54 protein-coding genes and 1 tRNA gene (2 of these 55 cut by a window edge) are annotated in these 55,544 nt (G+C 70.9%); 26 read left to right on the top strand and 29 right to left on the bottom strand.

Annotation, left to right across the window (positions count from 1 at the left end):
* Window positions 1-68, bottom strand: the start of a protein-coding gene (locus tag ACIP8W_RS24190; RefSeq protein WP_402204598.1) for an SGNH/GDSL hydrolase family protein. The gene continues 898 nt to the left of window position 1, outside the view; only the first 68 of its 966 coding nucleotides appear in the window; its start codon is at window positions 66-68; its stop codon lies beyond the left edge, outside the window.
* Between the two features lie 303 nt (window positions 69-371).
* Here ACIP8W_RS24190 and ACIP8W_RS24195 point away from each other — a divergent pair, with 303 nt between their 5' ends.
* Both ACIP8W_RS24195 and ACIP8W_RS24200 read left to right on the top strand, forming a co-directional pair.
* Window positions 372-866, top strand: coding sequence for a DUF3145 domain-containing protein (locus ACIP8W_RS24195; protein ID WP_401956359.1), 495 nt, complete (start codon window positions 372-374; stop codon window positions 864-866).
* 71 nt (window positions 867-937) lie between these two features.
* A complete protein-coding gene (locus tag ACIP8W_RS24200) occupies window positions 938-1,813 on the top strand; it encodes an NAD(P)-dependent oxidoreductase (protein ID WP_401956360.1) in 876 nt (291 codons plus the stop codon).
* Between the two features lie 95 nt (window positions 1,814-1,908).
* On the opposite strand, the gene fabF is transcribed toward ACIP8W_RS24200, so the two are convergent.
* The 5 genes from fabF to ACIP8W_RS24225 all read right to left on the bottom strand — a co-directional run bounded on the left by fabF (window position 1,909) and on the right by ACIP8W_RS24225 (window position 6,810).
* Window positions 1,909-3,171: a beta-ketoacyl-ACP synthase II gene (fabF, locus tag ACIP8W_RS24205; protein ID WP_401956361.1), complete on the bottom strand. Its 1,263-nt coding sequence runs from the start codon at window positions 3,169-3,171 to the stop codon at window positions 1,909-1,911.
* A gap of 81 nt (window positions 3,172-3,252) precedes the next feature.
* The gene (locus tag ACIP8W_RS24210) at window positions 3,253-3,501 is read right to left on the bottom strand and encodes an acyl carrier protein (protein WP_401956362.1); all 249 of its coding nucleotides are present in this window, start codon (window positions 3,499-3,501) and stop codon (window positions 3,253-3,255) included.
* 66 nt (window positions 3,502-3,567) lie between these two features.
* Window positions 3,568-4,566: a ketoacyl-ACP synthase III gene (locus ACIP8W_RS24215; protein ID WP_401956364.1), complete on the bottom strand. Its 999-nt coding sequence runs from the start codon at window positions 4,564-4,566 to the stop codon at window positions 3,568-3,570.
* 4 nt (window positions 4,567-4,570) lie between these two features.
* Window positions 4,571-5,521 carry an ACP S-malonyltransferase gene (locus ACIP8W_RS24220; RefSeq protein ID WP_402150140.1) on the bottom strand — a complete coding sequence of 317 codons (951 nt, stop codon included), beginning with the start codon at window positions 5,519-5,521 and terminating at the stop codon, window positions 4,571-4,573.
* Window positions 5,522-5,610: 89 nt separating this feature from the next.
* Complete coding sequence (locus ACIP8W_RS24225; RefSeq protein WP_401956366.1) at window positions 5,611-6,810, bottom strand: PucR family transcriptional regulator; 1,200 nt, start codon at window positions 6,808-6,810, stop codon at window positions 5,611-5,613.
* 39 nt (window positions 6,811-6,849) lie between these two features.
* On the opposite strand from ACIP8W_RS24225, the gene ACIP8W_RS24230 reads away from it, so the two are divergent.
* On the top strand, window positions 6,850-7,539 hold the full coding sequence (locus tag ACIP8W_RS24230) for a pirin family protein (protein ID WP_401956367.1): 690 nt from the start codon (window positions 6,850-6,852) through the stop codon (window positions 7,537-7,539).
* A gap of 169 nt (window positions 7,540-7,708) precedes the next feature.
* Here the strand turns inward: ACIP8W_RS24230 and ACIP8W_RS24235 are convergent, their stop codons facing one another.
* Window positions 7,709-8,530 (bottom strand): serine hydrolase domain-containing protein, encoded by an 822-nt coding sequence (locus tag ACIP8W_RS24235; RefSeq protein ID WP_402153534.1) that lies wholly within the window; start codon window positions 8,528-8,530, stop codon window positions 7,709-7,711.
* 113 nt (window positions 8,531-8,643) lie between these two features.
* Here ACIP8W_RS24235 and ACIP8W_RS24240 point away from each other — a divergent pair, with 113 nt between their 5' ends.
* Window positions 8,644-9,108, top strand: coding sequence for a MerR family transcriptional regulator (locus ACIP8W_RS24240; protein ID WP_401956370.1), 465 nt, complete (start codon window positions 8,644-8,646; stop codon window positions 9,106-9,108).
* Between the two features lie 39 nt (window positions 9,109-9,147).
* On the top strand, window positions 9,148-10,155 hold the full coding sequence (locus ACIP8W_RS24245; RefSeq protein ID WP_402204602.1) for an aldo/keto reductase: 1,008 nt from the start codon (window positions 9,148-9,150) through the stop codon (window positions 10,153-10,155).
* Window positions 10,156-10,529: 374 nt separating this feature from the next.
* Here ACIP8W_RS24245 and ACIP8W_RS24250 read toward each other — a convergent pair whose 3' ends face one another.
* From ACIP8W_RS24250 to ACIP8W_RS24265, 4 genes are all read right to left on the bottom strand, one after another.
* Window positions 10,530-11,570 carry an alpha/beta hydrolase gene (locus tag ACIP8W_RS24250; protein ID WP_402204604.1) on the bottom strand — a complete coding sequence of 347 codons (1,041 nt, stop codon included), beginning with the start codon at window positions 11,568-11,570 and terminating at the stop codon, window positions 10,530-10,532.
* Window positions 11,571-11,740: 170 nt separating this feature from the next.
* Window positions 11,741-12,415, bottom strand: coding sequence for a response regulator (locus ACIP8W_RS24255; RefSeq protein WP_401956375.1), 675 nt, complete (start codon window positions 12,413-12,415; stop codon window positions 11,741-11,743).
* Complete coding sequence (locus tag ACIP8W_RS24260) at window positions 12,412-13,716, bottom strand: sensor histidine kinase (protein WP_402204606.1); 1,305 nt, start codon at window positions 13,714-13,716, stop codon at window positions 12,412-12,414. The genes ACIP8W_RS24255 and ACIP8W_RS24260 overlap by 4 nt, the downstream gene beginning before the upstream one ends.
* 223 nt (window positions 13,717-13,939) lie before the next feature.
* On the bottom strand, window positions 13,940-15,148 hold the full coding sequence (locus ACIP8W_RS24265) for an alpha/beta hydrolase (RefSeq protein ID WP_402204608.1): 1,209 nt from the start codon (window positions 15,146-15,148) through the stop codon (window positions 13,940-13,942).
* A 580-nt stretch (window positions 15,149-15,728) separates the two neighbouring features.
* On the opposite strand from ACIP8W_RS24265, the gene ACIP8W_RS24270 reads away from it, so the two are divergent.
* Window positions 15,729-16,157 carry a peptidase inhibitor family I36 protein gene (locus ACIP8W_RS24270; RefSeq protein WP_401956378.1) on the top strand — a complete coding sequence of 143 codons (429 nt, stop codon included), beginning with the start codon at window positions 15,729-15,731 and terminating at the stop codon, window positions 16,155-16,157.
* 117 nt (window positions 16,158-16,274) lie between these two features.
* Here the strand turns inward: ACIP8W_RS24270 and aceE are convergent, their stop codons facing one another.
* Complete coding sequence (gene aceE / locus ACIP8W_RS24275) at window positions 16,275-19,007, bottom strand: pyruvate dehydrogenase (acetyl-transferring), homodimeric type (RefSeq protein WP_401956379.1); 2,733 nt, start codon at window positions 19,005-19,007, stop codon at window positions 16,275-16,277.
* Between the two features lie 504 nt (window positions 19,008-19,511).
* On the opposite strand from aceE, the gene ACIP8W_RS24280 reads away from it, so the two are divergent.
* The 6 genes from ACIP8W_RS24280 (at window position 19,512) to ACIP8W_RS24305 (ending at window position 24,164) form a co-directional block, all read left to right on the top strand.
* Window positions 19,512-19,934, top strand: coding sequence for a DUF3052 domain-containing protein (locus tag ACIP8W_RS24280; protein ID WP_401956381.1), 423 nt, complete (start codon window positions 19,512-19,514; stop codon window positions 19,932-19,934).
* Between the two features lie 165 nt (window positions 19,935-20,099).
* Window positions 20,100-20,567, top strand: coding sequence for a peroxiredoxin (locus ACIP8W_RS24285; protein WP_401956382.1), 468 nt, complete (start codon window positions 20,100-20,102; stop codon window positions 20,565-20,567).
* Window positions 20,568-20,715: 148 nt separating this feature from the next.
* Window positions 20,716-21,291: a TerD family protein gene (locus ACIP8W_RS24290; RefSeq protein ID WP_401956383.1), complete on the top strand. Its 576-nt coding sequence runs from the start codon at window positions 20,716-20,718 to the stop codon at window positions 21,289-21,291.
* A gap of 212 nt (window positions 21,292-21,503) precedes the next feature.
* Window positions 21,504-22,079, top strand: coding sequence for a TerD family protein (locus ACIP8W_RS24295; protein ID WP_401956385.1), 576 nt, complete (start codon window positions 21,504-21,506; stop codon window positions 22,077-22,079).
* 49 nt (window positions 22,080-22,128) lie between these two features.
* The gene (locus ACIP8W_RS24300) at window positions 22,129-23,262 is read left to right on the top strand and encodes a DUF475 domain-containing protein (protein WP_401956387.1); all 1,134 of its coding nucleotides are present in this window, start codon (window positions 22,129-22,131) and stop codon (window positions 23,260-23,262) included.
* Window positions 23,263-23,423: 161 nt separating this feature from the next.
* Window positions 23,424-24,164 (top strand): Tellurium resistance, encoded by a 741-nt coding sequence (locus ACIP8W_RS24305; protein ID WP_401956389.1) that lies wholly within the window; start codon window positions 23,424-23,426, stop codon window positions 24,162-24,164.
* Between the two features lie 108 nt (window positions 24,165-24,272).
* Here ACIP8W_RS24305 and ACIP8W_RS24310 read toward each other — a convergent pair whose 3' ends face one another.
* The gene (locus ACIP8W_RS24310) at window positions 24,273-25,127 is read right to left on the bottom strand and encodes a TerD family protein (protein WP_402204612.1); all 855 of its coding nucleotides are present in this window, start codon (window positions 25,125-25,127) and stop codon (window positions 24,273-24,275) included.
* Window positions 25,128-25,343: 216 nt separating this feature from the next.
* Here ACIP8W_RS24310 and ACIP8W_RS24315 point away from each other — a divergent pair, with 216 nt between their 5' ends.
* Genes ACIP8W_RS24315 through ACIP8W_RS24325 form a run of 3 tightly spaced genes read left to right on the top strand, consistent with a single transcriptional unit; the run spans window position 25,344 to window position 29,865 of the window.
* Window positions 25,344-26,507 (top strand): HpcH/HpaI aldolase/citrate lyase family protein, encoded by a 1,164-nt coding sequence (locus tag ACIP8W_RS24315; RefSeq protein ID WP_401956391.1) that lies wholly within the window; start codon window positions 25,344-25,346, stop codon window positions 26,505-26,507.
* A complete protein-coding gene (locus ACIP8W_RS24320) occupies window positions 26,504-29,044 on the top strand; it encodes a phosphoribosyltransferase (protein WP_402204614.1) in 2,541 nt (846 codons plus the stop codon). The genes ACIP8W_RS24315 and ACIP8W_RS24320 overlap by 4 nt, the downstream gene beginning before the upstream one ends.
* Entirely contained in the window at window positions 29,041-29,865 is an 825-nt protein-coding gene (locus ACIP8W_RS24325; RefSeq protein ID WP_401956395.1) for an HAD family hydrolase, read from the top strand. Before ACIP8W_RS24320 ends, ACIP8W_RS24325 begins: the two co-directional genes overlap by 4 nt.
* A gap of 27 nt (window positions 29,866-29,892) precedes the next feature.
* Here ACIP8W_RS24325 and ACIP8W_RS24330 read toward each other — a convergent pair whose 3' ends face one another.
* From ACIP8W_RS24330 to ACIP8W_RS24340, 3 genes are all read right to left on the bottom strand, one after another.
* Window positions 29,893-30,114: a zinc ribbon domain-containing protein gene (locus ACIP8W_RS24330; RefSeq protein WP_401956396.1), complete on the bottom strand. Its 222-nt coding sequence runs from the start codon at window positions 30,112-30,114 to the stop codon at window positions 29,893-29,895.
* Window positions 30,115-30,124: 10 nt separating this feature from the next.
* The gene (locus ACIP8W_RS24335) at window positions 30,125-30,655 is read right to left on the bottom strand and encodes a DUF4383 domain-containing protein (protein ID WP_401956459.1); all 531 of its coding nucleotides are present in this window, start codon (window positions 30,653-30,655) and stop codon (window positions 30,125-30,127) included.
* A gap of 371 nt (window positions 30,656-31,026) precedes the next feature.
* Window positions 31,027-32,397 (bottom strand): hypothetical protein, encoded by a 1,371-nt coding sequence (locus ACIP8W_RS24340; RefSeq protein ID WP_401956397.1) that lies wholly within the window; start codon window positions 32,395-32,397, stop codon window positions 31,027-31,029.
* 475 nt (window positions 32,398-32,872) lie between these two features.
* On the opposite strand from ACIP8W_RS24340, the gene ACIP8W_RS24345 reads away from it, so the two are divergent.
* The 3 genes from ACIP8W_RS24345 (at window position 32,873) to ACIP8W_RS24355 (ending at window position 33,991) form a co-directional block, all read left to right on the top strand.
* Window positions 32,873-32,947, top strand: a tRNA-Val gene (locus tag ACIP8W_RS24345).
* Window positions 32,948-33,278: 331 nt separating this feature from the next.
* Window positions 33,279-33,851 carry a hypothetical protein gene (locus tag ACIP8W_RS24350; RefSeq protein WP_401956399.1) on the top strand — a complete coding sequence of 191 codons (573 nt, stop codon included), beginning with the start codon at window positions 33,279-33,281 and terminating at the stop codon, window positions 33,849-33,851.
* Window positions 33,851-33,991, top strand: a complete 141-nt coding sequence (locus tag ACIP8W_RS24355; RefSeq protein ID WP_401956401.1) for a hypothetical protein — start codon at window positions 33,851-33,853, stop codon at window positions 33,989-33,991. Before ACIP8W_RS24350 ends, ACIP8W_RS24355 begins: the two co-directional genes overlap by 1 nt.
* A 116-nt stretch (window positions 33,992-34,107) precedes the next feature.
* Here ACIP8W_RS24355 and ACIP8W_RS24360 read toward each other — a convergent pair whose 3' ends face one another.
* Together ACIP8W_RS24360 and ACIP8W_RS24365 are read right to left on the bottom strand one after the other, a co-directional pair.
* Window positions 34,108-34,593: a hypothetical protein gene (locus ACIP8W_RS24360; protein ID WP_401956402.1), complete on the bottom strand. Its 486-nt coding sequence runs from the start codon at window positions 34,591-34,593 to the stop codon at window positions 34,108-34,110.
* A gap of 11 nt (window positions 34,594-34,604) precedes the next feature.
* Window positions 34,605-36,059, bottom strand: a complete 1,455-nt coding sequence (locus ACIP8W_RS24365; protein ID WP_401956404.1) for a hypothetical protein — start codon at window positions 36,057-36,059, stop codon at window positions 34,605-34,607.
* A 160-nt stretch (window positions 36,060-36,219) separates the two neighbouring features.
* On the opposite strand from ACIP8W_RS24365, the gene ACIP8W_RS24370 reads away from it, so the two are divergent.
* From ACIP8W_RS24370 to ACIP8W_RS24395, 6 genes are all read left to right on the top strand, one after another.
* Entirely contained in the window at window positions 36,220-36,696 is a 477-nt protein-coding gene (locus ACIP8W_RS24370) for a hypothetical protein (RefSeq protein WP_402204617.1), read from the top strand.
* A gap of 211 nt (window positions 36,697-36,907) precedes the next feature.
* On the top strand, window positions 36,908-37,255 hold the full coding sequence (locus ACIP8W_RS24375) for a DUF6415 family natural product biosynthesis protein (RefSeq protein WP_402204619.1): 348 nt from the start codon (window positions 36,908-36,910) through the stop codon (window positions 37,253-37,255).
* A complete protein-coding gene (locus tag ACIP8W_RS24380) occupies window positions 37,255-37,428 on the top strand; it encodes a hypothetical protein (protein ID WP_401956411.1) in 174 nt (57 codons plus the stop codon). Before ACIP8W_RS24375 ends, ACIP8W_RS24380 begins: the two co-directional genes overlap by 1 nt.
* Window positions 37,429-37,774: 346 nt before the next feature.
* The gene (locus ACIP8W_RS24385) at window positions 37,775-38,536 is read left to right on the top strand and encodes a hypothetical protein (protein WP_401956414.1); all 762 of its coding nucleotides are present in this window, start codon (window positions 37,775-37,777) and stop codon (window positions 38,534-38,536) included.
* On the top strand, window positions 38,502-38,945 hold the full coding sequence (locus ACIP8W_RS24390; protein WP_401956417.1) for a GNAT family N-acetyltransferase: 444 nt from the start codon (window positions 38,502-38,504) through the stop codon (window positions 38,943-38,945). The genes ACIP8W_RS24385 and ACIP8W_RS24390 overlap by 35 nt, the downstream gene beginning before the upstream one ends.
* Window positions 38,946-39,355: 410 nt before the next feature.
* Complete coding sequence (locus tag ACIP8W_RS24395) at window positions 39,356-41,236, top strand: right-handed parallel beta-helix repeat-containing protein (RefSeq protein ID WP_401956419.1); 1,881 nt, start codon at window positions 39,356-39,358, stop codon at window positions 41,234-41,236.
* 118 nt (window positions 41,237-41,354) lie between these two features.
* On the opposite strand, the gene ACIP8W_RS24400 is transcribed toward ACIP8W_RS24395, so the two are convergent.
* Complete coding sequence (locus ACIP8W_RS24400; protein WP_401956421.1) at window positions 41,355-41,987, bottom strand: HAD family acid phosphatase; 633 nt, start codon at window positions 41,985-41,987, stop codon at window positions 41,355-41,357.
* Between the two features lie 196 nt (window positions 41,988-42,183).
* Between ACIP8W_RS24400 and ACIP8W_RS24405 the strand changes: the two genes are divergently transcribed.
* Window positions 42,184-42,456 (top strand): DUF4873 domain-containing protein, encoded by a 273-nt coding sequence (locus tag ACIP8W_RS24405; RefSeq protein ID WP_401956423.1) that lies wholly within the window; start codon window positions 42,184-42,186, stop codon window positions 42,454-42,456.
* A 56-nt stretch (window positions 42,457-42,512) separates the two neighbouring features.
* On the opposite strand, the gene ACIP8W_RS24410 is transcribed toward ACIP8W_RS24405, so the two are convergent.
* The 7 genes from ACIP8W_RS24410 to ACIP8W_RS24440 form a co-directional block, all read right to left on the bottom strand.
* Window positions 42,513-43,787 carry an XdhC family protein gene (locus ACIP8W_RS24410; protein WP_402204623.1) on the bottom strand — a complete coding sequence of 425 codons (1,275 nt, stop codon included), beginning with the start codon at window positions 43,785-43,787 and terminating at the stop codon, window positions 42,513-42,515.
* Between the two features lie 232 nt (window positions 43,788-44,019).
* A complete protein-coding gene (locus tag ACIP8W_RS24415) occupies window positions 44,020-44,517 on the bottom strand; it encodes a hypothetical protein (protein ID WP_401956429.1) in 498 nt (165 codons plus the stop codon).
* Window positions 44,514-46,319, bottom strand: coding sequence for a hypothetical protein (locus ACIP8W_RS24420; protein WP_402204625.1), 1,806 nt, complete (start codon window positions 46,317-46,319; stop codon window positions 44,514-44,516). The genes ACIP8W_RS24415 and ACIP8W_RS24420 overlap by 4 nt, the downstream gene beginning before the upstream one ends.
* Window positions 46,320-46,456: 137 nt before the next feature.
* On the bottom strand, window positions 46,457-48,778 hold the full coding sequence (locus ACIP8W_RS24425) for a beta-glucosidase (RefSeq protein ID WP_401956462.1): 2,322 nt from the start codon (window positions 48,776-48,778) through the stop codon (window positions 46,457-46,459).
* Between the two features lie 113 nt (window positions 48,779-48,891).
* Window positions 48,892-49,710, bottom strand: coding sequence for a carbohydrate ABC transporter permease (locus ACIP8W_RS24430; RefSeq protein WP_402204627.1), 819 nt, complete (start codon window positions 49,708-49,710; stop codon window positions 48,892-48,894).
* Window positions 49,710-50,666: a carbohydrate ABC transporter permease gene (locus ACIP8W_RS24435; protein ID WP_401956436.1), complete on the bottom strand. Its 957-nt coding sequence runs from the start codon at window positions 50,664-50,666 to the stop codon at window positions 49,710-49,712. Before ACIP8W_RS24435 ends, ACIP8W_RS24430 begins: the two co-directional genes overlap by 1 nt.
* A gap of 17 nt (window positions 50,667-50,683) precedes the next feature.
* Complete coding sequence (locus ACIP8W_RS24440) at window positions 50,684-51,985, bottom strand: ABC transporter substrate-binding protein (RefSeq protein ID WP_402149238.1); 1,302 nt, start codon at window positions 51,983-51,985, stop codon at window positions 50,684-50,686.
* 164 nt (window positions 51,986-52,149) lie between these two features.
* Here ACIP8W_RS24440 and ACIP8W_RS24445 point away from each other — a divergent pair, with 164 nt between their 5' ends.
* Entirely contained in the window at window positions 52,150-53,193 is a 1,044-nt protein-coding gene (locus tag ACIP8W_RS24445) for a LacI family DNA-binding transcriptional regulator (RefSeq protein ID WP_401956439.1), read from the top strand.
* 62 nt (window positions 53,194-53,255) lie between these two features.
* Here ACIP8W_RS24445 and ACIP8W_RS24450 read toward each other — a convergent pair whose 3' ends face one another.
* From ACIP8W_RS24450 to ACIP8W_RS24460, 3 genes are all read right to left on the bottom strand, one after another.
* Window positions 53,256-53,669: a hypothetical protein gene (locus tag ACIP8W_RS24450; RefSeq protein WP_402149240.1), complete on the bottom strand. Its 414-nt coding sequence runs from the start codon at window positions 53,667-53,669 to the stop codon at window positions 53,256-53,258.
* Window positions 53,670-53,921: 252 nt separating this feature from the next.
* Window positions 53,922-55,121 carry an ATP-grasp peptide maturase system methyltransferase gene (gene tgmC / locus ACIP8W_RS24455; protein WP_402149242.1) on the bottom strand — a complete coding sequence of 400 codons (1,200 nt, stop codon included), beginning with the start codon at window positions 55,119-55,121 and terminating at the stop codon, window positions 53,922-53,924.
* Window positions 55,118-55,544, bottom strand: the 3' portion of a protein-coding gene (locus ACIP8W_RS24460; protein ID WP_402204629.1) for a hypothetical protein. The gene runs 359 nt beyond the window's last position; the window shows 427 of its 786 coding nt (coding positions 360-786); the start codon falls outside the window, past its right edge — the gene reads right to left on this strand; the stop codon is at window positions 55,118-55,120. The genes tgmC and ACIP8W_RS24460 overlap by 4 nt, the downstream gene beginning before the upstream one ends.

A 55,544-nucleotide genomic window follows, 5' to 3' on the forward strand; every position in this document is an offset into this window, starting at 1 on the left:
GGGCGGGTGCGTGGACCGCGTTCCCGGCGCCCGTTCTTCCGGCCCGGACTCCGACGGTTCTCCCGCATCGCGGCCCCTTCTCGTTCGTACCTTCGGGCGGTCCTTCGGGCGGTTCGTGCCCCGCTCGGTGTCCGAGGGCGCCCCCATGCGTGAAAGCTTCGCGCATATCCGTCCCCGGAGCGACGGTACGTCACTCCGGGCCCCTTGCCGCACGGTAGCTTTTGCCACGTCGAACCAGAGGGGGGCCGGTCTGGTGGCGCCGGTAAATTACATCACGTCACATACTGTCCCTTTTGTGGAGTTTCTCTCCCGATGCTGTTTACTGAGGGCCGCTGGGGAAAGGCGAACCTCGTCCCACACTGGAGGTCCCGGTGACGACACGTGGAGTTCTGTACATTCACTCCGCACCGCGCGCGATGTGCCCGCACGTCGAGTGGGCGGTGGCGGGGGTGCTCGGCCTGCGCGTCCAGCTCGACTGGATCCCGCAGCCGGCCTCGCCCGGCACCTGGCGGGCCGAGGTCTCCTGGAAGGGCCGGGCGGATGCCGCGTCCAAGATCGCGTCAGCCCTGCGCGGCTGGCGGATGCTCCGCTTCGAGGTGACGGCGGAACCCTGCGCCACGGCCGAGGGCGAGCGCTACAGCGCCACCCCCGACCTGGGCATCTTCCAGGCCGTCACCGGAATGCACGGCGACATCCTGATCCCCGAGGACCGGCTGCGCGCCGCTCTCGCCCGCGCGCAGCGCGGCGAGACACAGCTGGAGGCGGAGGTCGCGAAGCTGCTCGGCAAGCCGTGGGACGACGAGCTGGAGCCGTTCCGGTACGCGGGTGAGGGCGCCCCGGTCCGCTGGCTGCACCAGGTCGTCTGAGCGCCCGGAAGCGGTCCGAGCGGCCCGGATGGCGTGCGGGATCCAGCCGTCCGTCGCCCTACGGTGGTGCCATGACTGATCAACTTGCGGTGGCCGTCCTCGGCACCGGCATCATGGGCGCCGCGATGGCCCGCAACCTCTGCCGCACCGGCCACGACGTCCGCGTCTGGAACCGCACCGCCGCCAGGGCCGAGCCCCTCGCCGGGGACGGCGCGCGGCTCGCCGCGACCCCCGCCGAGGCCGTGGCCGGCGCCGATGTGATCCTCACGATGCTGTACGACGGCCCCGCCGCCATGGTGGCGATGACCGCCGCCGCCCCCGCCCTGAAGCCCGGCGCGGTCTGGCTCCAGTCCACGACGGTGGGCGCCGAGGCCGTCGCCCCGCTGGCCGCCCTGGCGGGCCGGCACGGCCTGCTCTTCGTCGACGCCCCGGTCCTCGGCACCAGGGCCCCCGCCGAGAGCGGCCGGCTGCTGATCCTCGCGGCGGGCCCCGAGGCGGCCCGCGCCCCGCTCGCCACGGTCCTGGACGCCGTCGGCGACCGTACCGTCTGGCTCTCCGAGGACGGCTCCACCGGCGCCGCCAGCCGTCTCAAGCTCGTCTGCAACAGCTGGGTCCTGGCACTCACCCACGGCGCGGCCGAGGCGCTCGCCCTGGCCGAGGGGCTCGGCGTCGACCCCCGCCACTTCCTGGAGGCCGTCGCCGGCGGTCCGCTGGACTGCGGCTACCTCAGGGCGAAGTCCACCGCGATCCTCGACGGCGACTACACCCCCAGCTTCACCGTCACCACCGCCGCCAAGGACGCCCGCCTCATCGCCGCCGCCGCCGAGTCCGCGGGCGTACGCCTGGACGTCGCGGCGGCCGGTGCCGAACGCTTCCGCCGCGCGGAGGCCCAGGGCCACGGCGGGGACGACATGGCGGCGACGTACTTCGCGAGCTTCGACCGCTGACGGCCCGACCGCGACGGCCCGCGCGTACGCGTACGGCGAAGGGCGCCCGCCCCGGAACCTCCCGGGGCGGGCGCCCTTCGCCGTACAGGACGGGATCAGATCGTCCGCAGGGCCAGCACCACGTTGTGGCCGCCGAAGCCGAACGAGTTGTTGATCGCCGCGATCGTGCCGCCCGGGAGCTGACGGGGCTCGCCGGTGACGACGTCGGCGTCGACCTCCTCGTCGAGGTCGTCGAGGTTGACCGTCGGCGGGGCCGTGCGATGGTAGAGCGCGAGGGCCGTGGCCACGGTCTCGATACCGCCCGCGCCGCCCAGGAGATGGCCGGTCATCGACTTCGTCGCCGAGATGGCGATGTGGTCGAGATCGTCGCCCAGGACCCGGCGCAGTGCCTTGATCTCCGCGATGTCGCCCTGCGGGGTCGAGGTGGCGTGCGCGTTGAGGTGCATGATCTCGGCGGGCTTGAGGTCCGAGGAGTCCAGCAGGTTCTGCATGGCCTTCGCGATACCGCGGCCGGTGGGCTCGGGCTGCGCGATGTGGTGGGCGTCGGAGGAGAGGCCCTGGCCGAGGATCTCGCAGTAGACGCGCGCGCCACGCCGGGCGGCGTGTTCGGCGGACTCCAGTACGAGGATGCCGGCGCCCTCACCCATGACGAAGCCGTCGCGGCCCTTGTCGTAGGGGCGGGAGGCGGCGGTGGGGTTCTCGTTGTTCTTGGACATCGCCATCATGTTGGCGAAGGCCGCGATGGGCAGCGGGTGGATGGCCGCTTCCGTACCACCGGCGACGACGATGTCGGCGCGGCCGGTACGGATCATCTCCACCGCGTAGCCGACGGCCTCGGCGCCCGAGGCGCAGGCCGAGACGGGGGTGTGCACGCCCGCGCGGGCGCCCACCTCCAGGCTGACGTTGGCCGCGGGGCTGTTGGGCATGAGCATGGGCACGGTGTGCGGGGAGACCCGGCGCTCGCCGCGTTCCTTGAGCACGTCGTACTGGTCGAGCAGGGTGGTCACGCCGCCGATGCCGGAGGCGACCACGGTGCCGAGCCGATCGGGGTCGACAGAGGTGTCCTCGCCGGCCCTGGCGGTGAAGCCCGCGTCGCCCCAGGCCTCCCTGGCCGCGATCAGCGCGAACTGCGCCGAGCGGTCCAGCTTGCGGGCGAGCGGGCGGGGCAGGACCTCACTCGGGTCGACGGCGGCGGTGGCGGCGATACGGACCGGCAGGTTCGCGAAGCGCTCGCCCTCCAGGTGCCGTACTCCGGAGCGGCCCGCGAGCAGACCTTCCCAGGTCGAGGCGCTGTCGCCACCCAGTGGTGTGGTTGCGCCGATACCGGTGACGACCACGGTGCGATTGGTCGGGCTCACTGGAATTCTTTCTCCACGTGTAGAGGGTGCTGAATTTTTACGGCGCCACCACCGGGTGGCGTCAACCGCACTGCTGTTGGATCAGCTCTGGTGCTTGGCGATGTAGTCGGCGGCGTCGCCGACCGTCTTCAGGTTCTTGACGTCGTCGTCCGGGATCTTCACGTCGAAGCGCTCTTCGGCGGCTACGACGACCTCGACCATGGACAGCGAGTCGACGTCCAGGTCATCGGTGAAGGACTTCTCCAGCTTGACGTCCTCGGTGGGGATACCGGCGATCTCGTTGACGATCTCGGCGAGACCCTCGACGATCTCTTCCTGGGTGGCGGCCATGTGGCGCTCCTTTGTAGTCAGCGGGTTGGGGGTTGGCGGAAGGCGCTCCGGAAGGATCCGGTGTGCCTAGGGGAGGGTAACGACCGTCGCGGCGTAGACGAGACCCGCCCCGAAGCCGATGACGAGCGCGGTGTCGCCGCTCTTCGCCTGTCCGGTCGCCAGGAGCCGCTCCATCGCGAGCGGGATCGAGGCGGCCGAGGTGTTGCCGGTGGTTTCCACATCACGGGCGACCGTGACGCTGTCCGGCAGTTTGAGGGTCTTCACCATCGAGTCGATGATCCGCATATTGGCCTGGTGCGGAATGAAGACGTCCAGTTCGGCGGAGGTGATTCCGGCGGCGTCCAGCGCCTGCTGGGCCACCTTGGCCATCTCGAAGACGGCCCAGCGGAAGACCGCCTGGCCCTCCTGCGTGATGGCCGGGAACTTCCCCGTACCGCCGCGGTACTCGTCCCACGGGACGGTCTGCTTGATGGTGTCGGACTTGTCGCCCTCCGAGCCCCAGACCGTCGGGCCGATCATCGGCTCCTCGGCCGGGCCGACGACCACGGCGCCCGCGCCGTCGCCGAACAGGAAGGCCGTCGCGCGGTCCTCCGGGTCGGTCAGGTCGGAGAGCCGCTCGACCCCGATGACCAGGACATGGCTCGCCGATCCCTCGACGACCATGCCCTTGGCCAGGGTCAGTCCGTAACCGAACCCGGCGCAGCCCGCCGAGATGTCGAACGCGGGCGGCTTGCCCGCGCCGATCCTGTCGGCGATCTCGGTCGCGATGGCCGGGGTCTGCTTGAAGTGCGAGACGGTCGAGACGATCACACCGTCGATCTGCTCGGGCGTGATCCCGGCATCGGCGATGGCCTTGCCGGACGCCTCGATGGACATCGCGGCGACGGTCTCCTCCGGGGAGGCCCAGTGCCGGCTCGCGATGCCGGAGCGGGAGCGGATCCACTCGTCGGACGAGTCGATCGTTTCGAGGATCACCTCGTTCGGCACGACACGGGTCGGCCGGTACCCGCCGACACCCATGATCCGTGCGTACGGGGCGCCCTTGCTGGGCTTGATCTTCGACATGCGCTCAGGCTCCCAGTTCGGCCGCGGAGGAGTGCTCGGCGATCAGCGCGCGGGCCGCTTCGAGGTCGTCGGGCTTCTTCAGCGCGAGGGTCTTCACACCGGGCAGGGCGCGCTTGGCGATCCCCGTCAGGGTGCCGCCGGGGCACAGCTCGATCAGCGCCGTCACCCCCAGCGCGCGGAAGGTATCCATGCACAGGTCCCAGCGGACCGGGTTGGCTACCTGGCCGACCAGCCGCGTCACGATGTCGGAGCCGGTCGTGAGGGTCTGCCCGTCCCGGTTCGAGACATACGGTACGACGGGATCGGCGGCCTCGACGGACGCGACGGCCGATTCGAGGGCCACCACGGCGGGGGCCATGTGCTCCGTGTGGAACGCGCCGGCGACCTTGAGGGCCACCACCCGCCGTACGCCCTCGGGCTTGTCCTCCGCGAGCGCCGCGAGCTGTGCGAGTGTGCCCGCCGCGACGATCTGGCCCGCGCCGTTCACATTGGCCGGGGTCAGTCCGAGCTTCTCCAGATGCGCGAGCGTGCTCTCCGGCTCGCCGCCGAGCAGCGCCGACATCCCGGTCTCGGACACGGCGGCGGCCTCGGCCATCGCCAGACCGCGGGCGCGTACGAGCCGTATGGCCGTGTCGTCGTCGAGCACACCGGCGAGTGCCGTGGCCGCCAGCTCGCCGACGCTGTGTCCCGCCGTGGCGCCGACCGTACGTACGAGCTCCTCGGCGGCCGGGAAGAGCTGCCGGGCCGACAGCAGCGCCGCCGCCACCAGCAGGGGCTGCGCGACCGCGGTGTCGCGGATCTCGTCCGCGTCGGCGTTCGTTCCGTAGTGGACCAGGTCCAGGTCGATGGCGGCCGACCAGGACCGCAGCCGGTCTTCGGCACCGGGCAGATCGAGCCAGGGGGTCAGGAAGCCGGGCGTCTGAGCGCCTTGGCCGGGAGCGACGAGTACGAGCACCCTCACACTCTCTCTTGCGAACGGCCCTCACCGCCCGTGGGGACAGGAACGAAGAACCGTTGGGGGAATTGTTGGAGTACGACAAAAGTCTAGGACTGGGGATCCCCGTCGGCCAAGCGCCCCAGGATCAGCGCAATCCGCAGCGTGAACGCCGACCTGACATCGGAGGGTGACCAGCCGGTGACGTCAGTCACACGTCGTAGCCGGTAGCGCACGGTGTTGGGATGAACGAAGAGCATTCGTGCCGCGCCCTCCAGACTGCTCGCCTGCTCAAGATAGACACTCAGAGTCTCCAGCAGCGCCGAGCCCGCCTCTTCCAGCGGTCTGTAGATCTCCTCCACCAGTTGGACGCGCGCGGCAGGATCCGAGGCGATCGCGCGTTCCGGCAGCAGATCGTCCGCGAGGACCGGGCGCGGGGCGTCCTGCCAGGCGAAACACGCCTTGAGCCCGGCGGCGGCGGCCTGTGCGGACCGGGTGGCCGCCAGCAGATCGGGCACCACGGGGCCCGCGACGACCGCGCCCGCCGCGTACGGGCCGATCAGTGCCCTGGCGACCTGGAGGGGGTTGTCGCTGCCGCCGGCGATCACCACGAGCCGGTTGCCCAGCACCCCGGTCAGGACCTGCACCTTGGCGGCCCGGGAGGCCCGGCGGATCGCCTCCACGGTCAGCTCGCTGTCGCCGTCCGGGGCGGTGCCCAGCACCACGCAGACATGCGTGGGCGAATTCCAGCCAAGTGCGGCGGCCCGCGAGATCGTGCCCTCGTCGGCCTCCCCGGAGAGCACGGCGTTCACGACGAGCGACTCCAGCCGTGCGTCCCACGCCCCGCGCGCCTCGGCGGCCTGCGCGTACACCTGGGCGGTCGCGAAGGCGATCTCCCGGGCGTAGACGAGCAGCGCCTCGCGCAGCACGGCCTCGTCGCCGGGGGCCGCGATCTCGTGGACGGCGGCCTCCATGACCTCGATCGAGGTCCGCACCATCTCCACGGTCTGCCGCAGGGTGATCGCCCGGGTCAGCTCGCGCGGAGCCGTCCCGAACACATCGGTCGAGATGGCCTGCGGGGCCTCGGGGTGCCGGAACCACTCGGTGAAGGCGGCGATCCCGGCCTGGGCGACCAGCCCGATCCACGAACGGTTCTCCGGAGGCATCGCGCGGTACCACGGCAGCGACTCGTCCATGCGGGCGATGGCGTCCGCGGCGAGCCGTCCGGACGACCGTTCGAGCCGCCGCAGTGTCGCGGGGTGCGGATGGGGTGGGTTCGATGGTTCGGGCACGGGACAAGACTGCCTCATCGCACGAGGTCGGTGCGGTCCAGGGCTACCGTGAGCACTGTGATTCTTGTACGGCACGGAGCGCGGCGTTACGCGGGAGGCGACGCCTCGGCGGGGATCGAGTCCCTGCACGCCTTCTCCTTCGGGCGCTTCTACGACCCCGACAACGTCCGCTTCGGCGCGCTCCTCGCCTGCAACGAGGAGCGGCTCGCGCCGGGCGCGGGCTTCGACGAACATCCGCACAGCCATACGGAGATCGTGACCTGGGTCGTCGAGGGCGAGCTGACCCACCGCGACTCCGCGGGACACGCCACGGTCGTCCGCGCGGGCGACCTCCAGCGGCTCGGCTCCGGTGCCGGGGTGCGCCATGTGGAGCGCAACGACGGCGCGGGCCCGCTGGTCTTCGTCCAGATGTGGCTGGCGCCGCTGGAGCCGGGCGGGGAGCCCGTGTACGAGGTCGTGCGCGCCCTGGACGACACCACGCCGTACGCCCTGCCCGAGGCGGGGGCGGTGCTGCGGGTGCGGCGGCTGGCGCCCGGTGGGCGCGCGGCCGTGCCGGACGCGCCGTTCGTGTACGCGCACGTGGTGCGCGGTGCGGTACGGCTCGACGGCGCGGAGCTGGGCCCCGGCGACTCGGCGCGGATCACCGGGGCGGAAGGGGCGGAAGCGGCGGAAGGGACGGCGGCGGGGCCGGAGCTGGTCGCGGGCGCGGCGGCGGCCGAGGTGCTCCTGTGGGAGATGACCGGCTGAGAGGTTGTCGGGTGACCTTCGATCGGAAAGCAGGCGCGGTCTGGTGCGTTCGATTCCAAGGCGGAATCGACGCGGAGTGTCGGTGACCGACGACCACGCCGGAAGCGGGCGTGCCAGGACGTGGGCGCCCGATCAGAGGTCACCCGACAGGCTCTGAGGGGCGCGGCCGTCAGGCCCGTACCTCCGCGAGCACCGCGTCGGTGAACGGCGGCCACGCCTCGACGGCCCACGGGCCGAAGGGCCGGTCGGTGAGTGCCGCACAGGCCACGCCCGCGTCCGGGTCGACCCACAGGAACGTACCGGACTGGCCGAAGTGGCCGAAGGCCCGCGGCGAGGACGAAGCGCCCGTCCAGTGCGGCGACTTGGCGTCCCGGATCTCGAAGCCGAGCCCCCAGTCGTTGGCCTTCTGGCGCCCGTACCCGGGCAGCACACCGGACAGCCCCGGGTGTACGACGCCGGTGGCCTCCCGTACCGTACGCGCGTCCAGCAGCCGGGGCGCCTGGAGTTCGGCGGCGAACCGCGTCAGATCGTCCACCGTCGAGACGCCGTCCTTCGCGGGCGACCCGTCGGCGGCCAGCGAGGTCGAGGCCATGCCCAGCGGTTCGAGGACCGCCTCGCGCAGATAGTCCGCGAACGCGATCCCGGTGACCTTCGCGAGATGGTCGCCGAGCACCTCGAACCCGGCGTTGGAGTACACCCGCCGGGTGCCCGGCGCGCTCACCGCCCGGTGCTCGTCGAAGGCCAGCCCGCTGGTGTGCGCGAGCAGATGCCGCACGGTGGCCCCCTCGGGCCCGGCCGGCTCGTCCAGCTCGACGGCGCCCTCCTCGTACGCCACCAGCACCGCGTACGCGGCGAGCGGCTTGGTCACCGAGGCGAGCGGAAACCGGTGCGAACCGGGGCCGTACGTCCCGACGACGGATCCGTCCGCCCGTACGACGGCCGCCGCGGCGGTGGGGACGGGCCAGTTCTCGATCATGGCGAGGCTCTGCATGGGCATGAGCCTAACCAGCGCCCGCCCCACCGCCTCGACCGCGTCGGGCGGCCGCGAAACTCGTCCCCTTTCCGCTTGCTTGGAGCGCACTCCAAGGATCTAGCGTGGTGGGCATGACGCTGACCGGGAGCACCCCCGTACGGACGGATCGTGTGGACAGCTGCACCCCGCTGCCGAAGGTCCGACCTCGCCCCGAGGGGCAGGACCGTTACACGATCAGTGAGGTCGCCGCCCTGACCGGGCTCACGGCGCACACCCTGCGCTGGTACGAGCGGATCGGGCTGATGCCGCACGTGGACAGGACACACACGGGACAGCGCCGCTTCGGCCACAGGGACCTGGTCTGGCTCGACTTCGTCACCAAGCTGCGGCTGACCGGGATGCCGGTCGCGGACATGGTCCGGTACGCGGAGCTGACCCGGGTGGGCGAGGAGACGTGCGAGGAGCGCCGGGAGCTGTTGGCGCGGACGCGGCGCGATGTCCTCGGCCGTATCGCGGAGCTTCAGGACACCGTCGCCGTACTCGATCACAAGATCAGTTTTTATGCGGACGTGTGTGACGCGTCGGAGAGGGTCTGAACGATGATGGCCAGCGACAGGAACGACAAAGGCGACAGTATGAAGATCGGTACGGTACGGCTGGGCGCGGGCGGCCCGGAGGTCGGCGCCCAGGGGCTCGGCTGCATGGGCATGAGCCAGTCGTACGGTCCCACGGACGCCGACGAGGCGCGGGCCACCCTGGAACGCGCCCTGGAGCTGGGCGTCACGCTCTTCGACACGGCGGACGTGTACGGCGGCGGGGAGAACGAGAAGTTCCTCGCGCCGTTCGTCCGGGCGCACCGTGAGGAGATCGTCCTCGCCACCAAGTTCGGGTTGGGCGGCGACGCGGGCGACCCGGGCGCGCGGACCATCCGCAACGACCGCCCCTATATCCGCCGGGCCGTCGAGGAGAGCCTGAAGCGGCTGGGCGTCGACGAGATCGACCTCTACTACATGCACCGCCGCGAGGTGAGCGTCCCGATCGAGGAGACGGTCGGCGCGATGGCCGAACTGGTCGCCGAGGGCAAGGTCAAGCACCTGGGGCTCAGCGAGGTCACCGGCGCCGAGCTGCGTGCCGCGCAGGCCGTGCACCCGATCGCCGCGCTCCAGTCGGAGTGGTCGCTGTTCACCCGGGACATCGAGGCGACCGCCGTACCCGCCGCCGCCGAACTGGGCGTGGGGATCGTGCCGTTCTCCCCGCTCGGCCGGGGTTTCCTGACCGGTGCGTTCGTCAACGCCGACCAGGAACTCGGCGCGGACGACTTCCGGCGCCGGCAGCCCCGTTTCACCGGGGACAACGCCGCCGTCAACGCCGCCCTGCTCGCCCCGGTCCGCAAGATCGCCGAGGGGCGCGACGCCACCCTGGGGCAGGTCGCCCTGGCCTGGGTGCAGCAGCGGGCGTCGCTGCACGGCGTGGCCGTCGTCCCGATCCCGGGGACCCGCGAACGCTCCCGGATCGAGGAGAACACGGCCGCGACCCGGCTGATCCTCACCGAGAGCGAGCTGGCGCTGATCGAGCCGATCGCGGACCAGGTCGCGGGCGGCCGGTACACCGACATGACCTTCACGGCGTCCAGCCGGGAGTAGCCCTGGGGCTGGTATTCACGCCGGGCCGGGAGTAGCCCCCTGGGGTCGGCATCGCGCTGGGCCGGGAGTAGCCCCCTGGGGTCGGCATTGCGCTGGGCCGGGAGTAGCCCCCTGGGGTCGGCATTGCGCTGGGCCGGGAGCAGCCCCTGGGGGGTCGGCATCAGGCCGGGCCCAGCGCGAACACCGCGAAGCCCGCCGCCAGCAGCACCGCTGCCGCGCGGCGGGCCCGCGCCCCCGCGCGTCCCGCTCTGCCACGGCCCAGTGCCCGGTGGGCACGGCCAGCAGCGCGAGGGCGCGTAACCCGTCGATCGCGCGGTCGCGGTCCACGGGGGTCCGCGCCTCGATCCGCTCAACGGTACGGGCGAACGGGGTCGTCACAGCTCCCCCTCGGCGATCGCGGCGAACGTACGGAGCGAGTCGGTGCCCGGGGCGAAGTAGCCGGTGTGGCCCTCGGCCCGCTCGGCGGGCACCCGGCGGGCGCCGAAGCCGGGCCCGGCCGGGTCGGGGCCGTGGCCGACCCCCGCGAACCGCACGTTCGGGACCCTGGAGATCCAGTCGGAGGGATCCTTGGCGGCCCACACCCGGGCCTCCGTACGGAGTGCGCCGACACTGCCCGCGCGCATCCCGGGGGAGCCGAACACCACGATGTCGGTGGCGTTCACCTCGTGCGCGGCCAGCCCGCACACCACGGACCCGTAGCTGTGGCAGAACAGCGCGGGCCGCGCCGCCCCGACCGCCGCCAGCCCCCGGGTGAACCGGGCCAGCCGGACGGCCCCCGCCGCCGCGAGATCCCCGGTGGCCGCGTCCAGCCCCACCCCGACCGGGGTGGTGTACCCCGCCCAGGCGATCACGGCGGTCCGTCCGGCCGTCGCGTCCCGCAGCGCGACGGCCATCCCGACGGGGGCGCCGTACGGGTCCTTCGTACGGTCGAAGGTGCCCGCGTCGATGTCCGAACCCGGCACCACGACGGAGACCCGGCGGGCCCGCTCCAGATCCCCGTACACCTCGGCGACCTGACCGCGACCGCGCGGGTCGAAGGCGAGGATCCGGTGGCCCGGCGCGGCGAGGCGCCGGTAGCGGGGGTCGTGCTCGGCGCGCAGGGCGCGCGCGTTGGCCGCGTAGCGCAGCGTCACCGGCACCCCGTCGAGATTGCCGGTGACCAGCGGGTGGCGCCGTACCAGGGAGTGTTTCTGATGATCCGTCAACTCGCTGAAGAATCGGGCGACCTGCTCGGGCGAGGCGGTCGCCGGATCGGGCAGCGCCCGGCCCAGCGAGGTGTCGGCGCGCCACGCGGCGCTTCCCGGCGGCGGTCCGGTGACGGCGCGCCGCGCCTCCCCGGACACCCGGCCCGCCGTCCCCCCGGCCACGGACACCGCCAGTGCGGCGGCGACCAGGGCCCTCCCGTAACGGCGCATGCGCTTCCCCCTCTGTCCCCGGCCCGGCCCCGGGCGGGGCGGGCCTCGTGATGGCGAGGGGAAAGGTAGGAAGAGGGTGTGCCGCCGGGCGTCACACCGGGGAGCCAACTCCGGTGTCATACCGGGGTAGTGGGGGTCCTGGGGTTGTCGGACAGTCCCTGGCCCCGCGCTCAGGAGCCCGGCGTCACCAGACCCGATTCGTACGCGAAGATCACCACCTGCGCGCGGTCGCGCAGCCCCAACTTGGCCAGGATCCGGCCGATATGGGTCTTCACGGTCTGCTCGGCGACCACCAGCCGCTCCGCGATCTCCAGGTTGGACAGACCGCGCGCGATCAGTTCGAGAACCTCGGTCTCCCGGGGCGTGAGACCGCGCAGCCGCTGGGCGTCCTTGCGGCGGGTGGCGGGCCGCTGCCGGGCGAAGTCCGCGATCAGCCGCCGGGTGACGGACGGCGCGAGCAGCGCCTCACCGGCCGCGACGATCCGTACCGCCGCGATCAGATCGGCCGGCGGCGCGTCCTTGAGCAGAAACCCGGACGCGCCCGCGCGCAGCGCCTCGTACACGTAGTCGTCCACGTCGAAGGTGGTCAGCATCAGCACCTTCGGCAGATGGACCACCCCCGGCGGCGGGTTCAACAGCTCCCGGGCGGCGGCCAGTCCGTCCAGCTCCGGCATCCGGACGTCCATCAGCACCACATCGGGATGGACCGACCGGCTCACCTCGACACCCCGGCGGCCGTCCGGCGCCTCGCCGACCACATCGATGTCGGTCTGCGCCGACAGCAGCGCGGCGAACCCCGCGCGCACCATGGCCTGGTCGTCGACGATGATCACGCGGATGGTCACGGAAGGTCCTTCGGGGAGGTGAGGGGCAGCCGCGCGGCGACCCGGAAGCCCCCGTCGGGCAGCGGCCCGGTGTCCAGGGTGCCGCCGGTCAACCGTACGCGTTCACGCATCCCCACCAGCCCGTGACCGGTCCCCGCCGTCTCCAGCAGCGAACTGCGCTCGACCGCGGGCCCGTTGACGACCAGCACGGTCAGCCACCGCTCATCGGCGGTCACCGACACCCGGGTCGGCGCGCCCGCCGCGTGCCGCACCACATTGGCGAGCGCCTCCTGCACGATCCGGTACGCGGACAGATCCACCGCGGGCGGTACGCTCCCCAGCCCGGCCTGGAGCGCCAGCTCGGCCGGCACTCCGGCCCGTACCGTCGCCTCCACCAGCTGCCGCACCCGGTCGAGCCCCGGCTGCGGCGCCCGCTCGCCCTCCGCGCCGTCGCTGCGCAGCACGGCGAGCAGCCGCCGCATCTCGGTCAGCGACTCCCGGGCCCCGGCGGCGATGGTGGAGAACTCCTCCAGGGCCAGGGGCGGCAGCCCCTCGATCCGGTACGGGGCCGAGTCGGCCTGCACGGTGATCACCGACATGTGGTGGGCGACCACGTCGTGCAGCTCGCGCGCGATCCGGGCGCGCTCCTCCAGCAGCGTCCGCCGCGCCCGCTCGGCCTCGCTGATGGTCTCCTGCTCGGCCAGTCTGCGCTGGGCGTCACCGCGCTCGCGCAGCGCGGCGGTGACCATGAGACAGACCCCGCTCAGGACGAACATCAGCACATAGGTGCCATCGCTGCGGATCTGCGAGATCAACTCGAAGAAGAGCCCGGCCGCGCCGGTGGCCAGCCAGACGGCGAGCAGGGTACGACGCGACTCGCGCAGCCCCAGACAGACCATCAGCACCATGTAGCCGATGATCACCATCGGCGTCCATGGCCAGGGCCGCCCCACCACGCCGTCCGCGCTCCGGAGCAGGATCCCGCCGACGACATCGGCGGTGAAGATGATCCACCACGCCTGGAGCGGCCGGGTCACGGCCAGCAGCAACGGAGCGGCCTGCGCGGTCGCCAGCGCCCCCGCCCAGCCGCCGCCGAGCCGGTAGTCCTGGGTGAGCACCGTCGCGGTGACCGGCAGCAGCGTCACGGCGAAACCGAAGGCGATCACATGCGGGGCACCCCGCTGCCACGCCCTCGGGGCGCGTGCGAACAGCGGCTCGGTCGGCTCCGAGGGCGTGCGCAACGCCCGGACGAGCGCCCGCGTGCGCTGCCGCGCGCGCGGCGCGGCGGGGCCGGGACCGGGGGAGGGGGGTGCGGTACTCATGACCCGTTCAGCCTATGTACGGGGCTCCCCGGGGGCGTCATACCGGGGAGCCCCGTACGGAGGGACGCTCGTCATACCTGGGTATGAGCGCACCGGTCCCGGCCCGGCCCGCCGCCGTGATCCGCTGGTGTACTGGTTCTTGGCTCGGCGTGCGGTGGTGATCCGCTGGCGTACCGGTCCCGGCTCGGCGCGCTGCCGTGATCCCGCTGGGTACCGGTCCGGCTCAGCCCGCTGCCGTGATCCCGCCGCGGCACTTCGCCGCGCCGTCCGCGCAGCTGATCGCGTGGTACGCGCCGACCCCTATGTCCGCGAAGTTGTCGAGGCTCTCCGTGCCGGGCGCGAAGTACCCGGTGTGCCCGGCCGCACCCCGTGCCGAGACGACCCGCGCCCCGAACGCGCCGGTCACCGGGTCGGCGCCGTGGCCGAGCCCGCCGACGGCCAGATAGGGCACGTCCTGGATCCAGTCGTCGCTGTCCCGCATGGCCCACACATGGGCGCGGGTACGCAGCTGTGCCGCGTTCCCGACCCGCATGCCGGGGCTGCCCGCGACGGCCACATCGGTGACCCGGGAGGGCAGGGAGGGGGCGGCGACCCCGCAGACCACGGAGCCGTAGCTGTGGCAGAAGAGCGAGACCTCGGAGGTGCCGGGCAGGGCGCGGGTGAGCGCGGTGAGCCGTACGGCACCGTCCTCGGCGAGCTTGCCGGTCGCCGCGTCCATCCCGAGCCCGGCGGGCGAGGTGTAGTCCGCCCAGGCGATGACGGCGGTACGGACCCGGGGCGCGGCGGCCCGCTCGGCCGCGTACAGCGACTCGGCCATGCCCGCGGGCGCCGTGAACCAGCGGTTCGCGGACTTCTCGAAGGTCACCACATTGGTGTCCACACCGGGGACCACGATCGAGACGCGCTGGGCGCGGCCGAGGTCGCCGAGGACCTCGGCCGCCCGGCCCTTCCCGGACGGGTCGAACGCGAGGATCTGCCGGTCGCCGCCGAGCAGCGACTCGTACCGGTGCATCCGCTGGTCCGCCAGCTCGCGGCCGTCGTCCGACAGCCTGCTGTCGCGCGTCCGGTGCTCCTCGACCGCGCGCGCCTGTCGCAGGGCGATCCGGTTGGCATGATAACGCAGCGTGATCGGAGCGCCGTTCATATTGCCGACCACCAGGGGATATCTGGCGGCGAGCCGGGACTGCTGGGCGGTGTCGAGCGAGGCGAAGAACGCGGCCAGGGCCTTCGGCGACGAGGCGGGATCGGGCAGGTGCCGGACACCTGTCCGGCCCCGCTCCCACGCGCCGAGCGCGACCTGCAGAGGCTCGCCGGTCACGCGCTCATGGGCCACCGCGGTCCATCCGGTGCTCGCCAGCATCACGAACACCACGGCGAGGGCGAGGATCGCGCGCCATGCGCTGAGCGTGGGGGTGGAGTCGAAGGAATTCACTGCTCACCAGCGTAGGGCGCCTGCGGGGGCCCTCGCGACGAGGGTGAGCGAGATCACCCGTAGTGGAGGATTGAACCGTCGGTAACCTCACCGAACGTGGGTGGCGTGTGTACGGTCCGCCGCACCGGTCCTCTCGATCACGCGTCCCGCGCGTCCGGTCCGCCCGTCCTGAGGGGTGTCCTGCGGGATGGTCCTGCGGGCATCCCACGGGGTCGTCCGTGCGACTCCCGGAAGTGCACTCGAATGGCTCCTTACGGACCGGCTCGCCCGCCGCTCCGTCGCCGTCCGGGAGCGAGGGGGCCGGGGTAACTCTCGGTGATTTTGTTGACGAAGTACGGCGGCGCACGGTGGCATACGCGGGCGCTGTGGGCTCGGGTGTGAGCGTCCGACGTCAGCCCTCGGATGACGCGAGGTCAATGCGGGGCCGGGGACGGCTCCGGCGGAAGGTTACGGCGGGGCCGTCGCCTATCAGGGTGGAGGGTGCCGCGACCCCTTCCGCGGAGGCCGCGTCGCAGGTCAGGGTGGTGGTGACCGATTCCGTACGCACGGCACGACACCTGAGAACACGGGGATGATCCACATGCGCAGGACCACACCGGCACACCGAACCGCACCGGCACACCGAACCGCACCGGCACACCGAACCGCGCCGAAGGCCCTCGCGATCGGGGCGCTGGCCCTCGCGGCCCTGCTCCCCGCGGGCGTCGCGGAGGCCGCGCCGCCGCGTCTGGGGGAGTGCGCCATGGGCGAGCTGTGTCTCTGGGAGCAGGAGGACTTCAAGGGCGTACGGCGGACGTACGAGCTGTCCCATACCGATATCGACAGCTGTGTGCCGCTCCCGCCGGGCGTCACCGTCCACTCCCTGGCCAACCGCGTCGGCCGGCCCGTGACCACCTACCAGTCGGCGGAGTGCGGGGAGACCGGGGAGTTCGAGACCTACCCCGGCGGTGGCACCTGGACGCCACGGTCGCCGTACCGCGTACGCGCCTTCAAGATCTGGGAGCGCTGACTGGCCGTGCGGACAGCGACAGGGGCGGCGGAACCCGCGGGCCCCGCCGCCCCTGCTCGTATCACCCCGGTGTCCCCGGTGTCCCCGGTCTCTCCGGTGGCTCCTGTACGGGAACGATCAGGCGTCGCCGCCCGCCGCGCCCGGATCGGCCGCCGATACGTCCAGCAGCTGGTAGCGGTCCACCGCCTGCTTCAGCACCGAGCGGTCGACCTTGCCCGTCTTGGCCAGCTCCGTCAGCACCCCGAGCACGATCGACTGCGCGTCGATGTGGAAGAAGCGACGGGCCGCGCCCCGGGTGTCCGCGAAGCCGAAGCCGTCCGCGCCCAGCGACTGGTACGGCCCCGGCACCCAGCGCGAGATCTGGTCGGGAACCGAACGCATCCAGTCGGAGACCGCTACGAACGGTCCCTGCGCGTCGGAGAGCTTGCGCGTCACGTACGGGACGCGCTGCTCCTCCTCCGGGTGGAGCAGATTGTGCCGCTCCACCTCGACGGCCTCCCGGCGCAGCTCGTTCCAGGAGGTCGCCGACCAGACGTCCGCCCGGACGTCCCACTCCTCGGCGAGGATCCGCTGCGCCTCGACGGCCCAGGGCACGGCCACCCCGGAGGCGAGGATCTGCGCCGGGATCGAGCCGCGCTCGCCCCGCCGGTAGCGGTGGATGCCCTTGAGGATGCCGTCCACATCCACGTCGGAGGGCTCGGCGGGGTGCTGGATCGGCTCGTTGTAGACGGTGAGGTAATAGAAGATGTCCTCGCTGTCGGCCCCGTACATCCGGCGCAGACCGTCCTTGACGATATGCGCGATCTCGAAGCCGTAGGCGGGGTCGTACGCGACACAGGCCGGGTTGGTCGAGGCCAGCAGATGCGAGTGGCCGTCCGCGTGCTGAAGGCCCTCACCGGTCAGGGTCGTACGGCCGGCGGTCGCGCCCAGCACAAAGCCGCGCGCGAGCTGATCGGCCATCTGCCAGAACTGGTCACCGGTCCGCTGGAAACCGAACATCGAGTAGAAGACATAGACCGGGATCAGCGGCTCGCCATGGGTGGCGTACGCCGAGCCCGCCGCGATCAGCGAAGCCGTACAGCCCGCCTCGGAGATGCCGTCGTGCAGCATCTGACCGGTCGGCGACTCCTTGTACGCGAGCAGCAGTTCACGGTCGACGGCCTCGTACTGCTGGCCCAGCGGGTTGTAGATCTTGGCGCTCGGGAAGAACGAGTCCATCCCGAAGGTGCGGTACTCGTCGGGCGCGATCAGCACGAAGCGCCGGCCGATCTCCTTGTCCCGCATCAGGTCCTTGAGCAGCCGGACGAACGCCATGGTGGTGGCGATCGACTGCTGGCCGGAGCCCTTGCGTACCGCCGTGTACGTCTTGTCCTCCGGGAGGACAAGAGGCTTCGCCCGGACGACCCGGGTCGGTACGTACCCGTCCAGCGCCCGGCGCCGGTCGTGCATGTACTGGATCTCCTCGGAGTCCCGGCCGGGGTGGTAGTAGGGCGGCGCGCCGTCCTCCAGCTGCCGGTCCGTGATCGGCAGGTGCAGCCGGTCGCGGAAGCCCTTGAGGTCGGCGACGGTGAGCTTCTTCATCTGGTGGGTCGCGTTGCGGCCCTCGAAGTTCGGCCCGAGCGTCCAGCCCTTGACGGTCTGCGCCAGGATCACGGTCGGCTGGCCCCGGTGGGCCTTGGCCGCCGCGTACGCCGCGTAGACCTTCTTGTGGTCGTGGCCGCCGCGCCCCAGATGCAGGATCTGGTCGTCCGACATGTTCTCGACCATGGCGCGCAGCCGCTGGTCGTCGCCGAAGAAGTGCTCACGGATGTACGCGCCGGTCTCGGTGGCGTACGTCTGGAACTGCCCGTCCGGGGTGGTGTTCAGCCGGTTGACCAGCACGCCGTCGCGGTCCTGGGCCAGCAGCGGGTCCCAGGAGCGGTCCCAGACCAGCTTGATCACATTCCAGCCGGCGCCCCGGAACTGCGACTCCAGCTCCTGGATGATCTTGCCGTTGCCGCGCACCGGACCGTCGAGCCGCTGGAGGTTGCAGTTCACGACGAAGGTCAGATTGTCCAGACCCTCACGGGCGGCGATGGACAGCTGGCCCAGCGATTCGGGCTCGTCCATCTCGCCGTCGCCGAGATAGGCCCAGACGTGCGAGGCGGAGGTGTCGGCGATACCGCGCGCCTCCATGTAGCGGTTCATCCGGGCCTGGTAGATCGCGCCGAGCGGGCCGAGGCCCATCGAGACGGTCGGGAACTCCCAGAAGTCCGGCATCAGCCGCGGGTGCGGGTAGCTGGAGAGGCCGTACGGCGCCTTCGACTTCTCCTGGCGGAACGCGTCGAGCTGATTCTCGCTCAGCCGGTCCAGCAGGAAGGCGCGGGCGTAGATGCCGGGGGAGGCATGGCCCTGGAAGAAGATCTGGTCGCCGCCGTCGCCGCCGTCCTTGCCCCGGAAGAAGTGGTTGAAGCCCACGTCGTACAGGGAGGCGGAGGAGGCGAAGGTGGCGATGTGGCCGCCGACCCCGATCCCGGGCCGCTGGGCGCGCGACACCATCACGGCGGCGTTCCAGCGGGTCGCGTTGAGGACCTTGCGCTCGATCTCCTCGTTGCCGGGGAAGAACGGCTCGTCCTTGGTGGCGATGGTGTTGACGTAGTCGGTGCTGCGCATCTCGGGCACCGCCACGCGCTTCTCGCGCGCGCGCTCGATCAGCCGGAGCATCAGGTAACGGGCGCGCTCACGGCCTCGCTCGTCGACGGCGGCGTCGAGCGAGTCGAGCCACTCCTGGGTCTCCTCGGGATCGAAGTCCGGGACCTGGCTGGGAAGGCCGCCAATGATGATCGGGTTGCGATCGGATCCGGAAGCCACGCTGTTCCTTCGCTGTCGGTCGTGATCGTGCCCCCGCACGCGATCGGATCGATGCGGTGCACGCCGTCGGGATACTGCTGCTGGCAGGGGCACGTACGTCGCGTCCATCGTGTACCGCGGCGCCGCAAACGTCATCTCTACCGGGGGGTAACCCGCGCTCCCGAGGGAATCCGGCGGAAATTCCGGCCCGCTCCCGGCCCCCATGCCGGTTCAAATCGCAACTTTACGCCCGGCTCGGCCACGCGTTCCGTCCGGTCGTTCGGGCCGGGGCGGCGTACCGAAACGGCATAACATGGCAAAGAAGGAGGAAGTGTATGGTCCACATCACAGCCGGTGATGCCTGAGTGGCGGGAGATGCGATAAAGGCGCCCGGATCGTCACCGTTTCGGCGGTCTCGGCGGCCGGGTACTTGCGCGATCCGCTCCGTCCGTGTGGACTACGGCCAATGCCCCGCGTACGCGCGCGGCCGAAGCATTTATCCGAAACATGATCAGGAGGCAATCCGTGAGCGCGACCGCGGACCACGCGGAGGAACGGACCAACCTCGCCGCAAGGCTTGGGTTCGAACCCGGACAGGTGGTCCAGGAGATCGGCTACGACGAAGACGTCGACCAGGATCTCCGCGAGTCCATCGAGGCCATCATCGGCCAGGACCTTGCCGACGAGGAGTACGACGACGTCGCTGACGGCGTCCTACTCTGGTTCCGCGACGAGGACGGCGACCTTACGGACGCGCTGGTGGACGCCATCGGTTTGTTGGAGGACGGCGGCGTGATCTGGCTGCTGACGCCCAAGACGGGCCGTGACGGCTACGTCGAACCGAGCGACATCAGCGAGGCCGCCCAGACCGCGGGCCTGTCCCAGACCAAGAGCATCAGCATCGCCAAGGACTGGGTCGGCAGCCGACTGATCACACCCAAGCGCTGACTCCGAGCGCCGCCACGAGCGCGCAGTCACAGCAGCCACTGGGCCCCGGCCCAACACGCAGCGTCGCGGGCCCCCGCCGATCTCCGTCGGCGGGGGCCCTGTGCGTAGGGTGTACGGCGACCGCCCGGCCCCCGGGCGCGAGCGAGCCAGGAAGGACGTGCACCGATGGCGATCGAGGCCGGCAGCCCCGCCCCGGACTTCGCGCTGAAGGACAACCACGGACGGACCGTGCGGCTGTCCGACCACCACGGCCCCGACGGGACCAACGTGGTCCTGCTCTTCTACCCCTTCGCCTTCACCGGTGTCTGTACGGGCGAACTGCGCGCCCTGCGCGACGAGTGGGCCTCCTCCGTCGACGAGACGGAGACCCGGCTGCTCGCCGTCTCGAACGACTCCATCCACACCCTGCGCGTCTTCGCCGAGCAGGAGGGGCTGGAGTTCCCCCTGCTGTCGGACTTCTGGCCGCACGGCGAGGCGTCGCGCGCGTACGGCGTCTTCGACGAGGAGAAGGGCTGCGCGGTGCGCGGCACCTTCGTCATCGACAGGGCCGGAACGGTCCGTTGGAGCGTCGTGAACGCGCTGCCGGACGCCCGGGACCTGAACGAGTACGTCAGGGCCCTGGCGGCCCTCTGAGGGTCCTGGTGGATCCGATTCCACCAGGACCGTCGAAATCGTGTCGTATCGGGGAACGGGTCACTAGGATCCAGACGTTGATCCGATGCCAACGCACCACAGGGCGTCCGGCTCGGTTGCCGGCCCCGGGAAACCATAGGGAGGACTCGTGGGAGTCAGCCTCAGCAAGGGCGGAAACGTCTCGCTGACCAAGGCCGCGCCCAACCTGACCGCGGTCACCGTCGGTCTGGGCTGGGACGCCCGCACGACCACCGGCAGCGACTTCGACCTCGACGCCAGCGCCCTGCTGACGAACGCCGAGGGCAAGGTCGCCAGCGACGGCAACTTCGTCTTCTTCAACAACCTGAAGAGCCCCGACGGCTCCGTCGAGCACACCGGTGACAACCTCACGGGTGAGGGCGAGGGCGACGACGAGGCGATCAAGGTCAATCTGGCCTCCGTCCCCGCCGATGTCGCCAAGATCGTGTTCCCCGTCTCGATCTACGAGGCGGAGAGCCGTCAGCAGTCCTTCGGCCAGGTGCGCAACGCCTACATCCGCGTGATCAACCAGGCCGACAACAACGAACTGGCACGGTACGACCTGAGCGAGGACGCCTCCACCGAGACCGCGATGGTCTTCGGCGAGCTGTACCGCAACGGAGCGGAGTGGAAGTTCCGCGCGATCGGCCAGGGGTACGCCTCCGGCCTGCGCGGAATCGCACAGGACTTCGGCGTCAACGTCTGACGCCTCCGCAGCACCCGTGCCCGGCGCCGCACCCTCCGTGCGGCGCCGTCCGTGTCTGGCCCGCGCGCACCGGAGGGCCGCGTGTGCGTCGGACGGGCCGCGTGTGCGTCGGTACGGGTACGGGCGGCATGATCGGGGCTCGAACGGGCAGGACGTCAGACGCGTCCCGACCGTACGCACGACATCACATCACCTCGGGGAGGACTCACATCATGGGCGTCACACTCGCCAAGGGGGGCAATGTCTCCCTCTCCAAGGCCGCGCCGAACCTCACCCAGGTGCTGGTCGGGCTCGGCTGGGACGCCCGCTCCACCACCGGAGCGGACTTCGACCTCGACGCCAGCGCGCTGCTCTGCCAGAACGGCCGGGTGCTCGGTGACGAGTGGTTCATCTTCTACAACAACCTGACCAGCCCGGACGGTTCCGTCGAGCACACGGGCGACAATCTCACCGGTGAGGGCGACGGGGACGATGAATCGCTGATCGTCGATCTCTCCCGGGTCCCCGCCCACTGCGACAAGATCATTTTCCCGGTCTCGATCCATGACGCGGATAATCGGGGTCAGACATTCGGGCAGGTCGCCAATGCTTTCATCCGGGTGGTCAACCAGGCCGACGGGCAGGAACTCGCGCGCTACGACCTCAGCGAGGACGCCTCCACGGAAACGGCGATGATCTTCGGCGAGCTCTACCGCTACGGCGGCGAATGGAAGTTCAGGGCCGTAGGACAGGGGTACGCGTCGGGACTGCGGGGGATCGCCCTAGACTTCGGGGTCAACGTTTCGTAAAGCAATCTCCGCGCGGGGGAAACCCGTTCATTACCACTTGGGGTAGCAAGTGATCCTGAAAACCTTCGGCTGGTCGTTCGCCGTCACGGCGCTCGGCCTCGCCTTCGCGGCGTGGCAGTGGGGGTGGGAGGCGTTCGGGATCGTACTGATCCTGTCGATCCTTGAGATCTCCCTGTCGTTCGACAACGCGGTGGTCAACGCCGGAATCCTGAAGAAGATGAATGCCTTCTGGCAGAAGATCTTCCTCACCATCGGTATCCTCGTCGCCGTCTTCGGCATGCGGCTCGTCTTTCCCGTCGTCATCGTCGCGATCAGCGCCAAGGTCGGGCCGATCGACGCCGTCCAGTTGGCGCTCGACCACCCCGACCAGTACAAGGCGCTGGTCACGGACGCGCACCCGGCGATCGCCGCGTTCGGCGGGATGTTCCTGATGATGATCTTCCTCGACTTCATCTTCGAGGACCGGGACATCAAGTGGCTGTCCTGGCTGGAGCGTCCGCTGGCCAAGCTCGGCAAGGTCGACATGCTGTCGGTCTGTATCGCGCTGATCATCCTGCTGGTCGCGGCGATGACCTTCGCCACCAACGCGCACACCAGCGAGGGCTATCAGGACAAGTCCGCCACCGTACTGCTCGCGGGTGTCGCGGGTCTGATCACCTATCTGATCGTGGGCGGTCTCTCCGGTTACTTCGAGGACAAGCTCGAAGAGGAGGAGGAGCGCGAGCAGGAGGAAGAGGAGGCGGCCGCTTCCAAGGGCAAGCCGGTCTCGGCGGTCGGACTGGCCGGCAAGGCCGCGTTCTTCCTCTTCCTGTACCTGGAAGTCCTGGACGCTTCCTTCTCGTTCGACGGCGTGATCGGCGCCTTCGCCATCACGAACCACATCTTCTGGATGGCGCTGGGCCTCGGCATCGGCGCGATGTACGTCCGCTCGCTCACCGTTTACCTGGTCCGCGAGGGCACCCTGGACGACTACGTCTACCTGGAGCACGGAGCGCACTACGCGATCGGTGCGCTGGCCGCGATCCTGCTGATCACCATCGAGCACTCCATCAACGAGTTCATCACCGGTCTGGTCGGCGTCCTTCTCATCGCGGCCGCCTTCTGGTCCTCCGTGCGCCGTAACAAGGCGCTGGAGGCGGAAGGCGGGGACTCGGGCGGGGACAAGACGGCGCTCCACGCCTGAGGAGATGCTCCGGTGAGCCCTCCCGTGAGCCGGGCCCACGGGGTGTGATCCGAAGGGCGATCAGGGAACGCTCTCCACGGGGCGGCCGAGAGGCGGAAGCCTGTCGGCCGCCCCGTCGTTGTGTACGGGCAAGGCGAGTTGACGACAGAGGTGGGGTGGGCATGGCCTTCTGGGACAATCTGTGGCCGGGATCAAAGGCATCGCAATTCGATTCGGGCAATGCGGCGTCCAACTCCATTGAGCTGACCAAGCGCCGTCCGACGGTCTCGCTCTCCAAGCAGGGCGCGGCCACCGGCAATCTGCGGGTCAATCTCTCCTGGCAGATGCGGACATCGGACATCGAGGGACGGTCGAGGCAGGGCGGCCGGATCCTCGGGAATCCGCTCAAGATCTTCAAACCCGAAGTGGTGCAGGGGCATACGCAGGCCCTGGTCAATGTGGACCTCGACCTCGGCTGTCTGTACGAAATGGCGGACGGCAGCAAGGGCGTCGTCCAGCCGCTGGGCAACTTCCTCGGGGACCTCAACGGGCCGCCGTACGTCAAACTCAGCGGCGATGACCGGTTCGGCGCGGCCTCGGGGGAGACCCTCTACGTCAATCTCGACCACCACGAAGAGATCAAACGGCTGCTCTTCTTCGTCTACATCTACGACCAGACGCCGGCGTTCGACCGTACGCACGCCCATGTGACGCTCTATCCGAGCAACGGCCCACGGGTGGAGATCGACCTGGACGAGCAGGCGCCCCAGGCGCGCTCCTGCGCGGTGTTCTCCGTGGACAACGTCAAGGGCGAGCTGATCGTCCGGCGCGAGGTGAAGTACGTCTACGGCTTCCAGGCGGAGCTGGACCGGCTGTACGGATGGGGCCTCCAGTGGGGGCGCGGCTTCAAGACGAAGACCTGAGCGGGGTCCTCGCGGGCTCCGGCGTTCTCGTACGGAACCGGAACCCACCGCGCCGGCGGTCCGCCACCGGCGGGCGGAGCGCCGGCGGAGGAAGCGCTTCCCGCGTGCCTACGGGCGGAACTGGGGGCCCATCGGGGGCAGCCGGAAGTCCGGGTCGGGCGCGGGCGCCGCTGCCGCCGGCTGCGGATAGCCGTACGCGGGCCGGGGCGCCGACACGGGCTGCGGGTAGCCGTAGGGCGGCGGGGCGGTGGGCAGGTCCGGCTGCGGGTAGCCGTACGCGGGCGGTGCGGGGGGCATCGCCGGGAGCGGGGGCAGGGGCAGCCGGGCCGCCGGTTTGGTGATCGCGGAGGCGTCGGGGGCGGCCTCGGCGGGGTCCATGGCCGCGTCGTCCGTGTCCGTGTCCCGCTCCTCCGTATCGTCCACCGAGATGCCGAACGCGGTGGCAAGCCCGACCAGCCCGGTCGGGTAGCCCTGGCCCACCGCGCGGAACTTCCAGCCGTCCCCGCGCCGGTACAGCTCGCCGCAGATGATCGCGGTCTCCTCGCCGGTCTCCGGCCTGACCTCGAACACGGCCAGCGGCTCGCCGTCGGCCGAGGTGGCGTCGTACAGCGAGATCCGCAGGTCGGTCACGTGATCGAAGCTCGCGCCGTCGGAGGAGGCCGCGAGCACCACCTGCTCGACCGAGGGGTCGAGCGCGGCGAGATCCGCCTCGACCGTGTCGGTCAGTCCCTCGCCCGCCTGCTTCTTCGGCAGCCGCCGCACCAGCCCGGACGGGTGCCGGGGCTGGTTGTAGAAGACGAAGTCCTCGTCGGAACGCACCCGGCCGTCGGCCCCCAGCAGCAGGGCGGACGCGTCCACATCCGGGACCCCGGCGCCGGGGGACCAGTGCAGCACGGCTCGTACGGCCATGGCGTCTAGGGGGACGTTCGAGCCCTTGAGCATCGCGTGCGTCATATCCGTCATCCTGCCTTCCTGACGCCCGCGCGGACAACACGGGACCTGGTCCGTTACGCCGAGAACATCCAGGCTGTCCAAGCCGTCCAGTACTTCTGGAGGACCCGGGCATGATGCGGATGAGTTACCAGGATTTCATGTGGCGGGGGAACTCTTGACACCCGCCCATACGTACTATTACCGGCCACCTGACCGACAGGCCCTACTGGCAGTACGGGGATCATCATGCGTCATTTCGGGCATCTCCCGCCCGCTGCCCGAGCGGGACTGTTCCACCAGGAGCCGTGCGACTTCACCGCCGACTCCCCCGCCGGGCTGCTCGCGACCGCTCTCGGAGCCACGCTCTACAGCCCCGCCACCCGGCCGAGGCTCGCCGACGACATCCTCAAGCAGACCGGGCGCGGAGTCGTCTCCATGGTGCTCTGCCTGGAGGATTCCATCCACGACTCCGAGGTCGAGAGCGGCGAGGCCAACCTCGTCCAGCAGTTCGCGGAGCTCGACCGGCGGGGCGTCGAGACCCCCCTGCTGTTCATCCGTGTCCGCGAACCGGAGCAGATACCCGACCTGGTGCGCCGGCTCGGCGACACCGGCAGACTCCTGTCCGGATTCGTACTTCCCAAATTCACCGAGGAGCGTGGCAGGCCCTTCCTGGAGGCGCTCGCCGCCGCGGAGAGCGACCACGGTCGTACGCTGTACGGGATGCCGGTGCTCGAATCGCCCGAGCTGCTGCACCTGGAGACCAGGACCGAGACGCTCACCGGCATCGCCAACACCGTCGACAAGTACCGCGACCGGGTGCTCGCGCTGCGCCTCGGCGTGACCGACTTCTGCTCGGCGTACGGCCTGCGCAGGTCGCCCGACATGACGGCGTACGACGTACGTATCGTGGCCGCCGTCATCGCCGACGTGGTCAATGTGCTGGGGCGCGCGGACGGCTCGGGCTTCACGATCACCGGCCCGGTCTGGGAGTACTTCCGTCTCCACGAGCGCATGTTCAAGCCACAGCTCCGGCGCAGCCCGTTCCTCGAAGGCCGGGCCGAGGGGCTGCGCACCGCCCTGATCGAGCACGACCTCGACGGGCTGCTGCGCGAGATCGAACTCGACCGCGCCAACGGCCTCCAGGGCAAGACCTGCATCCACCCCTCCCACGTGCCGCCCGTCCACGCGCTGTCGGTCGTCAGCCACGAGGAGTTCAGCGACGCCCAGGACATCCTGCGGCCGGAGCGGGACGGCGGCGGTGTGCTGCGCTCGGCGTACACGAACAAGATGAACGAGGTGAAGCCCCACCGCGCCTGGGCCGAGCGCACCCTGCGCCGGGCCGAGGTGTTCGGGGTCGCGCGCGAGGAGGTCGGCTTCGTGGAGCTGCTGGACGCGGGCCTGTCCATATGAACGCCCAGGAGTGTGCGGGCACGCCGTACACCCGGGACCTTCCGAGGGAATCGAGGGACGAGATCACCAGTACGCAGTGGTCGGGCAGCTGGGTCGCCGAGCGGCTCGGCGTCGAACTGACGGGTGGCGAGGGGCTGCGCGAGCTGCTGGGGATGGCCCTGCGCCGCAACCCCAAGCGCGCCCATCTCCTCGTCTCCAATGTGCTGGGCAAACATGTGCCCAGCAGCCCCGCCGTCGTCCACGCGACGGGCGTGGAGCTGGGCGAGCGCGTACGCCGGCTCCTCGGCGCCGACGCCGACCGCGCGGTCGTGCTCGGGTACGCGGAGACGGCGACCGGTCTCGGCCACTCGGTCGCGGACGGGGTGCGCCACGCCCCGTACCTCCACTCCACCCGACGGCCGGTGCCGGGGGTCGCCCGCGCCGGCGGCTTCGAGGAGTCCCACTCGCACGCGACCTCGCACCTGCTGCTGCCGGAGAACCCCGCGCTGCTCGCGGAGGGCGGCCCGCTGGTCCTCGTCGACGACGAGTTCTCCACCGGCAACACCGTCCTCAACACCATCCGCGCCCTCCACGACCGCTACCCGCGCTCCTGGTACGTCATCGTCGCGCTGGTCGACATGCGCTCGGCGGCCGATCAGGGGCGGCTCGCGGAGTTCGCCCAGGAGATCGGGGCACGCGTCGACCTGGTCCCCCTGGCCACCGGAACGGTCCGGCTGCCGGACGACGTCCTGGCCAGGGGCCGGGCGCTGGTGGCGGCGCACGAGGAGGGCGCCGCGGCCGATTCCGGAAGCCGGGGGGCGCCGCCGGTCACCCGGGGCGCTTCGGGAAGCCCGGGGGCGCCGCCGGTCACCCGGGTCGCGCTCGACTGGCCCGCCGGGGTCCCGGACGGCGGCCGGCACGGCTTCACCCCCGCCCACCGCGCCCGGCTGGAGGCCGCGCTGCCCGCCATGGCGAGTGCCGTGGCCGCCGGGGTGGGCGACGCCCGGCGCGTACTCGTCCTCGGCTTCGAGGAGCTGATGTACGCCCCGCTGCGGCTGGCCGAGGCGCTGGAGCGGGCTGTGTCCGCCGAGGTGCGCTACTCGACCACGACCCGGTCGCCCGTACTCGCCGTGGACGACCCGGGGTACGCGATCCGCAGCCGCCTCGTCTTCCCCGCGCACGACACCGCGTCGCTCGCCGAGGACGACGACACCGGCGACCGGTACGCGTACAACGTGGCGGGCGGCGGCTTCGACGCCGTGGCCGTGGTCGTCGACTCCCTCGGCGACACGCCCGAACTGCACGCCCCCGGCGGCCTGTTGGAGCGGCTCGCCGCACACATACCCCGGGTGGTGCTGGCCGTGGTCCCCTCGTACGTCCCCCCGCTGACCTCTTCCGAACGGCAGGACCCCGCCATGCTGCCCGAGCCCCTGCGCGGCCCCGCCTTCTCCTCGTACGCGCCCGACGACGTGGGCTGGCTCCTCCAGGACCTGTCGGACGTGGAGCTGGAGGCCCCCACCGAGGAGCGCGAGGAGGCGATACAGGGAGGTGGCGCGCACTACGCCGAATCGCTTCCCGTCGAGTACCAGCCCAGCGAGCGCTACCAGCAGCTCTTCCGGTCCGCGCTGGAGACCTCGGCGGCCCGGATCGCCCGTGCGGTCGGGACCGTCACCGAGACCGTCCTCGCCGAGCGCTCGCCCCGCCCCGTCCTGGTCTCGCTGGCCCGCGCGGGCACCCCCGTCGGCGTACTGATGCGCCGCTGGGCCCAGCGGCGGCACGGCCTCGACCTGCCGCACTACGCCGTCTCCATCGTGCGCGGCCGGGGCATCGACGCCAACGCGCTGCGCTGGCTCGCCGACCGCCACGACCCCGCCGACGTGGTGTTCGTCGACGGCTGGACCGGCAAGGGTGCCATCACCCGCGAACTGGCCCAGGCACTCGCGGAGTTCGACGGCTTCAACCCCGAGATCGCGGTCCTCGCCGACCCCGGCGGCTGCGTCCGGACGTACGGCACCCGGGAGGACTTCCTGATCCCCTCCGCCTGCCTCAACTCGACCGTGTCCGGGCTGATCTCGCGTACGGTCCTCCGCGCCGACCTGGTCGGCCCCGACGACTTCCACGGCGCGAAGTACTACCGCGAACTCGCCGGGGCCGATGTCTCGGAACACTTCCTCGACACCGTCGCCGCCCGCTTCGACGAGGTCACCGACGCCGTCGCCGCCGACGTCAAGGGGCTGCTCGCCGCCGACCGCGCCCCCACCTGGGAGGGCTGGGCGGCGGTGACCCGGATCAGCGAGGAGTACGGAATCCATGATGTGAACCTGGTCAAGCCCGGCGTCGGGGAGACCACCCGCGTCCTGCTGCGCCGGGTGCCCTGGAAGATCCTCGCCGGCCGCGGCGCCGGCGCCGACCTGGACCATGTCCGGCTGCTGGCCGAGCAGCGCGGCGTACCGGTGGAGGAGGTCGACGGCCTGCCGTACACCTGCGTCGGGCTGATCCACCCGCGCTACACCCGGGGCGCGACGGGCGCGGACGGCAGGGCGGTGACCGCGTCATGACCGCCCCCGGGACCGTGCTGGTCGCCAGCGACCTCGACCGCACCCTGATCTACTCGGCCAACGCGCTCCAGCTCGCCATGGCCGACGCCGACGCGCCCCCCCTGCTGTGCGTGGAGGTGTACGAGGGCCGGCCGCTGTCGTATCTGACCAGGACGGCCGCCGGACTGCTCGACGAACTGGCCCGCGCCACCGTCTTCGTGCCGACGACGACCCGCACCCGCGAGCAGTACGGGCGGATCGGACTGCCCTGCCCCGTACCGGAGTTCGCGATCTGCGCCAACGGCGGGCATCTGCTGGTCGACGGGGTGTCCGACCCCGACTGGCACGCCGGGGTGACCGCCCGGCTGGCCGCGGAGTGTGCCCCGCTCGCCGAGGTCAGGGCGCATCTGCTGGCCGAGGCCGATCCCGCGTGGCTGCTCAAGGAGCGGACCGCCGAGGACCTCTTCGCCTATCTCGTGGTCGACCGCGCGCTGCTGCCCGAGGGCTGGGTGGCGGACCTCGCCGGATGGACGGCGGGCCGGGGCTGGACCGTCTCGCTCCAGGGCCGCAAGATCTACGCCGTACCGGGACCGCTCACCAAGAGCGCGGCGATGCGCGAGGTGGCCCGCAGGACCGGCGCGGAGCTGACGCTCGCCGCCGGTGACTCCCTGCTCGACGCCGACCTGCTGCTGGCCGCCGACCGCGCCTGGCGGCCCGGCCACGGCGAACTGGCCGACAGCGGCTGGAGCGCACCGCACACCGAGGCGCTGGCGGAGACGGGCGTCGTGGCGGGGGAGGAGATCCTGCGGCGGTGCGGTGCGGCCGTGGGGTTGTGGGGCTGACCGGCCCCGTCGGCCGACCGGCCCCGGTCAGCCGCAGCAGCCGCCTCCGCAGCAGCCCCCGCCGCCCCCACCGGCGGCCGGGGCCGGGGCGCCGCCCTTGGCGGAGCCGCCGACCGCGACGGTGGAGAGGAGCTTCACGGTGTCGTCGTGTCCCTCGGGGCACGACGCGGGAGCGGCGGACTCCGCCATCGGCCGGCTCAACTCGAAGGTGTCACCACAGGAGCGGCAGCGGTACTCGTAGCGAGGCATGCCGCTCAGGCTAGCCGACGTACGTGGTGTGCCGCCGGGCCCGGGCGCGTTGCTCGCGCTCCGCCTCCTCGGGGTGGCGGGCGCGCCAGTACGGATTGTCGTGCGGCAATCGCCCGCTGACCCTCCCGTACATCCCGAAGAACATCAGCAGCACCCCGACCACAAAGCTGAACAGCACGTTCTGGATGCGGAACGCGAGGAAGTTGGAACCGGTGTCCAGCAACGCGAGATTGACGAATCCGCTCGCGATGAACAGGATGCCGAGGACCATGTTCAGGGTCGAGGCGGTGTTGCCGCCGATCACCATCCCGATGAGCAGCAGCAGCCCGACGCAGATGGACAGCACACTCAGGGCGCCGTTGGTGTTGAGCCCCGCGACCCGGTCGCCGCCGGTGTCGAAGAAGCCGATCCTGTCGATCAGGCCGAGGACGCCGAAGACGAGCAGGAACAGCCCCATCAGCCCGGCGCCGACGCGGTAGACCTGGTTGAGCCGGTGGTCCAGCGGAAGGTGCGAGTCGAGCTGGACCCGGCGGCGGTTCAGGCCGCGCCGGGACGTACCGCGGTGGGGCCGTAGATCACCGGGGGACCGGCCGTGGCGCAGATCCGGTGGGCGGACGAACGCGTCCTGGGAGCCTGCGCGCGGATCGGTCCCGGCGGGGTCGGTTCCGGCGTCGGGCGGGAAGCCTCTTCGGTGACGAAGGGGAGGAGTCACGAGCGGCCTCCTCTGGGAGGTGTGCGAGCGACTGGATGTACATGTGCATCCAGCATCCGCCCGACGGGCCGGGGGGACAACCGGGGCCGGGGTTTCCGGGAGCGGGGGCGGTACGGGTACGGGTGCGGCCCGGGTACGGCCTGCGGTTCCTGGACCGGACGGCCGGCGCGGTGCCGGTGCCGCTCGGGCCCGGTCCGCTCTCAGGCCCCGGCGCCGCGCTCCTCGCGGATGTCGGAGACGACCTGGGCGACGGTCCGGCGTACCGCCTCCGTCTCGGTCAGGAAGTGCCAGTAGTCGGGATGGCGGCCCTCCAGCGCGCCCACCGCCCGGTCCAGCCTGGTCACGGAGGCGTCCAGCGGGCGGGCGTGGCGGGGCTCGGGGGTGTGCCGGCCGGCCATGGCGAGGCGCTGGGCGTCCCGGATCGCGAAGCGGGTGCGCTCGATCTCCTGCTGCGGGTCCTTCGCCACCGCGTTGAGCCGGCGCAGCCGGTCACCGGCGGCGGACACCGCCTCGTCCGTACCGCTCAGCAGCGCGCGCGCCGTACTGAGCCGGGAGGTCGCGTCGGCCCAGCGCTGCTCCGCGCGCGCCCGGCCCGCCTCCTCGATCTTCTCCTCGGCCTGGCGCACACTGGCCGCGGCCTGCTCGGGGACGTGCTGGAGGTCCTGCCAGCAGGCGGCGGTGAAGCGCCGGCGCAACTCGCTGAGGACCGGTTCCACGGATCCGGCCCGGGTCGTCAGGGCCTGCGCGCGGGTACGCAGCGACACCAGCCGCCGGTCGATCTCCCCGGCCCGCTCGGGCAGCCGCGCCGCCTCGGCCCGTACGGCCTCGGCGTCGTGCAGCACCCGGTCCGCTCGCTGGAGCGTCTCCGGTACGCCGTGCCGGCCCGCGCCCTGGTTGAGCTTGGTCAGCTCGGGGGCGAGCGCGGCGAGGCGCGCGGCGAGATCGTCGGCGCGCAGCCCGGCGCCGCGTACCTCGTCGAGGGCGTTGCTCGCCGCCAGCAGCGCCCGGCGCGCCCGCTCCACGGCGGGGGCGAGCCGCGCGAGCTGGGTCTCGGCCTTGTCCAGCAGCGGCCCGAGGCCCCGCTCGAACCGGTCGAGGTCGCCCTTGACCCGGTCCAGCTCCTCCTTGGCCCTGGTCAGCTCGGTGCGCGCCTTGGCGGCGGCGGAGGGCTCCAGGTCGTCGCGGTCCAGATCGTGGGCGTCCACGGCCTCGATATAGCCGTGGCTCACCTCGTCGATCCGCTGTCCCAGCGCCGCGAAGTCCGCGAGAGCCTTGCGGGCGCCGGGCGAGCTGTCGACCGCGGTGATCGTCTCGATGGAGATCCGCAGACCGCGCTGGGCGGTGTCCAGCTCGTAGAAGGCGGACGCGGCAGCGTCCTTCGCGGCCTGGGCGTCGGCCCGCTGGCTCTCGCCCCGGCCACCGAACCAGCGCCGGGTGCCCCCGCCCGCGAAGGCCGCGGGCACCGCGGCCAGCAGCAGCGGCACCGGGAGCAGCAACAACGCGAGGACATCACCGACGGCACGCGCTCTCGCTCCTGCGTGCGGCTGCGCGTGCGCGTGTGTCGCCGTCACATCCCTCTCCCGTGCCGAGTCCCGCCATCGCCTGGCTGCTGTTCATTCTCCCACCAGTAATGACGAACACACGGGCCGGTTAGTTCGCGCTTCGCACGGTGATCTTCCCGTTGTCGGTGCGGGCCTTCACGATATGGGCGCTGTCCCGGTCGGTCGGTACGTCCACCTGGATCCCCCGTTGTCACTGGCCGTCGTCACCGCGTACGAGGGTCCGGAGCGGGGCGGCCCACTCACGGCGAGCGCCACGATCACGGCCCCACCCGCGGCGATGAGCGCGCGGACGCGGTGACGGCTTCTGGACACGGTGATCGTCCCCCTCTGTACGGACACCTGGCTGTCCTCCCACCGTACGAAGGGAAGCCCCCGGGATCGATCCGGCGACCCACCCACTCCACGGTGGGGCTATCCCCGGAGCGGTCCGGCGGGCGGTTTGCAGGAAGCCCCCCTGAGCCATGTACCCTGTTCCTTCATCCACGGGTGCGTAGCTCAGGGGTAGAGCGCTGCTCTTACAAAGCAGATGTCGGCGGTTCGAAACCGTCCGCGCCCACCATGTCTGACCAGCAGCGGAGCCCCGAACCAAGATCGGTTCGGGGCTCCGCTGCTCGGATTTAGGGGATTTTTGGGAGATCAACTCTTTTTAGGAGATCAGCTTCCGGATCTGCGGGCCACCCGCCGCCCCCGCTCCCACCGGGCCTCCAAAGCGTCCAGCCGGTGCTTCCGCATCTCCGGCGTCACATGCTCGTAGGTCCCCTCAATATCCTTCGGCACCCAGCCCATCGTCAAGAACCTCAGCGCCCGGTCGACTCGGTCATCCTTCATCCACGTGTCATGCGTGTGCCTCGCCCCGCGCATCGTGAAGCCCTCAGCAATCGGTTCCCAACTTGCCCGGCGGCGGCACAGCTGCGGACCGGTCCGTCTCCGGCGGCCGGGGCATCATCACACTGGCCTCGGACGTCGCCCTCGTCCGCTTCCAGCGGCTCGTGCCCACCGCGATCGGGGACGCGGAGGTCCGCGTACGGATGTCCGTCTCGGCGGTCACCACCGGCACCGGCGCGGCAATGCTCCCCTCGGTGCTGCTCCGATACGTGGACGCCAGCATCTTCTACCGCGCCCGACTCCACTTCGGCGTCTCCGGCGCGCTGTCGGTGTCCGTGACCAGGGACGTCACACAGATCGGGTCGGCCGTCTCGCTCCCGTACACGTACACGGCGGGTGCCGAGTACGAGGTGCGGGTCCGGCTGACGGGCCACCAGGTGCAGATGCGCGTCTGGCCCGTGGGGGCCATGGAGCCCGACAGCTGGCACCTGACGGGGACCGTCACCGCGTCCCCGATCGCGGCCGGCGGGATCGGCGTCACCGCGTCGGCGTTCGCGGCGATGACAAATGCGTCGCCGCAACTCCGCTTCGACAACTTCGCGACGAGCGACCCGGAGTCCCCGAGCGCAAGGGGGTGATGCCTCGCCTGGACGGGATCGAGGAGCGGCTCACGGCGGTGGAACACGAGCTGCATCCCAACTCGGGCGCGTCGCTGAGGGACGCGGTCGACCGCGTGGACGCCACCCTCAACGGATCCCCGCCGACACCACCACCCTGAACCGCCGCGCCCCCTGCTCTCCTCCGGGAGGACAGGGGGCGCTTCGTCATGTCCGTTTGCTCCTCGGTGAGTTCGATTGCTAGGTGGCACATCAGAGGGCAGGGCGCGGACGTAGCTCAGGCCCGCCGTGCGGCTCCGTCCGGCCACACCACGTCAACAGGGATGCCAGCCAAGTGCGCCTCGGCGACGACGTCTGCCGTGCCGCCCCCCTTCCCCGTGGGAGGGGCACCGTTCCAGACCGCGACCATGCGGTCCGCGCGCTCTAGGAGGACGGCGTTCGCGGATTCATACGCCTCCCGGTTCGCGGACTCGTGCGGCATCGTCAGCACCTCGACAGCAGCGTCCACCAGGCGGTCGAAGGTCGGCGCGTGATTCGGCTTGACCTTTGCTGCCCGGTAGTCCTGAGACGGGATCACCACGACCAGGCGCCCGCCGAGGGCGGTCACTTCCTCCGCGAACAGAGAGTCGGCCCCGGCTGCGATGCACGACACCCCGGTCAGATCCTCCTGGTACGGCGCCAGGGCCTCGCGCAGTGCGGCCCGTACGAGCGGCACGCTCTCCTCGGTCAGGTCCATGTGTCCCGTCACGGCCAGAGTCGTCATGTGTCCACCCTTCAGCTCGACAGCAGATCGCGGATACTATCTCGCGCTTCTCGGACCGTACGCGACGCGCTGTGCCCCACGGTGTACGGGTAGAGCTGGCCCAGCTGTCCGCGGACCCGGCCGGACTGGGTGAGGCGTGCCGCAGCCACGGCCCTGTGTGTCTCCTCCGCGCCGCCCGCGACATCGCCGACGAGGTAGTGGCATTCGGCGAGGCCGATCCGGTCGAGTGCGTGCGAGCGCCCTGCCTCGGACCCTCGTGAGGAGAGCGCGCTGCGGATCTCGGCGGCGGCCCGATCTGCGTGCTGTCGCGGATCCTGCCGCGCCAGGTCGAGGAGTCGGCCTCCGGTGACACCGGCCAGCTCGGCGTCGTCGAAGTACGCGATCCAGTAGGGCTCTTCCTCGCCTGGGCCTGCGTCGGCGAGCAACTCGGCTGCCCGCGCGGTCGCACGCTGGAATCCGGCGATACGGCCCTGGGCTGCGTACGCCCATGCCTCGCGGGTGTGCAGCATGGCCCGGACCCGGTGCCCAATCACGTCCCGGGCGCCTTCCTGCGCAAGCTGAATCAGCTGGAGCGCGTCGTCGGGCCGGTCCCGGTAGAGCATCTGTCGGGCCATTCCGGCGAGGACGTTCGCGCCGAACACCGGGTCGTCGCCCGCGTGCGCCGACCGGAGAGCCAGCCGGTAGTACTCCTGCGCGCGCCGGTGAAGGCCGGAGTCCCAGGCCATCGTGGCCGCGGTGCCGGCGAGCTGCGCCATGATCCTGTAGAGGCGGGTTTCGACCGCCGGCGCCTGATGCTCATCGAGGGCACCAGCGATCTCGCTGAGCTGCCCGAGCACCGCCTTCCTCCGAAGCCCGCCACCGTACTGGTGGTCCCACTGCCGGAACGCCTTCGCCGTGGTCTCCAGTTCGTCTGTCTCCCGCATCCCGAGTCGGCCCCGGCCGACTGGCGCGGGCGGTGCGGCGGCGGGCTGGAGCCACCCTTCCAGAGGGTCGAGCAGGGCGGCGCCGGTCACTACGACTCCGGCCAGCGCGCGCGTGGCTGTGCGTCGGTCCATCACGAGATCGCTCCTGGTCAGATATGTGGCCAGGTCTACCGTGGCGTCGGGCCGCCACGGAATCTCGTCGGCGTCTGGCCGGTCGCCCGGTAGCGCTGGCAGGTGCTGCTGTATCTGCTGCTGGTTCTCCCAGGGGCGTGCCGCGAGGCCGAGGAGGTGCCCGGGGATATGGAGTCCGTCGGCGATCCGGCACATCACTTCGAAGCTGGTGACGCGCTGGTTGCCGCTGATGATCGTGGAGACCTTGCCTGGGGTGAGCTGACAGGCCGCCCCGATTCGGTTCTGAGACAGGCCACCCCACTTTTTGATCAAGGCGAAGACCGCCGCGAAGTCGTGCTCAGCAAGTGCTCGCCGAACATCGTCCCTGTCGAGGACTGCGGGGACGAGCGGGCCGGGGGTGGTGGCATCCATATGGGCCGACTTCCGGAGTGATCCTATGCACGCGCAGGCGCCTTACTGGAGCGCCAACGAGTGTATTACCGCCTCGGTAACCCCCGCTGGTCATGCCGCCGGTCGTGAATCGCGCCGACGCTACGTATATGACCCAGTCGGCTTAAGAGAGGGGCACAGGATGCCTGCCAGAGTGAAACCCGAGACGGCCATCCCGCAATGGCTGATCTCAGCCGCCGACGATCCCGCCGAGGCCCAGCAGGACTGGCAGGCCGGCCGCCCGGCCGTCCTCAGCACCGGGATCATCTTCGACGCGGTGAAAATCCACCCGACCGTCATCCACGCAGCCGTCCGCAGCACCACCGAGACGGCCGTCTCCACCACCCTGGCCGAGACCCTCGACGGCCCGGTCATCTGCCACTACGGCCACTGGTACTACGCGCTCGTACCACCGCAGACCACGGAAACCTGGATGTCCCCGCACGCGACCGTCCGGGGCCGGGGCGCCTGGGTCGGCGTACCCCCGATCGAGATCACCGCACGGGAGCTCCTCCACTGGTCGGTCCCCGTCGTCCGGGCCGGCAAACTCTGCGCGCCGGGCGACGTCGCCGAGGTACTGCGCATCGGCGCCGCCCGCCTCGAAGGGATCCTCCTGTGATCCCGGTCCGCCCCACCAACGGCACCCAGCACCCCACGCCCGGCCCCACCCCGTCCGGCTGGTGCCACTGGCATCGCGGGCCGGCCGATACCGCCCTCCCCGTACGGACCATCACCCGACCCTCCGCCCCCGAAGGCCCGGCAGCCAAGCTGTACGCCTGCGCGCCGTGCAGGGAACACCGCCACCTGGCCCCGCTCACGGGTGAAGTCCGGTGAACGCCCCCACCGACACCACAGCCGTGATCCAGGCCGCCATCGACGAGGCCACGGCACTCGCCGGCCAACGGCCGTCGATGGGCGAACTGGCGGAAGTCACCGACCGACTGCGCGCCCATATCGAGACGCTGCTCCCGGCCGCCGAGGCTGCCGCCGCCGGCATGTGGCAGGGCAGCAGGCAGTGGTCAGCGCTCCGGTGGCACCTGGACGGGGTACGCGAACGCGCCGCCACCGACATAGAGCCACGCCCGTTCACCGCGCACGTCCATGTCGACGCCCTCCGCCGCGACTGCGCATGGCTGCTGGAACGGTACGGCCCCGACCACGAACGGAAGGACCACTGATGCTCTGCGCCCACTGCGACCACCAGATCCTGCCCGGCCAGCCGTACACCACCGACACCGTCGAAACCGGTACGGGCGTCACCCCGGACGTACACCGCCACAAGAACCCGGAGCAGTGCCAGGTGGACGTCACCACTCAGCCCCTGCGGCGCCCGCCGGCCTGGCGCCGGTAGCCCGAGCAGCCCCGGCCGACACCTGTCCTCCTCGGCGCCGGTGGGGGCGATCAACCCCCGTACGCCACTGCCGTCATCACCTGTGGCGTACGGGAACCGGGCGCCCAGCGTTGTGTCTCAGGGCACTCACCTACGGACGCGACGCCGCTGATTCACCCCCTCCACCGAGTGAACTGCACTTCGTTCAGGTGGGGATGTGGATTCCATGTGGACCTCGGCCACGGAAAGACCCCCCGGTCCATCATGACCGGGGGTCTGAAAACAGGCTCCCACCTGCTACTTACCTCGGTGGGCGCGGACGGTTTCGAACCGGAGCCGCCAATCTACGCGGGCCCGCCAGCGATTGATGATCGCCGTGGCGCGAATGTCCGGCCTGATGGCGCTCACCCTGCTCAAGATCGGTGATGATCGCTCCCGTGCGTGGTGGCGCACCGGCCGTCAGGCCGCAGCGGCAGCCGAAGACCGCGCAACGATGTCGTGGATGTATGCGCAAGAGGCGTACCAGCTCTACTACAGCGGAGACATACACGGGGCGGTCGAACTGGCGGTGCGCGCCCAGCACCTGGCCGGGGGCCTCCCGTGTGTCGGGCCAGCGCTCGCGGCACCTCTGGAGGCGCGCGCCCTGGCGCTGCTCGCGCGCGGTGAGGAAGCGGGGCTGGCGCTCACGGCAGCTGAGACTGCTTTGCGCCGTCTGCCTGTTGAGGAACAGGTCGGCAGCGCGTTCGGCTACTCGGAATCGCAGCTGCGGTTCCACGCGGGTAACACGTGGACGCATCTGGTTCAGACGGATCGTGCCCGGGAAGAGCACGACCGTGCGCTGGCCCTCTACCCGGAGTCAGACCGAACCGACCGGACTCTGATCCGGCTCGACCAGGCGATGTGCCTTGCCCTGGACGGCGATCCGGCAGCGGCGGCGGCATACGCCACGGAGACGGTCGTGGACCTCGCGCCGGACCACAGGTCCGCTCTCATCATCTACCGCGCACGGGACGTCGCCGCTAAGGTGCCCGAGACACGAGAGGTGCGGGTGCTGCGCGAGGTGCTGGCGTTACCCGCTAGCGGAGGGGACAGCAGTGCAGATCAGCCCGGCGACCGAGGCAGACGTTGAGATCATCTCCGAGATACTCGGCGAGATCGAGGCGTACTACGGCGGCGATAACACCCCGGGCGAGATCGAGGCGATTCGTGCCGCGCTCTTCGGCGCGCGCCCGGCCGCGACGGTCCTCCTCGCCCGAGACGGGAACGTGGTCCTCGGGATGGCGAGCTACACGTACCTCTGGCCAGCGGCCGGAGCGGAAACTTCCCTCTATCTGAAAGAACTGTACGTTCGGGAACCGGCCCGGCGTCGTGGTGCTGCGCGTGCACTCATGGCTGAGTTGAAGGCGGGTGCTACCGCGGCTGGGTGTTCGCGTATCGAGTGGACAGCAGATGCGGACAACCCGCTGGCTCTCGCGTTCTACGAGGGGCTCGGAGCGCAGCCGCGTGGAGGGAAGGTTTTCTACCGCCTTGAGCAATGAGCGCGCGGGCCGGACAGGACGAAATGCCCCTGCACTCCCTGTCGGTGCTCAGCCATCCGGGCAGGCCAGGGGGACCGGCCACCCACGGAAGTGCGGCGAGGAGGGCTCGGTCCGGGACATTTGCGTGAGCGGTGCGTGAGCGGTTCCCGCCGTACGAGAGGCTCGCGCGGGGCCTCGACAGGGGGTGGGCCCGGCGAGATGCTGCGCGCCCGCGTTTGTTCGCGTACGCGCGTTGGTTTCGCGTGCTCGTGTTGGTTTCGCGTACCCGTCCCGGCCGGGTGCCGGACCGGGGGAATCGTACGGTTGCTCGTCCAGTCACCCTTCGGGACTTCCCGGCGGAACCGGCGCGTCCCGGGCGGACATCTCGGTTCGTACAGACTCGACCGACCGGAAGAGGGGTTCACCAGCACATGGCTCTCCACACCTTCGGCGGGACGCGGTCCGACGTCCTGACAACCGGCGACGGACAGGCCCTTCCCGACTGGCCCCTGCGGGTACGTGTCGCCGCGACGGGCGAGACGATCACCGCCCTGTACGAGATGGACGGGGTGACCCCGGTCGGGGAACTCCGTACCGACCCCGTGTCGTCGCCGGTCCCCGGCCGGATCCGCGCCTTCCGGTGCGAGGCTGCGGCGATCACGTACGAATACCCTTCCGAGGGAGGGGAGTTGACGCGCCGGTACGCCGAGGGGCGGGAGGTGGCGGCCGAGGTGCCCGCCGCGCGTACGGACGGTGCGACCGACCGGGCCCCGGACGTACTCGACCTGGCCGAGGCCCGTGTCTTCGTCGTGCGGAACGCGGTCGGCGACGGGGTCGCCGACGATCGGGCCGTGATCCAGGCGCAGTTGGACCTGGCGCGGGACGCGGGCGGCGGGACGGTCGTCATCCCCGGCGGCCGGGTGTACGGATGCGGGACGTTCCTGGTGGTGTACGACAACACCACCGTGATGGCGCACGGCGCGACGGTACGGGCCATCGGCCGGGGCGCCGGCCTGCTCCGCAACTTCCTGGCCGACGAGACGTTCAGCGGCTACCGGGGCCGTTCCCACATCAAGGTCATCGGCGGCACCTGGGACGGCAACGCCTACGACGGATCCCAGGGCACCGTCACGGCGACCACCGACATCATGAACTGGATCCACGGGAGCGACATCACCGTCAAGGACGCGACGTTCACGAACACCTCGTCCGCGCACGCCCTGGAGTTCAACTCCGTCGACGGCGGCCAGGCGGTCAACTGCCGCTTCCTCGGCTTCCGCGACAACAGCGGCAACGGCAGCCGGGCCACGTCCGAGGCGATCCAGATCGACCTGGCCAAGCCCGGCTCCAGCAGCATCGGGGAGTACGACAACACCCCGGCCCGCAACATCCTGGTCTCCGGCTGCTACTTCGGGCCGAGCGAGCGCCTCGGCCCCTTCGGCCGGGCGGTAGGCTCCCACGCGGCCGTCGACGGTGTGTACTTCGACAACATCCAGATCCTCGGCAACCGCGTCGACGGTACGTTCGCGGAGGGCGTCCACGGGTACTGCTGGCGGCGCGTCGTCGTGGCCGACAACGTCATCAGCGGCACGGGCCGCGCGGGCATCAAGCTGACCCACCCCAACCCCGCTACGGCCGGGTTCGGGCTCACCCCGCACGGGCTGAGCGTCCACGACAACGTCATCGACTCCCCGGCCGTCGACGCGGGCATCTCGGTGTTGGCGTACTCCGGAGCCCAGGCGTCCGGCGTGAAGATCGCCGACAATGTGATCAGGGCGGCGGGCGGTGTCGGCATCCGGTGCGACTACTGCGCCGCGCCGAGCATCACCGGCAACGTCAGCGAGACCAGCGGCGGCAGCGGGATCCTCACCCGGTTCGGATCCGGCGCCGTGATCAGCGGGAACACGGTGAAAGCCGCAGGTTCGAACGGGATCAGTGTCTCGAACCACAGCGGCGCCACGGTCACCGGCAACGCCGTGGACACCACCGCCACCAACCACGGAATCTTCCTCGGCGACGCGGGCGACGCGCTGGTCAGTGGCAACCATGTCGCCGCGGCGGCGAGCGCCGGCATCCGCCTGTCGACCAACGCCGTGCGCTGCACCGTCACCACCAACAAGGTCCGCAGGGCGACCGGCACCACCGCGAACGGCGTCACGCTGGCGGACACGGCGACGGGCTGCGTCGTGGCCGGCAACGACCTGTCCGGCAACAACTGGCAGCCCGGGACCGCGATCGTCGCCGCCACAGGCAGCGCCCCGGTCCTGGACTGGGCGGGAGGCACCACGAGCCCCGGACACAACCGCGTCTGACCTCGCCGTCACCGACCGAACCGCGCATACCGCAACGGTGGCGCCCATGTCGTCGACGGGAGAAGCCCTGACCGGAGAGGGCTTCTCCGGTCAGGGCGGAACCGCGTGCGCCGGATGCTCAGGAGAGCTGGCCGTCGTAGTCCGGGAGCTTGAAGGTGCGTTCGGCGTGGCCGCCGGTCAGGTCGGTGGTGTTGTTGCCGATGTTGGCGATGATCGTGTAGCCGTCCTTCTCGATCTTCGCCCGCTGGGCCGTCTTGAACTTGCTCACCTCGGTGAACAGGTCGATGAGCGAGCGGCCGTAGAGGCCGTCGACGGTGTAGCCGACGGACTTCAGGTTGTGCTGGGTGATCGGCTGGATGAGGTCGGGGCGGGCCGAGACGAAGAAGATCTTGACGCCCCGGTCGTGCGCGTAGTTCGCCAGGGCGAGGGTGCGGCGGATCGCCGGAGTGGGGAGGCCCGACGAGTAGTCGGTTTCCAGCGCGGTGTTGTCGATGTCCAGGACGATGGCGGGCTTCTGTCCCGCGGGTACGGAGGCGGTGCGGGCGGCGATGTAGGCGTCGGCCTGGTCCATGACCACGGCGATGTCGGCCTGCCAGGTCGCGTAGTCCGGCTTCGCGGCGGCCGCGGCCGCCATGGTGGTCGTGGTGGCCGCCGGGGTCGCGGCCAGCGCGGGGAGGGCGGCGCCCGCCGAGAGAGCAGCGGTGAGAAGCGCTGTCGTGGTGAGGCTTCCGAGTCTGCCGAATGCAGCCATGCCGGTCTCCTTGAGCGAGGGGAGGAAGGGTGAGGGGTGTGGCTGGTGTGTCGTACGCAATCGTGGCAGCCGTGGGTTACCGATGGGTAGAGTCCGGTCGGCCATTAATCGAACTCACAGTGAGACAGGTTCCGTTGGCCCGCGCCTCCCGCGAGCGTGGCGGGAGGCCGGTGCCGAGGGGGCGCACACTGGGCCCATGAGTAACTACCAGGGGCCCGCGACTCTTGTCGCCGGTGAGTCCGAGGTTCAGGTCGAGGCCACATTGAGCGGGAGCCGGGTCGGTGAGACGCGGCAGTGGGGCGGCAGCGTACAGACCGAGGACGCCGGGGAGGGGTTCGAACTGGCGTTGGACGGCGCCGATCTCCGGATCCGCTTCCCCGATGGCCGGGAACGGCCGGTCGTGGCCACGCGTACGGCCATCGGCAGCGGGCGGCTGAGGGTCTCGGGGAGCGGCGAGATTCCCTTCTGATGCCGTGACCGGTCTCATGCCGTGACCGGCGATGTCTGCCCCGTCAGGTCACGTGCTCAGCGGTGGATGGAGAGTTCGGTACGGGTGAGGCGCTCGCCCGTACCGCCCCACTTGAGGGCGATGATCTCGGCCATGATCGCCACCGCGGTCTCCTCGGGGGTCCGGGCGCCCAGATCGAGACCGATCGGTGAGGAGATCCTGGCGAGGGCGCGTTCGTCGACGCCCGCCGCCCGGAGCCGGGTCAGCCGGTCCTCGTGGGTACGGCGGCTGCCCATGGCGCCGATGTAGCGCGCGGGGGTGCGCAGGGCGCGTTCCAGTAGGGGTACGTCGAACTTCGGGTCGTGCGTCAGGACGCAGATCACCGTGGACTCCGTCACAGGATGCTCCTCCAGGAAGCGGTGCGGCCACTGGACGACCAGCTCGTCCGCGTCGGGGAAGCGCGCGCGGGTCGCGAAGACCGGGCGGGCGTCGCAGACCGTGACGTGGTAACCCAGGAACTTGCCCATCCTGGCCACCGCGCCCGCGAAGTCGATCGCCCCGAAGACCAGCATCCTGGGCGGCGGCGCGAAGGACTGGACGAAGACCGTCAGCTCGTCCATCCGCTGCTCGCCGTGGCGGCCGATCCGTACGACACCGGTGCGGCCCTGCGCCAGCATCCCCCGGGCCTGCTCGGTGATCGCGGCGTCCAGCCGCTCGCCACCGGCCAGGGTGCCAGCCGATGCGCCGGGTGGTGTGCCGGGCGGGGGCTCCGTGGACGGATCGGGGAGTACGACCAGGTTGCCGCCCGGAAACCCGTCCGGAGACCTGCCCGGAGACCCGTCTGGAAACCTGCCCGGAGACCCGTCCGGAGACCCGTCTGGAAACCTGCCCGGAGACCCGTCCGGAGACCCGTCCGGAGACCTGCCCGGAGACCTGCCCGGAGACCCGTCCGCCGGCCCCGTCGGCAGCACCGTCGCCACTGCCACCGGGCGGCCCGCCGTGATCCGGTCCAGCACCTCCGACAGCCCGGGAAAGTGGCGGCCGTCGACCGGGCGTACGAGGACCTCGACGATCCCTCCGCAGGTCAGCCCCGCCTCCAGGGCCTCGCCGTCACTCACCCCGTACGTCTTCAGCACCGCCTCGCCCGAGGCGATCACCTCGCGCGCGGCCTCGTACACCGCCGCCTCGACGCAGCCCCCGGACACACTCCCGAGCACTTCGCCGCTCTCCGCCACCGCCATCGCCGCGCCGGGCCCGCGCGGTGCCGACCGCCAGGTCCGTACGACCGTGGCCAGCGCGAAGCGCACCCCGGCCGTGTGCCAGGCGGCCATGGCTCCGGCGATGTCCCGCACAGGTGCTCCTCGGGGTCGGCGGGCGGCGGCTGCCCGGTCCGCGCACCGCGGGAGCGGGTCCCGCGGTGTTCCCACTGCCTAAGCGACACCCTAAATCGCTGGTGGTTTTCCGCACCTTGTGGCCGCCCGGCCCGTCGGCCCCGTCGGCATCGAACAGGCGGTCGGGATCCGGCGGCCCCGGGACAGGTGTGTCCCACCCCGGAGTGTGGACACACTCTGTCCCGGTGGACGCTCAGCCGCCGGTGATCGCCCGGACGCTCTCCTGCGCCGAGGCGACCAGGCCGAGCAGCGCCGTCGCGTTTCCGACGAGGAGGCGCAGCCGGGTCAGCCGGCCGGTGACACTGTTCCGGTCGACTTCGTCGGAGGCGAGTTCGCCCTCCAGCGCGTCGGCTTCCGCGTCCGCCTCCTCGCGCTGTGCGGGGGAGAGGTCGGGGCTGGACTCCGCGCGCGCCAGTCGGCGGCGCAGCACACCGATCGTTTCGAGCGCGTCCCGCAGGGCCTCGGCGGTCGCGGGGTCGGTGGTGCCGCCGGTGTTGTGGGTGGTCGCGGTGGCGTAACGGCCCGCCGCCAGGGCGGCGTTGTGGACCTGGGCGTTCCCGCTCAGGACGATGCCCTCGTTCACCTGTGGGCCCTCGCCCATGGCTGCCTCCTCATCGGTCGGGTCGCTCGGGTCGGTCTGGTCGCTCGGTTCGGTCGGGTCGCTCGGGTCACTCGGACCGGTCCGGGTCACGCCGTCGCCGTACCGGCACCGGCGCCGGCGCCGGCGCCCGCCGGGCCACCGCCGCCGGCGAGGCCGGTGGCCGTGGCGGACGCGCCCTGACCGGCGGCGATGCTGCCGGTCATGGAACCGCCGTACATCATCACGCCGTTGTTGAGGATCGTCGTCCTGCGCGCGTCGAGGTCGTGGACGTCCAGGCCGTGGTCGGCCAGGAAGTCCATGACGGAGCGGAGGACTTGAAGCTCGATCTGTTTGCCGGTCCTGGTCGCGTCCACGAACTGGAAGAAGTTCCGGTACTGCCCGGCCGCGATCAGCTCCCGCAGGCTGGTCAAGGCGCCGAAGTCATAGCGCTTGTCGTGCTGGAGGGCCCACTGCTGCTCCTCCTCCCGGCGCTTGAGCCGTCCGGCCTCGCCCAGCTCCGCGATGACGTGGGGGACGGAACGCAGCAGTACGCCACCGGAGGCGAGTGCCGCGTCCGCCCCGCGCCGGATAGCCTCCTCGGAGCTCTCCCGGGCGGTGAGGGAGTCGGCGACCCGGAACGCCTCCTTGACCGGTGGGAGTACGTGGGTGTCGCTCTGGAGATAGAGCGTTCCTCCGTTGACCGAGATCTGTACGAACACGGTGAGCACCAGATCGGTGTCCCAGCTCCGGATCTGCAGGGACAGGCAGTGTCGTACGGGGCCGTCGATGCGTCCGCGCAAGGCGGTGACACGGTCCTGGGGCAGCCGCTCGGTGGGGCGCCTCTTCCCGGGGCCGCGCAGGGCTCCGCCCGGCCAGATGTCGGCGGTGCGGAGCAGCTTGGTGTTACGGAGCGCGGTGCCGTGGACGAAGACCTTCTCGGTGACCTCCATACCGGCGATGCCGTCCGCCGAAGCCGTTGATTCCGCGCGCAGTTCGAGCAGATCGGCGCGGAGACGGTCGATCAGCGCGGAGGAACCGAAGGGCACCGGGGGTGGTTTCGTACCGCTGCCCGGAGTCATGCCCTTCGGTATCAGCCGGGTGGCGAAGGACCAGGAGCTGAACTTCCCGCCGGAGCCCACGAACGGTGAATAGCCGGTGTAGACAACCAGGTTGGTGTCGTCGGCCGGCGTCGCCCTCCCCGAGCGCTGGAACGCGGGTCCCGGCCGCAACGAGTCCCTGATCACCTGCCAGGCCGCGTCGTGCTGCCGCCAGGTGAAGTACCAGGGGCAGCCGATCAGCAGGACCGCGCTCAGCGCGAAGGCCGCGAAGAGGTCCGGCAGCGACCACAGGAAGAACTGGCCGGAACAGCAGGCGAGTCCGAGCAGCAGGTTCTGGGTGGCCAACGGTGCCGCGACAGCGGCGAACGGGGAACCCTGCGGCTTGGTCAGCCACACCCGGCCCGCTGTTTTGGTCCTCCGTACGCCCCGGACGCGCATGTTCTCCCCGGCGGCGGCGTTCATGGCGGCCGCGGCGAGTGCGTACAGGACGGTGGCCGAGGGGGCCAGGAGCAGCGAGAGCAGAAACGCCGCGCCCACCCGGCGGTCCCGCACCCGCAGATCGCGCAGCGCCTCCGCGGCGTGTGCGCGCACATGGTCGAGGTCCACCCCGTACGACGGGGCGCGCGCCCTGATCCGTTCGTGGCGCGTCTCGCTCATCACCAGGCGCGCGAAGTCCTCGGACAACCGCACGCCCGTGCACATATAGCGTGTGGCGGCGTTCTCCTCCTCGGCGAGCTGTGGTGTGTACGGCTCGGGCGGTCCCTGCGGCGGTGGGGCCGGGGCGGTCTGCCGCGGGACGTGCGGTGTGTCGTCTCTTCGGGCACTCGGGCCGTTGTCCGCCGGCGGAACGGTCATGTTCTCCCCCTACGTCCCCTTCACTGTGGCCTGATAACGATGCTCCGGGAAGGTGAAAACCGATCAACTTCGGGGCGCACGGGCGCATCGGAGGGCGCGTACCCCGGCGCGCCGCCCCGCCCGGCGGCTCCGGGCCGTCACCACACCTCGGCCCCGTCCGCCGGGGAGTCGCGGACGACCGTGAACCGGGCGTGCAGCTCACGGGTGTGGTCCACCCGGCGCACCGGACCGGTCAGCGCGACGGTGGCGGCGAGCCGCACATCGGCGCTCGACGCGGCGAACCGCAGCTCCAGCTCGCCGGGTTCGACGATACGATGCCCGGCCCGCCCGGTGAACGACGCGAGATCGGCGGGCACACTCACCCCGATCCGGACCCGCTCGCCCGGCTCCAGGGCCACCCGGACATACCCGATCAGCCGCTGCACCGGCTGGACGACGGAGGCGACCGGGTCGTGCAGATAGAGCTGGACGACCTCGTCGCCCTGCCGGTCACCGGTGTTGCGTACGGTGAGGGACAGCGCCAGCGAGCCGTCCGTACCGGTGACGGCGCCGGTCGTCTCCAGCTCCGACCAGACGAACGAGGTGTACGTCAGCCCGTGGCCGAAGGGGAAGTCCGGCGTCGGGTCGATGCTGGAGACCTCGCTCGCCCGCCCCAGCGGCGCCGCCAGATAGGTGGACGGCTGGGCGCCGCCGAGCCGCGGCACGCTCACCGGGAGCCGGCCCGAGGGGTTGATCCGGCCGCTGAGCACCCCGGCGACGGCCGGAGCGCCCTCCTGGCCGGGGAAGAACGCCTGCACGACGGCGCCCGCCTCCCGCGCCGCCCGCCCCAGCGCGTACGGCCGCCCGGACACCAGTGTCACCACCACCGGGGTGCCGGTGGGCCGCAGGGCGTCGAGCAACGCGTCCAGCAACTGGCCCTGGATACCCGGAAGTTCCAGCGACTCCGCGTCACAGCCCTCCCCGCTGGTGCCCCGGCCGAAGAGTCCCGCCCGGTCGCCGAGCGCGACCACGACCGCGTCCGCGCCGCGCGCCGCCCGTACCGCCGCCGTGATCCCCTCCGCATCGGGGGAGTCGATGCCCGTACCCGGCACGGCGACGATCTCCGCGCCGGGGAACTCCGCCGCCAACGCCTCGCGCAGCGTGGTCAGTTCGATACCGGCCGGGGTGCCGGGGTGCTGTGATCCGACGTGTACGGGGAAGGAGTAGCAGCCCAGGACGGCCGTGGGCGTGTCCCCCTGCGGGCCGATGAGCGCGATCCGGGCGGGCGCGGCCAGCGGCAGCGTCCCGTCGTTGCGCAGCAGGATCACCGAACGCTCCGCGAGCCGACGGGAGATGGCCCGGTGCGCGGCGGAGTCGAGTGTGACGGTCCCGCGCAGCCGCTCGCCGGCCCGTGGGTCGGCGGTGTCGGCCCCGGCCAGCGCGGACGGCACCGCGCTCCACCCCGGGTCGAGCAGCCCGAGCTGCGCCTTCTGCGTCAGTACGCGGCGCAGCGCCCGGTCGACGACCTCCTCGGGCAGCTGTCCGGAGCGCACCGCGTCCCGCAGCGGCGCGCGGAAGGTCTTCGCCGTGGGCAGTTCGACATCGACGCCCGCGGTGAGGGCGGTCGTGGCGGCGTCGCCCCAGTCGGCGGCCACGTGGTGCAGGGTCTTGAGGAAGGCGATGCCGAAGTAGTCGGCCACCACGGTCCCCTGGAAGCCCCAGGCGTCCCGCAGCAGCCCGGTCAGCAACTCCTCGTCGGCGGCGCTCGGCACCCCGTCGGTGTCGGTGTACGCGTGCATCACGGACCGTACGCCGCTCTCCCGTACCGCCATTTCGAACGGCGGCAGGATCACATCGGCGCGCTCCCTGGCGCCCATGCTCACCGGGGCCAGATTGCGGCCGCCGCGCGAGGCGGAGTATCCGGCGAAGTGTTTGAGTGTGGCCACGATCCCGGCGGACTCCAGGCCCTGGACGTACGCCGTGGCGACCGTACCGACCAGGTACGGGTCCTCGCCGATGGTCTCCTCGACCCGGCCCCAGCGCGCGTCGCGCACCACGTCGAGTACGGGGGCGAGCCCCTGGTGCAGCCCCACGGACCGCATGTCGCGGCCGATGGCGCCCGCCATCTCCCGTACCAGATCGGGGTCGAAGGAGGCGCCCCAGGACAGTGGGACGGGATAGGTGGTCGCGCCCCAGGCGGCGAAGCCCGCCAGACACTCGTCGTGGGCCATCGCGGGGATCCCGAAGCGGCCGGCCGCGACAACCCGCTCCTGCGTACGCGCCAGCGACAGCGCGCCCAGCGCGGGGTCGACCGGGACCGTACCGAACGGGCGGGTCAACTGGCCGAGTCCGTAAGGGAGTAGCTCGTCCAGTGTTGGTGGGCTGTCCATGTCGTGCTGGTGCGGGGCGACTTCGGCGCCGTCAGCGGAGGCGCCCGCCCACAGTCCGTACAGCTGGGCGAGTTTCTCGTCCAGGGTCATGGCGGTGACGAGCGCCTCGACGCGCCGGGCGCGCTCGGCGCCGAGGGAGGGCGGGACGCTCGGGAAGGGGGCGCTCGTGTCGGTCGTACCGGTCGCGTTGCTCACGTTGTCGATCACTTTCCTCCGACACCCATCAGGCCCTGGACCAGGGCGCGGCGGGCGAACAGGTAGACGAGCAGGACGGGCAGCGTGGACAGGACCACCGCCGCCAGCAGACCGGGGACGTCGATGCCGTGCTCGGTCTGGAAGTTGTACAGTCCGAGGGTGAGCACCTTGGTCTCCTCGGACTGGGTCAGGACGAGGGGGAACAGGAAGCCGTTCCACGCCTGGAGCGCGGCGAACACCACGATGGTCGCCAGCCCGCCCCGGGACAGCGGCACGACCAGCTGGAAGAAGACCCGCCGGGTGGTCGCGCCGTCGATGGCCATCGCCTCGAACAGCTCCTGGGTGATGTCGCGCATGGTGCCGGTGAGGATCAGCGCGCACACCGGCAGACAGAACGCGGCGGTCGGCAGGATCACACCGAGGAGGTTGTCGTACAGGCCGGCCTTGCTGATCACGTAGAACATCGGGACGATCACGGCCTGCGCCGGGATCGCCAGCCCCAGCAGGAAGAGCCGGAACACCCGGACGGTGCCGCGCCCCCGGTTGCGCACGATCACGAAGGCCAGCGGCGGTACGAGCAGCAGCACGATCGCCACCACACTGGCAGTGACGGCCATGGTGTTGAGGAAATAGCGGCCGAAACCACTGGAGAAGTCGCGCACATAGTTGTCGAAGGTGAACGACGACGGGAACGACAGCGGGCCGCCCACGCTGTACTCGGCGCGGTTCTTCACCGTGGCACCGAGCATCACGTACAGCGGGAAGGCGACCAGCCCCAGCCACAACAGGGCACCCAGCCCGGCGAGATAGTTCGGGCGGCGCCGCATCACATGCCCTCCTTCGTGCCGGCCATCTTGTCGTAGCCGGAGATCCGCACCACGATCAGCGAGATCACCGTGGCCACCACGACCAGCAGCAGCGCGATGGCCGCGCCCTGCCCGAAGTCGAACTCCCTGAAGGCCTTCTGGTACATGTAGAACGCGCTGATGCTGGTGTCGGTGCCGGGCCCGCCGTTGGTCAGGATCAGTACGGTGTCGAAGGTGGTGAGCCCGCCGACCACCATCAGGATCATGGACGTGATGATCGAGTTGCGCAGCTGCGGCAGTGTGATGTGGAAGAACCGCCGTACGCGCCCGGCCCCGTCGATCGCCGCCGCCTGGTAGAGGACCTGCGGGATCGCCCGGGCCGCGCCCTGGTAGATCAGGGCGTGGAACGGGGTGAACTGCCAGGTCGCGACCAGGACGAGCACACTGATCGCCCCCGTGCGCGTACCCAGCAGATTGCCGTCGCCGAACAGCCAGCGCGCCTGCGCGGGTACACCGAAGTTCGGGTCGAGCAGCGCGCGCCACAGCACGGAGATGGCGGTGGCGGAGAGCAGCAGCGGGACGAAGAAGACCGCCGAGAGGACGGCACGGTTGCGTTGGTGGCCGGCGGCCCAGACACCGAGCAGGATCGACATCGGGGTCTGGATGGCCACACCGAGCCCGGTGAGCAGCACACTCAGCCAGAGACTCTTGATCATCACGGGGTCGTGGACCAGCGCGGTCCAGTTGTCGAACCCCGCGAAGACCGGATCGGCCAGCCCGTTCCAGTGGGTGAAGGACAGGACGGCGACCAGCAGCAGCGGGACGATCGCGAACAGCGCGAAGAACAGGGCGGCGGGCAGTGCCCAGGTCAGCCCGGGACGGGCCACACCGGACCCGGCGGGACCCCGGCCCGTACCCCTGTCCCGTCGTCCGGTCGGCCGCCGCGCGCCGTGCGCCGGGGCGGTGGGAGTAACCATGATGGGGTGCGCCGCTCTCAGTCGGTGGACAGGGACTGCATGGCCTTGATGAAGCCGTCGGCGTCGATCGAACCGTTGAAGAACTGCTGAACGGCCTGCATCATCGGGGCGTCGGCCGCCGGCGGGTACGCCTGGTTCCAGGAGAGCTGGAACGAGGGCGCCTCGCTGACCATCCGGAACTGGTACGTGAGATAGCCGGGGTTCTCCGCCGCGCCGAGGAACTTCTCGGTGGTCGTGGTGGTGGGCAGGTTGCCGATGTCCAACTGCGCCTCGACGAACTCGTCGGAGTACATGAGCTTGAGGAACTCGGCTATGGCGTCGGCGTGTTCGGTCTTCTTCAGCACCGAGTAGAAGTTGTTGGTGTTGCCGACGACATCGGCGGGGTCGCCCTTGCCGCCGTCCACGGTCGGGAAGTCGCCGTAACCGAGGCTCTTCGCGGCGAAGTCCGCGTCCAGCTCCTGCTGGGTGGAGTACGCCCACGACCCCATCAGCTCGAATCCGGCCTTGCCGGTGGCGAGCAGCGCGGGGGAGCCGTTGTCGGTGTACTTCACCGAGTCGTAGCTGGTGCCGAACGCGCCCGCGTCCACCAACTCCCGTATCAGGGCGAGGGATTTTCGGCTCTCGGGGCTCTCCCAGACGCTTTTGTCACCGGCCAGCGCCTTCTTGAACAGCTCGGGGCCCGCGACCCTGTCGTACACGTACTCGAACCACATCAGGGTCGGCCAGCGGTCCCCGCCGCCCAGCGCGATCGGGGTGACGCCCTCGGCCCTGAGCTTCTTCACCGCGTCGAGCAACTCGTCCCAGGTCCTGGGCTGCCCCGTCCCGGCGTCCGCGAGAACCTTCTTGTTGCTGAACAGCAGCACCGGCTGGGTGCCGCGCATGGGGATGCCGTACGCCTTGCCGTCGATCTCTGCGGTGTTGAAGACGGACGGCAGGAAGTTCGACCTCAACTCCGGGTTCTTCGCGATCATTTCATCGAGCGGGAGCACCAGATCGGCCTTGACGAAGGGCTGGATGGAACCGCCGCCCCAGTTGAAGAAGACATCGGGGGCCTGAGGGGTACTGATGATGGTCTGGAGCTTCTTCTGGTAGTCGGCGCCGGGGACGGTGTCGAGGACCGCCTTGACCTTGGAGGTCTTGTTGAACGTCTCGACGATCCGCTTCTCCACCTTGTTCGTGGCGTCGCCGTAGACCAGTACGTGGAACTCGTCGGCGCCACCCGCCGAGCCGCCGCCCCCACCGCAGGCGGTCAGGCCCAGACCCAGGACCAGCGCCACCCCACCGGCGACCGTTCGAGAAAACCGTGCGCGATTCTTCATCGATCGACCCCTCGAAAGTATCGGCCACTTTGCCGAAAGTATCTGGCGAGGACCGTAGAACCCTCCTCCGGGACGGTCAACAGTGCGGTCGTCACTCAGCCAAACCGTTACCCACTCCACGCGACTTCCGGAGGCTCTATCCCGGAGGCTCTATCCTTCGGTGCATGCGTGATGAGACGAGTGGAAGCCGGGTCACCCTGGCTCAGGTGGCTTCGCAAGCCGGGGTATCCCTTTCGACAGTTTCGAAAGTCCTCAACGGTCGGCCCGATGTCTCCGCACCGACCCGGGGCAAGGTGGAGGAGCTGCTCGACGCACACGGCTACCGGCGCTCCACCCCCACCGCCCCCGAGGCGCCGCTCATCGAGATCGTCTTCCACGAGCTGGACAGCACCTGGGCGATGGAGCTGATCCGGGGCGTACAGAACGTGGCCAAGGAGACCGGCGTCAGCGTCGTGCTCACCGAGACCGGCACCCGTCACTCCCCGGGCGCCGACTGGGTCGAGGGCGTACTGCGGCGACGGCCGCTCGGCGTCGTCCTGGTCTTCTCCACACTCCCCGACGACCTCAAGAAGAAGCTCTGGTCCCGGGCCATCCCCTTCGTGATCATCGACCCGGCGGGCGACCCGGAACCCGACGTACCGTCCGTGGGCTCCGCCAACTGGGCCGGCGGACTGGCCGCCACCCGCCACCTCATCGACCTCGGCCACCGCAGGATCGCCGTCATCACCGGCCCCGAGGACATGCTCTGCTCACTGGCCCGCCTCGACGGCTTCCGCTCCGCCATGGGCATGGCGGGCCTGGAGACCGACCCGGCGCTCGTACGCTTCGGCACCTTCCACGTCGACTCGGGCCACGCCCACGCCGTGGAGCTGCTGCGCGCGCCCGACCGCCCCACCGCCGTCTTCGCGGGCAGCGACCTCCAGGCCCTGGGCGTCCTGGAGGCCGCCCGCGTCCTCGGCCTGCGCATCCCCGAGGACCTCTCGGTCGTGGGGTACGACGACATCCCCCTGGCCCAGTGGTCCAGCCCGGCCCTCACCACGGTCCACCAGCCCCTGGTCGAAATGGCCGAGGAAGCCGCCCGCATGCTCCTGCGCCTGCGCCGCTCGGACCGCACCGCCCAACCCCCCGGCGCCGACCAGGCCGACACCCGCATCGAGTTCGGCACCCGCCTGGTGGTACGCAACAGCACGGCGCGGCCGGCGGGGTAGCCCGGGGGCGATGCGTTTCTCCGTGCGGCGCGCCTGTCTTTCCTGCGGGTACAGGAAGCGGCTCACCTGGTCGTCGCGTACTCGGATTCCAGGTCGACGACCGTGAATTCGCTCAGCCGCATGATGAGTTGTCCGGCGCAGACCCAGCGGATGCGGGGATCGCCGAAGGCCACTCCTGCCGCGTCCACGGCGACGGGCGAGGGGTGGCCCGGCCGGTAGAGGGCGCCCTGTACTCCGGCCGGAGCGAAAGCGCGTACCCGAAGGGCTGTGTATCGCTCGCGCAGATGCGGGCAGGCGCGGAGGGAGGTCAGGGCACACGGCATGCAGAGCGGCGGGTGAGCCGTGGTGAGATCGGTGGTCCAGAAATCGGCGTCGCCGGAGTCCTCGCCGAGCAGCCACAACACACCGTCCGCGCTGCGGTGGGCGGGGTGCCCGCAGACCTGGCAGAGCAGCTCCCGCATGGCCTTCCCTGGCAAGTCAGCATGTTGAGCACTCGGTACGGCTGGCACTGCTCCCCTCGCGATCGGACACTGGCGGCAACTCGCGGCGGGGGCAACCTCGCCTCGTCTGTAACGGCATGAGGGTCGTTGTACGTAGGAATCGACGGATCACGAGCCGTGCACTGCGGACTGTGGGGTTTCCCCGCCGCGGCATATTGCTCGTACCCGATTCAGTTCAGCTGCCAATATCTCAGTTCCAAATCCGGTATTGCAGAAGGAGTTTCGAGGTCAGGGTTGTGGCAGGGGCAGGATGGGCATTTGCGGATGCCGCAGGTGTTGTCCGCCCTCGTAGACGTGCAGAGTGAACGTCTCCGGCCCCGGCCGGCTCGCCTCGTCGTACGCGCTCAGGACACGCTCGATCTGCTCCCACAGCTTCACCGGGCCGCCCTCGCGGACCTCCCATCGGCTCTCGCGCGGGGTGAGGGTGGCGGCGGAGCCGGTGACCACGTCGACTAGGTGCACCACCTCGCCGACCGTCGTCATCTGAGCGTCGGGGATGGCGCACTGGGCGAGGAAACGCAGGTGGAAAGCCTCTTCGGTTGCCGCCGTGATCCGCTCCGGGGTGTGCCGGGCCGCCCGTCCGGTGTCGGGCAGGCCCGCGGCCCAGTGGGCGGGGTTGCCGAACGCCGGCGCCGCGTGCGTACGCGCGGACATGAAGGAGACAGTGCCGCCCAGCAGTTGGCCGTCGGAGGTGCCGTCGCCCTTCACCGTCAGCAGGACGCGGGCGTAACCGTAGAGCCACCCCGAGAGGGTGAGCAGGATCTTCCCGCCCGGCCGGGCCTGCGCCAGCAGCGCGGGCGGCACGGCCCGGAAGGAGCACGCGGCCACGATCCGGTCGAACTTGGCCTCGGGCCAGTACCCGTACAGCCCGTCCGCCACCGCCAGCGTCGGCGTGTACCCGCACCCGTACAGCGCGCTGGCCGCCTGCTCCAGCCGGTGCGGATCGACCTCGATCGAGGTGACGTCGGCGGAGCCGAGACGTTCGCAGGCGAGCGCGGTGGAGTAGCCGGTGCCGGTGCCGATCTCCATCACCGTGTGCCCTTCCTGCACGTCCGCGTCCGCCCACATCCGCACGACCAACGACGGCAGTGTGGACGACGAGGTGGGGGCCCCGCCGTGCCGTACGGCGGGCTGCTTCCAGTCCGGTTCGTCGCCGTCGAACTGGGTGATCAGAGTGGTGTCGGAGTACGCGGCGGCCAGCCAGCGGCCATAGTCCAACTCGGCGGTGACCGGCTCCCACACCGTCAGGCCCTGCCCGTCGCGCTCGTCGGCGGGCAGGTAGAAGCCCGGCACGAACCGGTGCCGGGGCACCCGCTCGACCGCCGCCCGCCAGCCGGGATCGGCGAGCACGCCGTCCTCGGCGAGGGCCTTTGCCATCGCCTCGCGCAGCCGCGCGGCGTCGGTCTCCAGATCGGCGGGCATCGTCATCGCGCCCCGCCTCCTTCCGTGCTCAGGATGTCGGCGAACGCCGTCGTGATGTCGTCGGCGTCGGGCAGCCAGCCCCACTGGCCGTTCGGGTTGCATTCGATGAAGACCCAGTGCTCCGCCGCATCGCCGTCGCCGGTGAGGGCGAAGTCGAAGCAGCCGAAGACCAAGCCGAACGCCGTGAGGTAGCTGTGCAGGGCTGCTTCGATGGCGGCCGGGACACCGATGGGTGCGTGGAACAGGGCGTCCCAGTCGCCGCGGCGCCAGTCCAGCGCGCCGTCCGGTGCGGCGATCTGCTGGGCGAAGATGCGCTGGCCGACCACCGTGACACGCACGTCGCCGGTCTTGGGGATCTCCGCTTGGAACAGATGCGCGGTCACCGCGAGGGAGTCGTCGAAGGTGGACGGGTCGACGCGCTGGGCCCAG

Origin of the sequence: Streptomyces sp. NPDC088554 (genome assembly GCF_044752945.1) — a bacterium.
Taxonomy (GTDB): Bacteria; Actinomycetota; Actinomycetes; order Streptomycetales; family Streptomycetaceae; genus Streptomyces.

Excerpts from the sequence above, each read along its gene's own strand:
- ACIP8W_RS24355 (WP_401956401.1), top strand. The coding sequence starts at position 33,851 with ATGCCTCGCCTGGACGGGATCGAGGAGCGGCTCACGGCGGTGGAACAC.
- ACIP8W_RS24405 (WP_401956423.1), top strand. The coding sequence starts at position 42,184 with ATGAGTAACTACCAGGGGCCCGCGACTCTTGTCGCCGGTGAGTCCGAG.
- ACIP8W_RS24440 (WP_402149238.1), bottom strand. The coding sequence starts at position 51,985 with ATGAAGAATCGCGCACGGTTTTCTCGAACGGTCGCCGGTGGGGTGGCG.
- ACIP8W_RS24385 (WP_401956414.1), top strand. The coding sequence starts at position 37,775 with ATGATCGCCGTGGCGCGAATGTCCGGCCTGATGGCGCTCACCCTGCTC.
- ACIP8W_RS24200 (WP_401956360.1), top strand. The coding sequence starts at position 938 with ATGACTGATCAACTTGCGGTGGCCGTCCTCGGCACCGGCATCATGGGC.
- ACIP8W_RS24320 (WP_402204614.1), top strand. The coding sequence starts at position 26,504 with ATGAACGCCCAGGAGTGTGCGGGCACGCCGTACACCCGGGACCTTCCG.
- ACIP8W_RS24245 (WP_402204602.1), top strand. The coding sequence starts at position 9,148 with ATGAAGATCGGTACGGTACGGCTGGGCGCGGGCGGCCCGGAGGTCGGC.
- ACIP8W_RS24210 (WP_401956362.1), bottom strand. The coding sequence starts at position 3,501 with ATGGCCGCCACCCAGGAAGAGATCGTCGAGGGTCTCGCCGAGATCGTC.
- ACIP8W_RS24235 (WP_402153534.1), bottom strand. The coding sequence starts at position 8,530 with ATGCAGAGCCTCGCCATGATCGAGAACTGGCCCGTCCCCACCGCCGCG.
- ACIP8W_RS24250 (WP_402204604.1), bottom strand. The coding sequence starts at position 11,570 with ATGCGCCGTTACGGGAGGGCCCTGGTCGCCGCCGCACTGGCGGTGTCC.
- ACIP8W_RS24310 (WP_402204612.1), bottom strand. The coding sequence starts at position 25,127 with ATGACGGATATGACGCACGCGATGCTCAAGGGCTCGAACGTCCCCCTA.
- ACIP8W_RS24295 (WP_401956385.1), top strand. The coding sequence starts at position 21,504 with ATGGGCGTCACACTCGCCAAGGGGGGCAATGTCTCCCTCTCCAAGGCC.
- ACIP8W_RS24445 (WP_401956439.1), top strand. The coding sequence starts at position 52,150 with ATGCGTGATGAGACGAGTGGAAGCCGGGTCACCCTGGCTCAGGTGGCT.
- ACIP8W_RS24330 (WP_401956396.1), bottom strand. The coding sequence starts at position 30,114 with ATGCCTCGCTACGAGTACCGCTGCCGCTCCTGTGGTGACACCTTCGAG.
- ACIP8W_RS24360 (WP_401956402.1), bottom strand. The coding sequence starts at position 34,593 with ATGACGACTCTGGCCGTGACGGGACACATGGACCTGACCGAGGAGAGC.
- ACIP8W_RS24270 (WP_401956378.1), top strand. The coding sequence starts at position 15,729 with ATGCGCAGGACCACACCGGCACACCGAACCGCACCGGCACACCGAACC.
- ACIP8W_RS24380 (WP_401956411.1), top strand. The coding sequence starts at position 37,255 with ATGCTCTGCGCCCACTGCGACCACCAGATCCTGCCCGGCCAGCCGTAC.
- ACIP8W_RS24435 (WP_401956436.1), bottom strand. The coding sequence starts at position 50,666 with ATGGTTACTCCCACCGCCCCGGCGCACGGCGCGCGGCGGCCGACCGGA.
- ACIP8W_RS24215 (WP_401956364.1), bottom strand. The coding sequence starts at position 4,566 with ATGTCGAAGATCAAGCCCAGCAAGGGCGCCCCGTACGCACGGATCATG.
- ACIP8W_RS24365 (WP_401956404.1), bottom strand. The coding sequence starts at position 36,059 with ATGGATGCCACCACCCCCGGCCCGCTCGTCCCCGCAGTCCTCGACAGG.
- ACIP8W_RS24395 (WP_401956419.1), top strand. The coding sequence starts at position 39,356 with ATGGCTCTCCACACCTTCGGCGGGACGCGGTCCGACGTCCTGACAACC.
- ACIP8W_RS24325 (WP_401956395.1), top strand. The coding sequence starts at position 29,041 with ATGACCGCCCCCGGGACCGTGCTGGTCGCCAGCGACCTCGACCGCACC.
- ACIP8W_RS24420 (WP_402204625.1), bottom strand. The coding sequence starts at position 46,319 with ATGACCGTTCCGCCGGCGGACAACGGCCCGAGTGCCCGAAGAGACGAC.
- ACIP8W_RS24240 (WP_401956370.1), top strand. The coding sequence starts at position 8,644 with ATGACGCTGACCGGGAGCACCCCCGTACGGACGGATCGTGTGGACAGC.
- ACIP8W_RS24400 (WP_401956421.1), bottom strand. The coding sequence starts at position 41,987 with ATGGCTGCATTCGGCAGACTCGGAAGCCTCACCACGACAGCGCTTCTC.
- ACIP8W_RS24430 (WP_402204627.1), bottom strand. The coding sequence starts at position 49,710 with ATGCGGCGCCGCCCGAACTATCTCGCCGGGCTGGGTGCCCTGTTGTGG.
- ACIP8W_RS24425 (WP_401956462.1), bottom strand. The coding sequence starts at position 48,778 with ATGACCCTGGACGAGAAACTCGCCCAGCTGTACGGACTGTGGGCGGGC.
- ACIP8W_RS24315 (WP_401956391.1), top strand. The coding sequence starts at position 25,344 with ATGCGTCATTTCGGGCATCTCCCGCCCGCTGCCCGAGCGGGACTGTTC.
- tgmC (WP_402149242.1), bottom strand. The coding sequence starts at position 55,121 with ATGACGATGCCCGCCGATCTGGAGACCGACGCCGCGCGGCTGCGCGAG.
- ACIP8W_RS24260 (WP_402204606.1), bottom strand. The coding sequence starts at position 13,716 with ATGAGTACCGCACCCCCCTCCCCCGGTCCCGGCCCCGCCGCGCCGCGC.
- ACIP8W_RS24225 (WP_401956366.1), bottom strand. The coding sequence starts at position 6,810 with ATGAGGCAGTCTTGTCCCGTGCCCGAACCATCGAACCCACCCCATCCG.
- ACIP8W_RS24370 (WP_402204617.1), top strand. The coding sequence starts at position 36,220 with ATGCCTGCCAGAGTGAAACCCGAGACGGCCATCCCGCAATGGCTGATC.
- ACIP8W_RS24285 (WP_401956382.1), top strand. The coding sequence starts at position 20,100 with ATGGCGATCGAGGCCGGCAGCCCCGCCCCGGACTTCGCGCTGAAGGAC.
- ACIP8W_RS24305 (WP_401956389.1), top strand. The coding sequence starts at position 23,424 with ATGGCCTTCTGGGACAATCTGTGGCCGGGATCAAAGGCATCGCAATTC.